The organism is Empedobacter stercoris (genome assembly GCF_025244765.1).
GTDB classification, from domain to species: Bacteria; Bacteroidota; Bacteroidia; order Flavobacteriales; family Weeksellaceae; genus Empedobacter; species Empedobacter stercoris.
This window is the reverse complement of sequence record NZ_CP104209.1, coordinates 1,499,459-1,557,129: the sequence shown is the minus strand read 5'-3', so window position 1 is coordinate 1,557,129 and position 57,671 is coordinate 1,499,459. Positions and strand designations below refer to the sequence as shown.

The following is a 57,671-nucleotide window of genomic DNA, read 5'->3' as shown; positions in this document are numbered from 1 at the left end:
TACTCTATCTTCCTTTTTAGGTCGAACAAACCATGGTATAGAAGGGGTATAAAAGCGATATAAAGGTAGTATAAAGGCGTTATAGAAAGAATATTCAAATCGAATAAATTTTGAAGAATTGTAAAATAATAGTATATTTAAACTATTGACATTCAGTAATGTAAATATAATACTATTATGGCAAAGTTAGACAGTTTATTTAGTATCCGAGGAAAAGTAGGAGATTTGATCTTTTTTGAACGTAATGGACAATCATTTGTCAAAAAAAATACAGGAGGGTTTGTAAATGGAAAATCTCATGAACACCCAAATACCAAAGCCGCACAACAACGTTTCAAAGAAGTCGCCACATTCGTAGGGCGTTTTAAAAAAGCAATTAATCCTTTGATATGGCGTCAAAAAGATGGAACCTTTCACAATCAATTGGTATCATTCTTTTCTAAGGTTAGAAAACAATCGGATCAAGAAAATTTATATTTAGCATTGAAACAAGCTTATGAGGAACGGAGGCTTCAACAACTAAAATTAAATAAAAACTCGAAATTATATCCGTTGGATTGTTCTTATTCGTTGGAGAAGAACAGCTTGGTGATAAGCATGAATCTACTTCGATCTTGTGCTCAAAAACACCCTAATTCGTGCTTAGAGATTTCATTTGCATGGATGCAGTGTGACGAAAGTTTAGAATTAGACCTCGTCAATCTACAGTATTTCTATTTTCCTCTTTCCGAAAAAGAAAAACCTTTGCATCAAATTGAATTACAGTTGAGGGAAGAAGCTTTATCCTCTGTTGGTTTTGCTTTTCCTATTGTTAGTGTAACAGTTGTTTATCAACCACATGCATCTTCTGGGGCGGCGCATCCTTATCATTTTACCCTCACAACAATTTTATAAAATACATGTCATGCCAAATCAAATTCTGTATATTTGCGTGACTTAAAACACTATGTAGACTACATTCAAGCGGAAATCATTGCGTTTGAACAATAAATTATACAACATCACTTGACCCAATAGGTCAAGTAATCTGTTGCCGTCAAGTTTGTGTCCTAATAGGTGATTTAAGAAGGATAAAGTTCTCGTTAATTTACAGAACTATCCTATTAAGAAAAACAATTTGACAAATGACCGAACAACCTTTAGTATCTATCATTATTCCAACATATAATCGTGCTGATTTAATTGGTGAAACCCTTGATTCTATAATCGATCAGACTTACCAAAACTGGGAGTGTATAGTAGTAGATGACGGGAGTACCGATCATACTTCAGACGTTTTAGATCACTATACAAAAAAAGACATTAGAATTTCCTATTACCATCGACCAAATTATTTAGTAAAAAGTGGAAATAGTTGTCGAAATTATGGATTTGAACTTTCAAAAGGAGAATTAATTGTTTTTTTTGATAGTGATGATGTGATGTTAAAGGATTTTTTGTCATCTAGAATATATTTATTTACACAAAAGAATAAAATAGTATTTGCTACATATACTACGGTTGATGAAAACCTTAATATAATTAAGCAAAATAGATTTAAGATAGAAGATATTTTGATAAAAGAATATATGTTTTGGAATTTCCCAATATTAACACACAGTGCATTAATAAAAAGAGATTTTTTAGAGAATAAAATTTTGTTTGATCCCTTTATTAAGAGAGGGCAAGAAACAGACTTTTATTTAAATATATTACCAGATATTAAAAATGATGAATTTACCTTTGTTGAGAATCCAACATTTTTATATCGATTACATGATAATACAATAACAAATAAAACGAAGATATATAATCCTGAGTATATACCATCTCTAGTACATATAAGAAAAAAAGCTATAGATGTAGGTATGAAATTACAGCAGAAGGAATTAGTTGATAATTCTTATTTACATTTAATATTATTATTATTCAAAATTATAAAGAATAAGGATACTCAAAATTTATATTTCTTCAATAAACATTTGAATAAAATTGACTTAATCACAACAAGTCAAAAGAATGAAATAATAGTTATCTCAAGAATTTTAATTTTGATAGGTTTAACACCAAAAAAACTGGAATATAGATGGATTAAATTTTGTGAGAAATGATAACTATTTTCACCCCTACCTTTAACCGTGCATACATTTTACCAATATTATTTCAATCGTTGTTGGAACAGTCTTGCAAAAATTTTGAATGGATAATTGTTGATGATGGAAGTTCTGATGATACAGCGCAATTGGTGCAGCAATTTCAAGAAAAGGCAGATTTTACAATTCGTTATTATCATCAAGTAAACAATGGTAAACATATTGCCATTAATTATGGATTGAAAAAAGCCAAAGGAGAGTTATTCTTCATTGTAGATAGTGACGATTTCTTATCAAATGATGCTATTGAAAGACTTACTGCTAAATATGATCATATAAAAGATACTAAAAACGTCGCAGGAATAGCTATTGGTTGTCATTCTATAAAAGACAAAAGCAAAATTATCTACTCAAAAAACCTTCCGAAACACGAGATTCTTTTAACCCATAACGAACTCGTTTACCAGTTAGGAATAAAAGGAGATTTTGCAACAGCTTTCAAAACCGAGATTCAGAAACAATATCCTTATCCACATTTTGAAGGGGAAAAATTCTTCCGAGAATCCTATGTTTATCGTCAAATAGGTAAAAAATATAAAACACTATATATTGACGATCCTATCTATTTTGCAGAATATTTGGAAGATGGCTTAACAGCAAATTCGTGGCAGTTATTAAAAAAATCACCGAAAGGAGCATCTTTATTTTTCAAAGAATTAAGCAAGGAGAAAATTCCTTTCAAAGCAAAATTAAGTGCTCTTAATGCCTATTGGGATTTTCAAATAAATGATATAAAGTCACCTTGGATAGAAAAATTTAGAGGTGTTAATTTATTATTGTCAGTTTTAATATTAACGAACAGAAAAATGAAATTTATCAAATTATGATAATAGGTAAGGGGCTAATTGCATCTCAATTTTTGGAACATGATCGAGAAGATGTGGTATTTTTTGCGTCGGGTGTTTCAAATTCATCAGAGCAAGATGAACAACAATTTAAACGGGAATTGGACTTGGTTTTAGAAACAATCGCCCAATATCCTACTCAATTATTGGTTTATTTTAGTACGTGTTCCATTTATGATTCTTCTAAATATAACAGTCCATATGTGCTGCATAAGTTGCATATCGAAGAAGTAATCAAACAAAATACAGCCAATTATCTTATTCTTAGAATTAGTAATGCGGTTGGAATAGGAGGAAACCCTAATTTGTTGATGAATTATCTTTATCGCCAAATTATAACGAATCAACAATTGAATGTGCACCAACACGCGACACGTAATCTAATTGATGTAGAAGATGTAAAGGATATTACGCTTCAATACATTCAGTCTAACCGTTGGAATAGAATTGTGAATGTGGCTTATGCCGAAAATTACTTTATACCAGAAATAGTAGAAGCCTTCGAGGAAATACTACAAAAACCTGCGATGAAGTTAATGGAAAATAAAGGGGAGCATTATTCAATAGATATTCATGAATTGCAGTATCAATTTTCTATTCAAGATAAAGAAGCGTATTTGAATAATTTAATTAGGAAATATTATAAATAGAAAAAAATGATACCTAAAATAATCCATTATTGCTGGTTTGGCGGTAATCCACTCCCTGAAAATGTAAAGAAAAATATTGAAACATGGAAGCTTTTTAATCCTGAATATGAAATTAAAGAATGGAATGAAAGTAATTGTGATTTAACTGTCAATGCTTTTGTAAGGGAGGCATATACTAATAAAAAGTGGGCATTTGTTTCTGATTATATACGCGTTCAGAAAGTTTATGAATATGGTGGTTTTTATTTAGACACCGATATGGAAGTAACATCTTCTTTTGATGATTTATTAATTTATGATTGTGTGTGTGGTTTTGAGATGCTCAATAAGCCTTTTTCTGCTTTTTTTGGAGCAAGAAGTAAGCATGTTTTTGTTGAGGATATGCTAAATTATTATGAGAGGCAAACAGAATTTAAACAATTATCGAATACAAGTATTTTTTCTAAATTATTAGTAGAAAAATATGGAGCAAATCCACTAAGAGATAAGTTTCAATTACTACAAAATAATACAGCATTATTTCCTTCTTCTGCCTTTTCATTGGACATTCCAAAAAATTATGTCATCCATCATTTTGAAGGAAGTTGGATAGAAACGGAGCAATCTTTTTTTAAACGTTATGTGAATATGTATGGTGTGCTTCATCAACTAATATCTGCAGAAAAATCAAAAGAAAGTATAAAGCATTTGATTTATCATAACAAGGTTTTTACAAGTGAGCAGATTTTAGATCAAATTCCCTTAAAACTTATAGTAGAATATGTTTTTAATCAACTAAAAAATAAAATATTAGGAAAAAAATAATAGTTTATTTTACCCTTCATAACGTTTCTTAAAGATTTTAAATCCAATATTCGCAGGAAGATTTAGTAATAGATTTTCCTTTTTTTGTTCTTTTGTAAAATCAGCACTACAATAGTCAGAAAAAGTAAGCGATGGAGCTTTTTTCATACGATTATAATTTATTTTGAAATATTCTTCATCTTTTAAGACTTTCCATTGCATTTGAATAATCAATTTTTTAAAGTTAATAATCCAGCCTCTTATCAATTTTTTTCGTTCGGTATCGTCTGTATTTTTATATGATTTTACAATCCATTCTAAAATGGTTTGATGATTTTCTGAGTTTCTTTTTGTTCGGTTAAAAATAACAGAATTTGCGTGTAAATAGTAATTATACGTAATGTCATCAATGATCGATAAAGTATCTATTTTTTCCATGCAATGAAACATCCATAATTCATCTTGTGCATATAAACCTGGAACAAAATAAATGTTATTTCTTTTAATAAATTCTAAATCAATTAATTTGTTCCATGAAGTTATTGGGAACATTTTACCGCAATATGCTTTAAAAATACTGGTATTTGAATCGTAAATTTTTAATTGAGATCTTGTAGGAAACCCAAAATCTTTTACAGACTGATCAAACGTATTTATCCATCGATTTTGAGCAATAACCATTTGTGTATTATTAATTAGTACATTTTCTACTAATTTTTCGATACAATTAGAAGTGATATCATCATCACTGTCTAAAAAATAAATATACTTTCCTGTCGATTTATCAATTCCTGTATTACGAACAACAGACAAGCCTTGATTGGTTGGTAGATGATGTAATTGAATGTTTAATTCCTTATTCGAAACCATATATTCTTCAATGATTGCAATACTGTTATCAGGCGTACAATCATTAACCAAAATAATTTCCAGATTTTTATACGTTTGATTTTTGACAGATTCTAAACATCTGAAAATATATTGTTCACATTTATAGACAGGTATGTTGATGCTAACAAGAGGGAGGTTATTCATTGGTTAAGTATTTTATATTGTAGTTCAAAATTACATTAATATGTTACATTGTTAAATAACATCGTTAGAAATTATTAACTTTAGATATATTTGTATATCTAAACCTAAATGATATGTTGCATATTATTGCAAAAATAAATAATAAAATTCAGCTTAAACTTAATAAAATTGGTTTTGTGAGTCATCCTAGTCTTTCTATTGGAAAAAACTTTAGATTAGGTAATTATACAACTTTTATTATTCATCCTACTTCTAAGGCTTTATTTGGAAATGATATTGAGATTAGAAATAATTTTAATTTAGTTTTAGGGAAGAATGTAAATTTGACAATCGGCGATAATGTTTTCCTTAATAATGGTTGTTCGATTAATTGTTTAGAAAGTATAGTTATTGGAAAAAATACATTATTCGGTGAAAATGTAAAACTGTATGATCATAATCACAGTTATAATGAAAAAGAAGTTTTTCCTAAAGATTTTACAACCAAAGTAATTAAAATAGGTGAAAATTGTTGGTTGGGATCGAATTCGATAATTTTAAAAGGAGTAAACATAGGCAATAATGTCATTATTGGAGCAGGCTGTGTAATTCACAAAGATGTACCCGCCAATTCGATTATCGTGAATAAGCAAGAACACAAAATTATTTCGAATGAGTGATATTAGAATTACTCCTCTAATTTCTGTTGTAATGTCAGTTTACAATGCAGAAAAATATCTTGTTCAAGCAATCAATTCTATATTAAATCAAACATTTACAGATTTTGAATTTATTATAATAAATGATGCATCAACTGATACTTCTTTAGAAATCATTCATTCGTATCATGATGTTAGGATAAATTTAATTAACAAACCTTACAATAAAGGATTTAAAGGATTTGTCGAAAATTTAAATACAGGCTTAGATTTAGCTAAGGGTAAATATATCGCACGAATGGATGCTGATGATATTGCAAGGGAGGATCGATTTCAAATTCAATATGATTTTTTAGAAAAAAATCATGAAATATTTATGATAGGAAGTGATTTGAATTTAATTAACGAGAACAATCAAAATATTGGTTATTTAAAGTCTTTTGCCAATCATGAAGAGATTACAAGAAAGTTTAATGCTGAAAATGCCTTATATCATCCCGTAATATTTTTCCGAAATGAAACAGATATAAGATATCGAGATAAGTTTAAAGCTTGCGAAGATTTTGATTTTTATTTACAACTTTTATCAAGCGGTAAAAAATTTGGAAATATTACTCAACCTCTTTTAGATTATAGAATTTTAGAAGCGTCAATTTCAAGATCAGAAAGTGGATTTTCTAAGCGATTACTAATGGAAATTTCAAAGGATTTTTTTATTTCCAGAATGACTACCAAAAAGGATAATTATGATGAATTAGATGATCAAATTGTACAGAAAATTTTGAACAAAGATTTTAATGTTACTGTTGAAGAATTAACCAAAGGACTTGAAGTATCGCTTTTGTACAACTATGATTATTATGATTTGATTTATAAACAATTAGCTAAACAGGGTAAAACAACATTTTTTGATTCTATCTTTTTAAATAAAAGTTTGAGAGCTATTCATTCTAAAATAAATTTAAAATTATATTCAAAATTTGGTAAAATAACAACAAACTTATGACTACAATTATTATCAAATCGTTTAACCGACCACATTATTTGGATCGTTGTTTACATTCTATCTATTTACATGTAAAAGGGAGTTTTGAAATTAAAATTGTTGATGACGGGACACCAAATAAATATTTAATTAAGTTACAACAGAAGTATCCTGAAATTAAAATCCAAAAATCTAAAAATTACGATCGTAAAGTGATTGCAATAGAAGAAAACCTTCGATCAGGTAAATTAATCAATGGGTTTGAAATTCCTATTGATGATTGGAAACAAAGTGTTGAAGAAGCTCAAGATTATGTTTTAATGACAGAAGATGATGTTTGGTTTACTTCCACAGTCGATATAGATAGTTTAGTTAGTAGTATGAAAAATCATAACACATCTTTATTGAAGCTTGGTTGGATTTCCAATAAACCAATTAAAAGTCCTATAATAAAAGACGAAAACGAGATACAATTTATCAAACCTCATTTATTAACCGGTTCAAGGTTTGTAATGAATTGTATTTTGAAGAATAAATTCAAAGTTTACTCTTTATTATATCGTTTAGGTATTATGGATAAAGAATCCAAAAATGAATATTGGATTTTAAATGCTCTTTTAATGGGACTTTATGACAGAAATTATTGGTTATTTGTTTGGTCAACTTTACATAATAAAGTTGATGAAATGGAACAAGTTATAAATGCATCTATTTGGTACAATAAATATAAATCGAATAATTATTTGTATGGGAAACTTAAAAAATTAGTCATGAATACTACTTTTCAAAGCTCGGCTACGACTTCGTATCATGAGCATTATGATATACAATTGGATATAAATAAATTTAATTATCTACTGAATGAAGAGTGGTATCATGACAAATTGGATGTAATATCAGATTTACCAAAAGACATAAAATCGGATCGTATTATCGAGATATTAGATCATGCACATATTGAAAACTGTTCATCTGATTTATGGATTCGTTGGAGAAATAAATTTAAAGAACAATATATAAAACAAGGAGTAAATGTTAATTAAGAACGGTATTCTATCTCAAACTGTGTAAGCTATATACCTGAGTTCGATTGTAAATTTAGACTATAAAAACTTGTTACAAAAGGTAAAAATTAGCGTATTTAAATTGCTGATATTCAAGTATTTGACCAGATTTGTCTTATAATTTGTTTTGATAACAATTACGGAAATTTATTCAATTGTTGATGAGTTTTGTAAAGTTTTGAATAATTTTTAGAACCTTTCCTTCTTGGCAACAAATCAAAAAAGAAACCTAGAATGAGCACTTCGGAAGTAATCACTTTAACAATACTTTTTCACCTAAGTGGTTTTCGTACTTTTAAGCATTTTTAAATTTATTATGTACAAAACATATGATACAAGATTTCCCTCAAACCGTTTGCTATAACCGATTTGTAGCATTAATGCAGTCTGCATTAATGCCGATGACTACATTTGCAAAAGCTTGTTGTTTAGGATGTTGCAAATGTATTTCTTTTATTGACAGCACTCCAATCAGAGTTTGTAAAAACAAAAGACTTAAGCGAAACAAAGTATTCAAAGACATTGCTACGACAAGAAAATCTACGATGGGTTGGTTTCATGGTTTTAAATTTCATATAATCATCAATGACAAAGATGAACTTTTAAGTTTTTGTGTGACACAGGCAAATCTGGATGATCGCGAACCTTTGAAAACGAACCTTTTTTACAGTCTATTTTTGGAAAACTATTCGGTGACAAAGGATATATCAGCGAAAAATTGACTCAATTATTATTTGTCGATGGGATCCAATTAATCACTAATATTCGCAATAATATGAAGAATAGTTTGATGAAAATGAGTGATAAAATTTTGCTTAGGAAACGCTCTATCATTGAGACCATAAATGATAAATTGAAAAACATTTGTCAAGTAGAGCATTCTAGACATCGTTCCGTTGTAAACTTTATGATGAATCTTTTTGCGGGAATAATTGCCTATAGTTTTCTACAAAAAAAACCTTCATTAAAATATTAAACATTGAAAATTAATTAGTTATAAATATTTTATTAATCGGACTCAGGTTATAAATAACTTGAGTTAGGATATTTTAGACCTTGTCTACACCTTTGTGTAAATAGAAATAAGATGGGTTTGACTGTTTCTTACAGTTGAATCTTTTTCAAATATAGTTAAAAATTGATTCACAATAATTCCCCAATTTTTAATTGGATGTGACCATTTTTTTGAAATTTGCATAAAAGAAAGATAAACTGATATTTTTAGGGCATTGATCGTTGGAAAAACTATTTGTTTTTGGTGTGATATTAAATTTTACCTTTAAATTCTAAATAATATTAGTTTTGTAATTTTTTTAATCTCTAAAGTAATTCGAAAAAGATACTCAAATTCTACGTTATCGAAGATTCATAATATCAAAAATAAATGTTGTAATTTTTTTTTACAGTTGCTACAACGTATAAATATTGTGACTCCCATTTCATTGTAAGTTTGTCCATAGCTGCTTGTATGCTGGAAGCTGTGTAATTATATTTATCCGTTGTAAATTATTTTTTATCTTTCCTAACGACAAATTTACATGGATTCTTGTTTTAATATGGTATACATAAAACTTCAAAGTTGATGAACAACATAAATTTGAGTTTTTAATAGAGGAAAAATCTTTTGAATAATATTCTTAAAATAATTTCAATTGTCCGTAGCAATTATTAAAATATTCATCAAATCACGCGTTTACATATTATTAAAAAACTTATCTAAAAGTAAAATGATTCGTTTTCCAAGCTGTAAGCCCCAAACTTCTTTCTATCCATTCTTTCTTAGTTCAATTTTTTTACTTACACAGTATGTGAAAAAATTTAAGTCCTGTTTTTTTTGAAATATGCTCTTATATTGGATTCATCTTCGGGTTTTTCAAGTTTCACTGGATGAATAATTTTTTTGTTTTTTGCACAAATTTCTTCTAAAGGAAATGGTAATCCTCGCCAATTAATAGCCATAAAGTTATTATCTTCTTTGGGATCTGATAATTCAAAACCAATGCTTGAGACTAATAACGAGAACAATGAATCTTCACCTACTAAAGAAAACCTTAAATCATCATTCAATAATTTATTCATATTTAATTTATGTAAAGCATTGTAGCTGATAAAATATCCTCCTCCTGTAACTGTATCACCTGGTTTATAATTAGAGAATTTTTGAGCATTGGACATAATCTTAGATAGTTTTAACTTTAACTTAAAGTTTCTTATGTAATATGGAAATGAAATTTCTTTTTTTAGCATGTTTCCTTTTAATCTCATTCCATTAATCTTACATGTACCATCTCCCTTTTTTAAGTAAGATCCTAAAATACCTACATTTTTATTATCTTTAAAAAAATCAATAGCATCTAAATGAGGATGGTAGCCTGTAATTAGAGTGTCAGTATCCATTTTTAAAAACACCTCAAATTCGATACTGTCTATAACAGAGTTTATAGCCGTAATAATTTTCCCGAATAATGGGCCATTAACAGGTTTACTACGGTTTTTTTCAGCAGAATAATCTTTTGCTTTAATATGCGTAATATTCTCTTTCGAAAAATAAGCCGACGTAGTTAGTGAATGATCTCTTGTGTCGTCTAATAAAATAATATAGCAATCTGTAGTCTTATTCCCTATATAATAATTTACACTATCTAATGTGTCATCTAAGTAGGAAATGTTCGTATTAGGACCTACAGGAATTAATATTAAGCATTTCGTTTTTATTTTTTTCATCTTTAGTAAATTTTTACATTGTCAAATTCTTTTAACCACATCGTATAAAATCTACTTAATTTTTTGTGTTTATTATCAATAATAGTAACATTTTTATCCAAAAGAATTGCTAAAATTAACCCATGTAATCTAGTTGTGTAAATTGTATCATATCCGCTAAGGAATTGTATCCCTTGTTTTATATAGTTATCTTTTTGATTACGTGATTTTAATCCAAACCTTGAATCTACTAATCGATTCAATAAAGGGATATTTAAAAATTTTTTAGATAAAATACGGTTATATCGTTCTTTTCTATATTGTATTCTATGGATGTTTCTCGATATATTAAAAGTTGGCCAATCTAAAACATCTACATTGGAATTGTCAGTCACAATTTTATCTAATAGTGAATCTGTATTTAATTCTTTATCCTTTCTTTTCATTAATAAATTTTTATCTGTAGAAATAGAGGGAATGTTGAATTTTGAAAAATTAATACAAAATGCCATATCAGGAAGAAGGTATATGTTTTTTAATCCATTATCTATTAGCAACTCATATGATTCTTGATCTCTCACACAAATGTGCAAATTTGGATGTAATTGAAAAATCTTTAAATCTTTATTGAAATTATCAATATGATTATAATGTATACTCTGTGGAAAAATAACAATCTTCCTGTCAATATATTTTTGAATCAAATGAATTTTTAGATTTTGCGATTCAGGATATAAATCACCAAAATTTCCACCTCCTTGTAATAAAATCATCCCTTTTTTAGGAAGATCTTTATCTCTAAAACTCCAACAATTTGATTCATAGATTTTCTTTAAAGGCAAACGTGATAAATAATCTAATTCACCTTCCCAAATTAAATTATCTCCAATATTATTGTAATCAGGAATATCTAATAAAGAGTAGTCATCATCGATAATAGGATCTAGTGTATTAAAGATAATCTGTTGTAATTTTTCGATATGTTCTTGGTTGTGATTTTTCATCAATAAAGGTAAGTTAGTGTACAAACATAAATAAAAAACTCCATTAGTGAAAATCTAATAGAGTTTTTATATTTTTAGTGATGATGGATTATTCTTGTACCAATAATCTGAATCCTTCGCCGTGAATATTCACGATTTCTACTGCAGGATCTTTCTTTAAATACTTACGTAGTTTTGCGATGTAAACATCCATTGAACGTGATGTAAAATAGTTGTCATCGTGCCAAATGCGTGTTAAGGCAATTTCACGTGGCATTAAATCGTTTTTATATACAGCCAATAAACGTAACAATTCGTTTTCTTTTGGAGATAATTTCTGAGACTTACCATCGTAAATTAATTGTCTCAATTTTGCATTGAACGTGAATTTACCAATTTTGAAATCTTCTTGTTCAAATTTTTCTTCTTCACCCGAATTACGTTGTAAAACAGCTTTTATTTTGTACAATAAAACTTCCGAATCAAATGGTTTTAAGACGTAATCGTCTGCTCCAATTTTGTAGCCATTCAACACGTCTTCACGCATATTTTTGGCTGTTAAAAATATAATTGGTTGTTCGCTTTTTAGTTCTTTGATCTCTTTTCCTAATGTAAAACCATCTTTTTTTGGCATCATCACATCAAGGATGCATAGATCGTAATCACTTTCTTTAAATTTGGCAAGACCATCTTCACCATCGATTGCGTGCGTAACGTCAAAATCGTTTATAACCAAATAATCCTTTAAGACGCTTCCAAAGCTTGGATCATCTTCTACTAAAAGTAATCGTTGTTTATCACTCATTGATCTATGATTTTAGAGGGATTTTAATGAAAAAAGTACTTCCTTTTCCTGCAGCACTTTCTGCCCAAACTTGTCCGCCATGCAGCTGAACAATTTTTTTGACATAAGCCAACCCAAGTCCATGACCTTTTACATTGTGTATATTTCCCGTTTCTTCTCTATAAAATTGTTCAAATATTTTTTTCAGAACGCTTTGCGGCATTCCCATTCCTTTGTCCGAAATCTCAATTATAAAACTGTTGTCTTTATTGTATGTTTTTACGCGAATCTCTGGTGTGTTTGGAGAGTATTTTCGAGCATTATCCAATACATTAATCACGATATTCTCTAAATGGAACGGGTCTCCGTTGACAAAAGACTGTTCTGCATTGTATTCTTCAAATATTGTACCATTTCTTTCTTCTACAATAAATCTTATCGGCTCAATACTTTTTTGTACAACACCGTTCAAGTTGACTTCCTGAAAATTCATATCCATTTGATTGCGATCTAACTTCGACATGCGCAGTACCATCTCAACATGAGCGTTCATCCGTTTGTTTTCTTGTTTGATCAAATCAGCATAATATTTCACCTTTTCGGGGTCTGTATATATTTTTTCGTTTCTCAACGCGTCAGATGCAATATTAATGGTTGCAATAGGCGTCTTGAATTCGTGTGTCATGTTGTTGATGAAATCAGTTTTGATTTCCGAACTCTTGCGTTGCAACTGCATATAATAGATCGACAAGGAGAAAACCGTTATGATGATCATGGTTAAGATAAAAGTCAACGAAATAACCGGTACTGTTGGCGCAACAATGGCTAATTTTCGATTGACAAAATTGGCAGCCAAATAATATTCGATATGGTCTTTTCGATCCAAAAATAAAGGAACCATAAATTCGATCTTGTTGCGATCAAAATCAGCTGATTTGACATTGGTTTCAGTTGAATCTTTCTTTAAAACGGCTAAGATCGGAATGGCTTGATTGATTCCTCTGTTGCGTAATTCATTTTTTAGAATAGAATCCAACATTTTATAGTTAACGCGTTTGTCGATAGGCGTTGTTCCTGCATCCCAACGTGCCGCGCTTTCTAAGGTAAACGTTCCGTCTTGTAAAGCGTTTTCGAAATTCAAGTTTAGATTCGAAATTCCTGAAGAAGCTGAATCTTTGTCAATTTTAATGACACGTTCTTGTGAATAGATATTTGCTTTCGTTAAACTATCATTGTATTGACCAGAAGGCAACATCGATTTTTCGACCACATAACGTGTGACATAGGCATAAGTGACACCCAAAGAATCTTTGATGACTCTATTTGTCACGACTTGTGGTTTATCTTTACTTGATTTTAAATCAGATTCTATCGTACTAAATTTCTTGTAGTACTTATCTAATTCAACCTTATTTATTTTTTCAGTCGTGTAATTCATCGCTTGGTACACGTTGTTGTTAAAGCTTTCTGTACCGTTCTGAATGGTTAAATTCAACCAATAGAATTGAATAATAATCAATCCTATAAGCGCAACACTCATGATAACGATTAAGATTTTATAAAATCCTTTTTTCATCTATATGTTTATTGAATGATTAAAAATAGTTTAATCTTTTCTAATTTTTTCTAATTTATGCGAGATTGTTAGTGTGAAGCCATCTTTTTTTTTGATGTTCATCAAGGCTTGTTCAACTTCATTTTTGAGGTGAGCAAGATCGCCATTGTTATCAATGATTACATCTGATTTGGCTATTCGCTCTTCATCCGAAATTTGATGATTGATTCTCGCCAAAATATCTTCTCGTGTTAATCCATCTCTTTCCATCGTTCGTGCAATTCGCTTTTCTATGTCCACCATAACACTTATTACCATATCGCAATCTTTGTAGCTCCCACTTTCGATTAAGATCGCTGCTTCTTTCATTACGATAGGTGTTTGTTGAGCAATTTTCCACGCTTCAAAATCTTTGAAAACCGCTGGATGAACAATTGAATTTAAAACTTTCAATTTTTCATTGTCTTGAAAAACTTGTTTGGATAGATAGGCTTTGTTCAACCCATTTTCATCATAAGCTTCTTCACCAAAAGCAGCAATGATTTTTGCTTTTACTTCAGAATTTTCGTTCTGAATAAGTTTTGCTCTTGTGTCAGAATTATACACTGGAATGCCCAATTCCTCAAAGAATTTTGCTGCGGTACTCTTTCCAGAGCCTATTCCGCCTGTGATTCCTACTACAAAAGGGTGGTTGTTTTTCATAGTTTGAAGTTAAAAAAATGCCGAAGAATAATTCCTTCGGCAATCAGTTAAATATATGTTAACCTTGAACTTAGTTTTTTTCTTCTACTGCTTTTTCTACTTTCTCAACTTTTTCAGTCGATTTTGAATAACGAGCAGCAGTTAATTCACGAGAAATAGCAGCTTTTTCAAATTTAATTTTTCCAGCTCCAGTTTCAATGACAACAGCATCGTCGTGAATCTCGTTAATTTTTCCGTGAATACCAGAAGTTGTTACGACTAAATCTCCACGCTTGATGTCAGTTTGGAATTGTTTTTCTTGCTTTGCTTTCTTTTGTTGAGGACGAATCATGAAAAAATACATAATCACGAACATTCCTCCGAACATTAAAAGCATCGACATTCCTCCGCCTTGAGCACCTGCTTGTAAAAAGATTGTTTGAATCATTTTTAATTTTTAATGGTTTATTATTTATTGTCCAAATGCTTGTTGAGCATTTTGATCATTTGCAGTTGCTCCAATAACGTTTGCAGAAATGTCAAAATTTTCTTGTCCATTTACTGTGTTTGTTACTAAAGTAACTGTTTTTTGTTGTCTTCCGTTCATGTTACCCGCCGTATACACAACTTTGATAGAATCTGTAGCTCCTACTGCAATAGGCGTAGATGGGAACTCAGGAACTGTACATCCACAAGTTGCAGACGCATCACGAATAACTAATGGTGATTTACCGTCATTTTTGAACTTGATATATGTTTCTACTTTATTATTGGCCTGTACTTCTCCAAAATCATGGTTTGCTTCGGCTAATGTTAAAACTGGAGCAGTAGCAGGATCTACAACATTTTCAGCTTGTTGAGCTGTTTCTTCTGCTGTAAAGTTATCGCTTGCTTTTTTTTCTCCACAAGAGCTGATTGCGAATGATAGGGCGAATGCACCTAAAATAAATAATTTACTTTTCATATTTATAATTATTTGTCTCAGTCAAATTTAAGAAAAAATAAAGATTATAATAAACCTCTACCGTATTTTGGTAAATTATTATTGTCTTTTAACTCTTTTAGGGTTTTATCTAAGATTCCGTTAACAAAAACGCGTGATTTTTCTGTCGAATAATTTTTCGCTAATTCGACATATTCATTGATGGTTACTTTGGCAGGAATGTTAGGGAAGTACATAAATTCTGTCAACGCCATTTCCAAAATAATCAAATCGATTGTTGCTATACGTTCTAATTCCCAGTTATCTGCTTTTTCGTCAATTATATTCTTCGTTTCCGATTGATGACGAATTGTTTTACGAAATAATTCTTCTGTAAACTTTTTGTCATCTACATCTTTGTACACTTTGAACAACGAAATCAATGGAGAACTATTTTGACGGAACGATTTAATCGTCGTATGAACCATTGCATTAGCAATGTGTACATCATCTGCCCAAGTAATTTGAATTCCTTCTAAGTAATCGTGCAGATCTTCGTATTCAGCAATCAATTCTACGAAAAAGTTCAAAATAAACTCTTTGTCTTCTTCGAAAGAACGGTTACCGCTATTCATGTACGTTTTGTACAATTCGCTTTCTGTTAAGTTTTTGTAGATGTTGTTTGGATAAGAATCATAAATATCCCAAAGTAAAAACTTGTTATCGTTCGAATGACGAGATAATTCAAGATTTTCTTCTAAAATTTTGAAAACTTTATTCTGAACAAATTTTAAATTTGGATTTAAATCTTCTTCGGTTGGAAAGTTTTTTGATTTTGCAAGATCTATTTTATGCTCTGCAATGTCCTTTTGAACTTTGATTAAATTTAGGATATAAATGTACAAATCATAGATTTGATCGATACTTCTCATCATATTTTTCTCGACCATTCTTTCTTCGCCTTCCGTACCTAAACAATTGTAAGCATAGATATTCTGCATTACTTTTTCGCGTAGTTGTCTTCTTCCCAACATAATTTCAATGATATAACGTCTAATAAATTGATGCAAAGGTAAAAAAAAGAATGTAATTTTGTTTTGTGAAATCATTACAAAAGTTAAATAAATTTTTATGGAAGTATAAATGGAGGATTTTTTTAGGCTTCATTTTTACGATTTGTGCCAATTGGGTGCAAGTTTTTTCCGTGACATATATCAAAGAAGCAATCAATACGGTTGAAGAATTATTGCAAAATTTTAAACAAAACGGTACAGATAACCTCGAATTATTAAAAGAGGGGTTGATGTATGCCAGTTTGGCTTTTTTCTTTTTTAAAGTTTTGGGTGGAGTTTTAACGGTAGGAACGCGACAAATGATTATTGTGGCTTCTCGTTATATTGAGTTTGATTTGAAAAACGTGATTTATGATAAGTATCAAAAGTTATCCTTGTCATTTTACAAAAAGCACAAAACGGGAGATTTGATGAATCGCATTACCGAAGATGTCGCATTGGTGCGTATGTATCTTGGGCCAGGGATTATGTACCCCGTTGATTTGGTTTCTCGTGTCATCATAATCGCGTATTTTATGTTGCAGATAGATAAAGAGTTAACGTTATATACCTTAGCGCCTTTGCCTATTTTATCGGTTTTGATATACAATGTTGCACGAAATATCAACAAAAAAAGTAAACGTGTGCAGGAACAACAATCTACGATATCTTCTTCTGTGCAAGATACTTTTGCTGGAATTCGTGTCATTAAATCATTTAATTCCGAAACATTTGTAAAATCTAAATACCAAGTAGAAGCAGATGAGTACCAAAAACGCGCACTAAATTTGGCTCAAATTCAAGCAGCTTTCGGGCCATTGATGGTAGTTGTAGTTGGCGTAAGTAATTTGGTGATTTTATATTTAGGCGGGATAAAATATATCGAAGGAACGATGGATATTGGTTCTATCGCTCAGTTTTTTCTTTACCTAAATATGTTAATTTGGCCTTTTACTTCTCTTGGATGGATTACGATGGTGGTACAACGTGCAGAAGCATCAATGACACGTATTAATGAATTTTTGAATGCTGAAACAGATGTCAAGGAAAAGCAATTGGTGAATCATCATGTACAAGGAACAATCGAGTTTAAACATGTTTCTTATGTGTACGAAAATACAGGAATCAAAGCCTTGGATAATGTTTCGTTCAAAATTAATAAAGGAGAAACGTTGGCAATTCTTGGAAAAACAGGATCGGGTAAATCGACCATCGCTTTATTAATTGCACGTTCTTTAGAACCGACTTCTGGTGAGATTTTAATTGATGGTAAAAATATTCATGATATCAATGTGGAGTCTATTCGAGAAGAAATTGGATATGTACCGCAAGAAGCATTTTTATTTTCGGACTCGTTGACCAATAATATTTTATTTGGTTCGGATGATGAAGATGAAAAAACAGCAGAAATTTTTGCCAAGAAAGCTGTTGTACATGATAACATTGATCGTTTCAAGGAACGTTATGATACTGTTGTTGGAGAACGTGGTGTTACACTTTCGGGAGGTCAGAAACAACGAGTTTCTATCGCTCGCGCATTGGTAAATGATCCAAAAATTTTAATTTTTGATGATAGTTTGTCAGCTGTAGATACCGAAACAGAAGAACAAATCTTGAATAATTTAGCTTCAGAAATTGAAGGTAAAACAACAATCATCATCACACATCGTGTTTCTTCGGCAAAACGAGCAGATCAGATTTTAGTATTAGAAGATGGTCGTGTTTTAGAGAATGGATCAAACAGCGAATTGTTAAATAAACAAGGTTATTATTACGATTTATACAATAAACAACTCTTGGATTAGGTTTTTAAGAGTAGAATCAATAAAAAAATAGAAAATATTTGCCTAAAATCTTGTTGTTTTCTTAATTTTTTTTAGATTTGTTATGAAACATTTAACAAAAACGCTATTAGACTTATGAATGATTTTGAAAACCAAGAAAAGGTGGATGCAGAAGGAGTCTTTTCCAAGGTATTAAGGGCAGGAAGAAGAACCTACTTTTTCGATGTCCGCGAAACAAGAGCAGGTGATTATTACTTGACGATTACAGAAAGTAAAAAAAATACACAAGAAGATGGGAATGTGTACTATAAAAAACATAAAATCTATTTGTATAAAGAAGACTTCGAGAGCTTTAAGGAGATGTTAGACGAAACAACAGATTTTGTTTTTGCTCAGAAAGGACAAGAAGTGATTTCGGAAAGACATCAAAAAGATTTTGATCCAAAAAATAAAATGGCAAGTAAAGATGATACACAAGTGGAGTCTTTTACGAATATCAATTTTGACGATATATAAGCCTATTTAAATGCGTAAAAAGGAAAACCTCCTCTCAATTGTTGAGAGGAGGTTTTTTATATCTTTTTTTTTACATTGATTAATTTGTTGTTTTTCACTGTTTATCTAAAAAATGATAAAGATTTCTCGCTTCTTCAAAATGACATATTATATGGGATTCTGAAACGCGTTCAGAATGACAACAAATTTGAATATTGAAAAAGGTAGAAGAAAATGTCATATGATTTGGAGACGAGTGTCAAAAAGTTGAAATTAAAAGGAGAAGTTCTGTTTGAGCTTAGGTATATATGTTCATTTTTATTCATGATTTTTTTTATTGTTTTCAAATGAATTCATATGCCCTTCCGGGAAGTCTTGACACAAAAACGAACCAAAAAGGTCAAGACTTCAATTTTCGCCGATCAATTATCATTTTACTCACAAAAAGATTAAATGATTCGCATATGCTCACTAATCTTTTTCACCTTCGTTTCAATGGATTGAAGCTCGTCTACAAATCGTATGTCTGGTCTAAAATTCGTTGTTAAAAGTGATTGAATGAGCTTGGGATTCTTTGGCAAGTTCAGAATGAGAACGAATTTAAGTATTGAAAAAGGAAATAAAATCCGACGATTTAGAATCGAATTGTAATTCAACTCTAAATTATTGAAATTAAAAAGTTGGAGTGTTTGAGAGAAGTGAGTTGCCAACTTTAAGAAAATAATTTAGTTAGTTGAATCATTGAGAGACTACTGTCGGCATCTTTTTTTGTTTCGTTTTTTGGATGAGCAAAAAATGAAAAAATGTTAATGATTTAAAACATTGAATGACTGAAACTAATTTTGTCCGTTGAAAATCAAAGACAAGAGTTTTTTGGTTACTTTTTTGCTCTTTTCCCCGAACGGCATATGAATACCAATAATTAAAATAGATAAGTCATGAATAAAAAAGTGTCAGTAAGAAAGAAAAGAAATTTAAAACGTAAAAAACTCCCAAAGTTACCTTTGAGAGTTTTAGATATTGTGATTAAACTAAAGCTTAGTTTAATAATTCTTTTACTTTATCCGCTGCATCTTGTAAAGTGATTGCAGAGTGAACCTGTAATCCAGATTCGTCAATCATTTGTTTTGCAACTTCAGCATTTGTTCCTTGTAAACGAACAATGATCGGAACATTGATCGCGTCTCCCATGTTTTTGTAAGCATCTAAGATACCTTGAGCAACACGGTCACAACGTACAATACCACCAAAGATATTCACTAAGATTGCTTTTACGTTTTCGTCTTTTAAGATGATACGGAAAGCTTTCTCTACACGCTCAGCATCAGCAGTACCACCAACATCTAAGAAGTTAGCTGGGTTACCACCAGATAATTTGATGATATCCATAGTTGCCATTGCTAATCCAGCTCCGTTCACCATACACCCAACGTTTCCATCTAATTTTACGAAGTTTAATCCCGCTTCACCAGCTTCAACTTCTGTTGCATCTTCTTCTCTTGTATCACGTAATGCAGCAATATCTGGATGACGGAATAATGAGTTGTCGTCGATAGTAACTTTCGCATCTACTGCGATAATTTGATCGTCAGATGTTTTAAGAACTGGGTTAATTTCGAACATAGAAGCATCAATTGCTACATATGCGTTATATAAAGCGGTGATAAATTTCACTCCTTCTTTGAATGCGTTTCCTGATAAACCTAAGTTAAAAGCAACTTTACGCGCTTGGAAACCTTGGATTCCTACAGTAGGATCAATTTCTTCTGTAAAAATTTTATCTGGAGTAGACTCTGCAACTTCCTCGATATCCATTCCACCTTCTGTAGAATACATAATCATATTTTTACCTGTTGCACGGTCTAATAATACAGATACATAGTACTCTTCTGTTTGAGATTCACCAGGATAATACACATCCTCTGCGATTAACACTTGATGTACTTTTTTCCCTTCGGCAGAAGTTTGAGGTGTAATTAATTGCATTCCGATAATATCGTTTGCTCTTTCTTTCACCTCGTCCAAGTTTTTAGCAAGTTTTACTCCGCCTCCTTTTCCACGACCACCTGCGTGAATTTGAGCTTTTACAACATGCCAACCTGTACCTGTTTGTTCAGTTAATGCTTTAGCAGCTTCGACAGCTTCCTCTGGTGTAGTAGCAACGATACCACGTTGTACTTTTACACCATATTTACTAAGGATTTCTTTACCTTGATATTCGTGAAGATTCATTTTTTTTGATTTTTCAATTACAAAAATAAAAATATTGTTGATGTATTCTAAATTTTGCCATATTAATTTTATCAGCTTCTACGAAAAAAGCAATTAAAATTAGTTATATGCATGGTACAAGATACAACTATTCATGATATAACAAGTCAAAACAAATGGGATATGATTTTTTAATCGTATTTTGTACACTATAAAATCTTTTATAAAAGTAGAATGAAAATTTAAGCTAAAAAAACTTAGAACTTCTGATTTAAGACTTAACACATAATTTATATCTTTACCTCATGATAAAAGCAGAAAATATTGTCAAAAAGTTTGGTGAATTAGAAGTGCTAAAAAATGTTTCTTTATCCATTGCAGAAAAAGAAATCGTTTCGATCGTAGGAGCTTCTGGAGCTGGTAAAACGACTTTACTTCAGATTTTGGGAACGCTTGAAAAAAGTTCTGAACCAAAGAAATATAATACGTCTATTCAAATTGCGGGACAAGATGTCACCAAGTTAAATGATCGTGATTTATCAAAATTTCGAAACGAAAATATTGGATTCATCTTTCAGTTTCATCAATTGCTGCCCGAATTTAATGCCATAGAAAATATTTGTATTCCAGCTTTTATCAAAAAAACTAAAAAAGCGGATGCCGAACAACGTGCCAAAGAATTGATGTCGTATTTAGGATTGTCGCATCGTTTGACGCATAAACCGAATCAATTGTCGGGTGGAGAGCAACAACGTGTGGCTGTTGCGCGTGCATTAATCAATCAACCAAAGATTGTTTTTGCAGATGAACCTTCAGGAAATTTAGATTCTAAAAATGCAGAAGAGTTGCACGATTTATTTTTCAAATTGAGAGATGAGTTTGGACAAACCTTCGTGATTGTGACGCATAATGAAGAGTTAGCGAATATGTGCGATCGAAAATTGGTGATGGCAGACGGAATGTTTCAAACAGAATTATAATGAATAAAAAAGAACTGAAAGATTTTTTAGACGAAAAAGTTCTTCAGTACAATACGTTAGATTTTATCGATTCTGATCCTGTTCAGATTCCACATCGGTTTTCTGTAAAAGAAGATATCGAGATTGCAGGGTTTTTGGCTGCTACAATTGCGTGGGGTAATCGTAAAATGATTATCAATAATGCCAATAAAATGATGCAGTTAATGGGAAATTCGCCTTATGACTTTGTGATGAATTTCTCTGAAAATGATTTAGAAAATTTAGATGGGTTTGTACATAGAACATTCAATAGCGATGATTTGAAATTTTTTATACAATCGCTTCGCAATATTTATCAGCATCACGGAGGGTTGGAGCAGGTTTTTGCGAAACATCAAACTTCAGACTCGATGCAAGTCGCGATATCGCATTTCAAACAAACTTTTTTTGAAATTGAACATTTACCTCGTACAACTAAACATATTTCAGATCCATTGAATAATTCTGCTGCAAAACGCATTAATATGTATTTACGATGGATGGTGAGAGCAGATAAACAAGGGGTAGATTTGGGAATATGGAAATCGATTCCAACCGCTGTACTTTCTTGTCCATTGGATGTGCATTCAGGAAATGTAGCGCGAAAACTGGGGGTGTTGACTCGAAAGCAAAATGATGCAAAAACCTTGAAAGAATTAGATGGCAAACTTCGTGAAATGGATGCAAATGATCCTGTGAAATACGATTTTGCTCTATTTGGATTGGGTGTTTTTGAAGGCTTTTAATCGTTAAAATATCATAAAGTAAATTAGCATATTTCAAGATTTTGATTGGTGTTTGTAAATAAAACATTGATTTTAAATTTTAGACCCGTTGTGCATTTTGTTTATTTTAATTTAAAATACACAACTGATATTTTAAGATTAATTTTTATCTCGTTTAACATTCATTTTCGTTCAGATGGTTTATTTTAGAGGAACCTAATTTAATTGATAAATAAGAGTAAATGGTAAAGGTACTTGTAGGAGAGGAATTTAAAGAAGTTAATTTAAAAGGAAACTTGCGAAATAGATATGTTATTTCAAATTTTGGACGCTTGGTAAGTTTTCAAGAGGGGATAGAAATAGATGGTCGATTATTGAAAGGAAGTTATACCAACGGTTATCGAATTTTGCGATACAGTTACAAAGATGAGTTAGGGAAGAAAAAGTATACTCAAAATTTAATCTATCATCTCGTTGCAGAAAATTTTTTACCACGACCAACAGAAGATCAAAAATATTTATTACACCTCGATTTTGTAAAAGACAATGACAATGTAACTAATTTGAAATGGGCAACATTAGAAGAATTTAGAGAACATTTTATGAGTAGTCCTTACTATGAAGAGGGAAAAGAAAAGTCTAAAAAGACACGACAAATGATGGATGGTAATAAATTGACTACAACTGATGTTATTCGAATCAAGAAAATGTTAGCCAATCCTAATCGTAAAACAAGGTTACGAATTATAGCCAAACAATTTGGAATTAGTGAAATGCAGTTGTACCGAATAAAATCGGGTGAAAATTGGGGGCATATAAAAGTTGATTAATCAGATTAAATACAAGTGATTAGTTTAGAAAACGATAGTTGAATTATTTCGAGTATCGTTTTTTGTTTGATATAAATTGTATTTTTATCCAAAATAAAGTTGAAATGAAAGAATTAAATGGTATAAAATATATCGAGCGTTTACCTGCTGTTAAGTCGGATGCAACACCTTTGTTTGTCCTGATTCATGGTTATGGGAGTAATGAAGAAGATTTGTTTTCGTTTGCGCAAGATTTACCACCGCATGCACATATTGTAAGTGTTCGTGCAAGATATGATCTTGTTTATGGAGGTTATGCGTGGTATGATATTAATTTTGTGAACAACGAAAAATGGATGGATGAAGAGCAGGCAATAGAATCTCGAAATAAATTAGTTGAATTTATAGATACGATTGTTCAACAAGAAAAATTAGACGACAAAAATGTAACCTTAATGGGGTTTAGTCAAGGCGCTATTTTGAGTTATGCCATTTCGTTGAATCATCCAGAAAAGATCAAGAATGTCGCGATTTTAAGTGGTTATCCAGAACATAAAATAATAGGTGAAATAGATGCATCTAACGATTTTTCGAACTTAAATTTCTTTGTTTCTCACGGAACAGATGACGTGGTTTTACCTATCGATTTGGGAAGAATGGGAGATGGATTTTTAAATGATTTGAACATCAAACACGAATACCATGAATACAGAAGTGGACATGGGATTATTCCTCAAAATTATTTTGATTTGATGGATTGGATCAAAAGATTTTAAATAAATTTAACTTCTATGGCGTCGCCATGATATTCTTTAAATGAGGCGTCATAGAATTCGATATTGGTATAACGATACAATAATTCGGTGATTTCTTTTTTTAGAATTCCTTTTCCGTATCCATGAATCAAAATCAACCGAACTTGACTTTCGAACATTGCACGTTCTACTTCATTTCGTGCCACATCCAATTGTGTTTGTATGATTTCTGCATTGTTTAAATCTCGCCAATTGTCTACCAAATTTTCGATATGTAAATCAACTTCTCGTGTTAAATAGGGATGACGGTGCGATTTGCGAAATGTTTTGAATTTGGGTTTCGAAAATTCTTTGATTTCCTCATCACGGTATTCATCATAATCAATTTCAATCGCTTTGATAATTTCTTCTTGATGATATTCATACTCAAAACCAAACGCATCATTAAAGTATACAAAATCACCTTTTAACTTGGTAATTGTCCCTGAAATATTATCATCTATCACTTTAACTTTCGTTCCAATCTTGAACATTTCCTACATTTTTAGCAAAATTAAGAATTATTTTATGAGTTTTTAGATTGTTGTATTATTCAATTCAAAATCAATGTTGTATTTTTGACCATTAAACTAACCAAATGTCAAATCAACCTAAGAAAATAAAAGTACTTTTTAGGCTTCGTTCGTTAGAAATGGGTGGAGTTCCGAGAGTAGTTTTAGATTTATTGCGCAACTTGCCGAAAGATAAATTCGAATTCACATTGATGCTTAATTTATATCAAGGTGAATTGGTCAAAGAAATTCCAGCAGATTTAAAAGTAATTGTTGTAGAAAAAGGAAAAGAACAGATGAGTTCTAATTCTTTTGTTCAAAAAATGCAACTGATTTGGCGCCGATTGAAATTAGAAGTTTATGATCGATTTCCTTCAATATTATATGCCTTAAAAGTTCCTGAAAAATATGACATCGAGGTTTCTCCAGGTTATGCAGAATTTGATATGGTATTGAATTCTCCCAATAAAAACTCGCGTAAAATAGGATGGTTTCATACAGATGTTGGTTACGATAAAGACCAAAAGCGTGTGTTGAGTAGAATTGAAAAAATGAAACATTTTGATTTTATGATTTTTGGTTCAAAACAAACACGACAAGTGATTGATGATTTGTATCAAGTAAAGTATCCAAAATCTACCGTAATTTATAATGTGATAAAAGTAGATGAGGTTCTTAAAAAAGCTGAACTATTCGAGCATTCTTATGAAACAACGTTACCTGTATTTTCTTCAATGGGGCGCTTGCATCACCGCAAAGGCTATCATACATTGATGAAAGTTCATAAACGATTATTAGAGGATGGGTTTCATCATAAAATTGCAGTTATTGGAGGTGGTAATGAAATGGAAAATTTGAAGAATCAACAAAAGGAATTAGCTGTTGAAAACTCGTTTTTATTATTGGATTCTCAGACCAACCCATATCCCTATATCAAAGCATCCGATTATTTTATATTACCTACACAATCAGAGTCTTATCCGTTGGTGATAGGAGAGGTGATGTGCATGCGTAAACCAATTATATCTACAAATGTTGGTGGAATAGCGGAGATGATTGAGGATGGAGTTGATGGAGTTTTGATTCAATATGATGAAGATGAAATGTATCAAGCAATGAAATCATTTTTGACTAACCCAGAGTTGGTGAATAAAATTATACAAGGCACATCTACTGCATCTACTAAATTTGATGAAAATGAAATTTATCGTCAAGTAACTGAGGTTTTTGAACAACAATATCAATTAAAATTAGCAAATGAACGAGGTTAAAATAACGATTATTACACCTTCGTATAATCGTGCGCATACATTGCCTCGTGTGTATGATTCGTTGAAAAATCAAACGTTCAAAGATTTCAAATGGATCATTATGGATGATGGGTCTACGGATAACACCAAAGAAATTGTTGAGCACTTCAAAACTGAAGGTTTAATAGATATAGAATATTTTTGGAACGAAAATCAACATAAGTTTATTACGGTTTTTGAAGGAATCAAGAAAGTAACTTCACCTTATTTCATGATTGTTGATTCGGACGACTCTTATCCCATAGATTCGTTACAACTATTATTTGATGAAGTTGAACAAATTCAGAATCAAGAGGAGTTTATATCCGTGATGGGATTATCTCAGTTTGAAGACGGAAGAATAGTTGGTCACGAGTATCCAAATAATGGGTTTGATGGTTCTATATTTGATATGCGTTACAAGTACAAAGTACGTGGTGATAAATTTGGGATTTTTATCACAAAGACTTATCAACAATTGTTGATAAACTTCGATTATTCAATTTATCAAGGGAAAGGTTACATTCCGCAAGCGGTATTCTTCAATACCTATGATGCAAATGGAGTGAAAACAAGGTTTGTGAATAAAGTTGTTCGTAACTATCATTTAGACGAAGCAGATGAACATTCTGTTTCCAATACACGTTGGACAGGTAAAAATACATTTGGATTGATGGAAGGTTATAAATCATTCTTAAATTCTTATGGAACAAAACTATTTCATTATCCCAAAACTTTAATTCGTAATTTAGTTGGATACCAAATCTATGCGATGATTAATCATAGAAATCTTTCAGAAATAAACAAAGAATTGAAGCATTTCAACATGTTGTCTATCTTGATTTATCCGTTGTCATTCGTTTATTATAAATTAAAGTAAAATATGCTATTTAATTCTATTTCTTTTGCTATTTTTTTACCTATCGTATTTGCACTGTATTGGTTACTAAGAAAGAGTTTTAAACTCCAGAATATATTACTTTTAATTGCAAGTTATTATTTCTACGGATGCTGGGATTGGCGTTTCATGTTTTTGTTAGGCTTTTCGACATTATTAGATTACTATTCGGGAATAAAAATAGAAGAAGCTACCTCGCAAAATTTAAAAAAGATTTGGCTTACCATTAGTATTGGAATCAATTTAGGTTTTCTTGGATTCTTTAAATATTATAATTTCTTTGCAGATTCTTTTGCAGAAATGTTAAATGGTTTTGGACTGAATGTGCACCCATGGACTTTGCAAATCATATTACCTGTGGGAATTTCTTTTTATACATTTCATGGGTTATCATATATTATTGATATTTATTATAACCGAATAAAAGCTGAACGTAATATTGTTGATTATTCGGTGTTTGTTAGCTTTTTTCCGTTGTTAGTAGCAGGACCTATAGAAAGAGCAACGCATCTTTTGCCTCAAATCAAAAAAACAAGGGTATTTAATTATTCGCAAGCAGTAGACGGAATGCGTCAAATACTTTGGGGATTATTTAAAAAAATGGTCATTGCAGATAACTGTGCAATTTATGCGAATGAAATATTCTCTAATCCAGAATCGCAATCGGGATCTAATTTAGTTTTAGGCGCAATATTTTTTGCCTTTCAGATTTATGGCGATTTTTCTGGCTATTCAGATATTGCATTAGGAGTTGCTCGTTTGTTTGGAATAGAACTTTTAAAGAATTTTAATTACCCCTATTTTTCAAGGGATATTGCAGAGTTTTGGAGAAGATGGCATATTTCATTATCAACATGGTTTCGTGATTATTTGTATATTCCATTAGGAGGAAGCCGAGGAGGAAACTGGATGCGTGTAAGAAATACATTTATCATTTTTATCGTAAGTGGATTTTGGCACGGTGCCAATTGGACATTTATATTCTGGGGATTTCTAAATGCACTGTTTATAATGCCTTCAATTTTATTAAAAACAAATCGTACTAATTTAGAAATCGTAGCACAAGACAGATTTTTCCCTACGTTTAGAGAACTATTCAACATGATGTTGACATTTGCTTTAACCGTTTTAGCTTGGATATTTTTCCGAGCGAATTCTATTACCCACGCTTTTGAATATATTGGAGGAATTTTTAATCAATCTTTGTTTACCTTTCCAACATTGCGTAAAAGTGCTTTAGCAACGCTATTTTTAGTTGTTTTCTTATTGTTAACGGAGTGGATGGGGAGAAGAAATAATTATGGAATAGAAAAATTACTGCTTGAAAAACCAAGATGGGTTAGGTGGAGTTTTTATGCTTTTGTCCTTATGTTAATAGGTTTGTTTCTACAAACAGAAGAAAGTCCTTTTATTTATTTTCAATTTTAAGCAATGAAGAAGTTTTTAATTAATATCGGCTTGTTTTCACTTTTTGCTATGATTTTTTATTTGGTCATCATGCCAATTTGGAGCTCCGTTTTACCATTTTATATGTCGAAAAATGTTAGAAGCTGTATGGGATGTTACGGACACACCTTTACACGGATGCAAGATGCTCAAAAAACAACAAATGTAGATGTCTTAATTATAGGTTCTTCACATGCTTATCGAGGAATTGACCCTCGTATTTTAGCTAAAGAAGGAATCTCTGCTTTTAATTTAGGATCAAGTGCTCAAACTCCTATCAACACAAAGGTTTTATTACATCAATATTTAGAACAAATTAATCCAAAACTTGTTGTTTATGAGGCTTATGCAGGAACTTTAGCTATTGATGGAGTGGAATCTTCATTGGATATTCTGAGCAATAATAAAATTGATATTAATTCAATTAAAATGGCGAATGAGGTACATAATCTTTTAGCATACAATACGTTGATTTTTTCTGGTTTTCGTCAAACTTTTGGATTGAATAAAACGTTTTCTGAAAAAATACACCAAGAAGATGACACATATATTTCGCCGACGGGATATGTAGAAACGAAGTATAGGAAAAATATATTTAATAAAGGAAATAATACCTCTTGGAATCTGAAAGAAAGTCAAAAGGAAGAGTTGATTGATAATGTTAATTTCATAAAAAGTAAAGGAATTGATGTCTATATCATTCAAGCACCAATTACCAAGATATTGTATAACAGTATAGATAATCACCAAGAAGTTGATCAATTTCTAAGCACTTTAGGAAAATATAAAAATTATCAGGGCTTAGTTGAATTGAATGATTCAACGGATTTTTTTGATAACAACCATTTAAATCAAATAGGCGTTGAGAAATTTAATCAACCCTTAGTAAGTGATATAAAAAACATCTTAGAAAAAAATAAGAAATAAAATGTCAGACCAACCTAAAGAAATACTATTTGTATATTATAAATTATTTAAAGCCGGAGGAGTAGCAAGAGTTCTTGTGTCATTGGCAAATGAATTGGTGAAGCAAGGACATGGTGTTACTATTCTTGTTCTAATTAACAATACAGAAAGTTTTTTTGAATTAGATAAACGGATAAAGATAGTTGAGTTGATACGTTTTCACATTGGGGATTCAAAAAAATAAATGTGAATTTAAACAAATATTTTCCAAAATTGCCCTATAAAAATAACATCAAAAATTATGTTTATGATTTCGGTCAATGGGAAATGTTGAATAAATGGATCAATAAAAATCATCAAAATTATGATGTGATTATTTCTTCTTGGTACAAGCTGTCAGCTCAATTGGCATTGAATAAAAACGTGAATCGCAAAACAATTGCTTGGGAACACGCAAACTTCGAAGTAGGAGGCAAGTTGTGGAAAGATACGTTTAGAAAATATTATAAAAATTTAAAAGCTGTTGTTTGTATCAATTCAAATTCATTAAATTATTATAAAAACATTCATTTAAAATCTTATTTAATTCCTAATTTAATTGGTGAACCATTTGAGTCTTTTGATCAACAATTAATAGATAAGAAAGAAAATACGTTAATCTATGTCGGCCGATTAGATGCAGATAAGAATGTTGGTGAATTGATTGATATTGTTAGTGAGGTAGATTTAAAAGATTTTCAATTCAAAATTATTGGTGATGGCCCAACGAAGCAAGCTCTTGAAAATAAAGTTAACTCATTAATGGAGTTGAAAAATAAAATAAACTTTTTAGGAAGCAAGAATGTAAACGAGGTTTATCATGAGTTATCTAAAAGTAAAGTATTTCTTTTTACGAGTAAAACCGAATGTTTACCTACTGTTTTGATCGAAGCTATGATGATAGGTAACGCTTTGGTTTCTTATGATTGTAATTATGGACCATCAGATATTGTGAATGAAAAGAATGGTTTTTTAATACCAATGCATGATAAACAATTATTCAAAGAGAAATTACAATATTTAATTGATAATCCTCAAGAATTAGAAAATTTATGCAAATCCAGTTATGAACAATCCAAAAAATGGAAGAAAGAAAAAATATTGAATCAATGGATTACTATTTTAAAATAAAACAGATATTCTAAATGACACACTATCTAAAACTTATGCGAGTCAATCAATGGGTGAAAAATTTGTTTGTTTTTTTACCATTATTTTTCTCGGGAAATCTATTCAATATTGATTTGTTAATCGAATCATTTTACGGATTTCTGATATTCTCTTTTGTGGCAAGTAGTATTTACATCATCAATGATTATGTTGACATCGAAAAGGATAAAAAACACCCAGAGAAAAAAAACAGGCCATTGGCGAGTGGAAAAATCTCTAAACAAAATGCGTTTATCTTATTTTTGGTATTGCTTGTTTTAACGTGCTTTCTACTTTGGACTTTTGGTACGTTACAAGTTGCGATTCTTGTCGGGATTTATTTTTTAATGAATATTGCTTATTCGTTCAAACTTAAACAAGTTGCCATATTGGATGTGATGATTATTGCATTTGGCTTTTTGTTACGAGTTTTTGTTGGTGGTTATATGACGGGGATTTTAGTAAGTGACTGGACCATTTTGTTGGTGTTTGATCTTGCGTTGATTTTAGCTTTAGGAAAACGAAGAGGAGAATTGGTGAATGCCGAATTAGAAGGCGTTACTCGGAAATCATTGAACGGCTATAATCTCAATTTTCTTAATTCTGCATTAGCAATAACTTGTACCGTAGCAGTTATTTGTTACATGATGTTTATCCTTTCTCCCGAAACACAATCCAAATTTCATCATTATATAATTTATACCTTTGTCTTTGTTTTTGCGGCAGTTTTACGTTATTTGCAACAGACATTTGTGTATGCTAAAACCGAATCCCCAACGAAATTAATTTTTAAAGATCATTTTATCCAATTGTTGATTGTGTTGTGGGGAATTAGTTATGTTTTATTGATTTATTTTAACAATGGAAAATAAAAAATTAACTCCAGTAGCTAACTGGGGACTTTATCCATCTATAAAAGCACATGTTGTCACTCCAACAACAATTTTAGAATTTCAGGAAGCAATTCTTTCGAATGAAGAATTAATTGCTCGTGGAAATGGACGTTGTTATGGGGATGCTTCATTGCAAAATACCATTATCTCAACTTCGAAATGGAACAAGTTTATTGCTTTTGATCGTGAACATGGAATTATAGAAGTTGAATCGGGTGTTTTATTATCCGATATTTTAGAAGTTTCTGTTCCATCAGGTTATTTTATTTCAGTTACACCAGGAACCAAGTTTATCACCGTAGGTGGAGCTATTGCATCAGATGTTCATGGGAAAAATCATCACATCGACGGATGTTTCTCTGATCATTTAATTCAGTTCGATTTGATGATAGAAAATGGTGATGTTTTACGTTGTTCGAGAAATGAAAATCAATCCTTATTTTGGGCAACTGTAGGAGGAATGGGGTTAACAGGTGTTATTCTTTCTGCTAAATTTATGATGAAGAAAATCGAAACCGCTTATATCCGAAATGAAGCTATTCAGGCTAAAAATTTAGATGAAATTTTTGAGTTATTCGAATCTTCCGAATCTTGGACATATAATGTCGCGTGGTTAGATTGTTTACAGAAAGGAGAGACTTTGGGAAAATCGATTATGTTGCGTGGAGAACATGCTACCTTAGATGAATTACCAAATAAATTCACGAAGAATCCTCTTCAAATCAAAAAGAAATTTAATTTAACTATCCCTTTCTTTTTTCCAAGATTTGCATTAAATCCATTGTCAATTAAGATTTTCAATTGGTTGTATTTTAATAAGCAAGGTAAAAAACACCTGAAGAATTATGTAGATTACGAAACTTTTTTTTACCCATTGGATGCTGTTCATAATTGGAACCGTATTTATGGTAAAAATGGATTCATTCAATACCAATTTGTTATTCCAAAAGAAAGAGGGAAAGAAGGAATGCGAAAAATATTAGAAACCATTGCAGCAAGTGGAAATGGTTCTTTTTTGGTTGTATTGAAATTATTTGGAGAAAATAATCCACAAGCTTATAATTCTTTTCCAATGAAAGGTTATACGTTGGCTTTAGACTTTAAAGTGAATGATAAATTAGAAAAACTAATTGGAAGTTTAGATAAAATTATAATGGATTACGGAGGACATATTTACCGAACGAAGGACGCAATGTCAAATCCTGCATTAACAGATTATTTAAACAACATCGATTCTCCAAAATTTGAGTCGATGCAAAATGAACGTATCAATAGATTTAAGCAAAAATGATAGTATTAGGATCAAATTCAGACGTTGCAGTAGCTTTTGTAGAAAAGGTTTTAAAAGAAGGAAAACGTTTTCCAATGGTTTATTTATTTACTTCCAATGTTGATAAAACGGTTAAGTTAGCCAACCATTTTTTTGCGAAATATGAGCAAACATGTGAAGTGGTACATTTTGATTTAACCAAAGAAAATGATTTATCTCAACTCCATCACATTGAGTCTGAATTGTTATTTTGTGCGGCAGGATATTTAGGGAAAAATTCGGAAGAAGGTTTGTATGACGATTGGAATACTAAACAAATTGTCGAAATCAATTATTCGAAGCTAATTGTTTTAATGAATCATTTTGCAAAGAAATTTGAAGAGAAAGGTGCTGGAACAATTATAGGTCTATCATCTGTTGCAGGAGAGCGAGGGCGACAAAGTAATTTTATATATGGTTCGGCCAAAGCAGGATTTACAGCTTATTTAGCAGGTTTGAGAAACTATTTATTTCACAAAAAAGTCCACGTTATGACAGTGATTCCTGGATTTATGGACACACAAATGACGGCTGATATCGAAACACCAAAACCATTAACCGCACAACCAGAACAAGCTGCAACGATCATTTACAACGCTTATAAAAAGAAAAAGAATGTGGTGTATGTGACATTTGTATGGTGGGGAATTATGATGATTATTCGAAATATACCCGAGTTTATTTTCAAAAAACTTAAAATGTAATGAATCGCAAATTATATCTTTTTGATTTTGATGGAACTTTAACAAAGAAAGATACCTTATTCGATTTTTTAAAATTCTCTTTTCCTAAAGTCTATTTTATTAATTATCTGTTGTTTATACCATTATTTGTCGGTTCTAAATTAAAACTTTTAGAAGCTGGATTTGTAAAAGAAAAATTTATTTCAACATTCTTAAAAGGAAAACCTTATGTTGAAATCAATCAGTTAGCACAGAGCTATTTTGAACAGAATCACAACGAATTAATCCATCCAAAAGCAGATGAATACATCAAGTCATTAAGTAATTATCACGATAAATTTATAGTATCGGCATCGGTTGATTTTTGGGTTCAACCTTTTGCTGATTATTATGGAATGGGGTTAATTTGTACTAAAGCAAAGTTCGACGAACAAGGTTTTTATTCAGGTTATTTTGCTTCACCAAATTGTAATTATCAAGAGAAAAGAATTCGCATCGAAAAAGAAATCGACTTGTCTTTATATGATGAAATCATCGCTTTTGGTGATACAAAGGGAGATACTGCTATGTTTGAAATTGCTTCTGAGCGTTATTATCAATTTTTTAATTAATATATTTGTTGCACTAAACTAAACTTATGGAAAACTTTATAGATAAGAAGAAAGTATTCTTTGCTTCTATTCTCATAATTGCATTAAAATCAATTTTCTTTTTTACACGTCATATTCAAGAAGATGCTTTAATCTCTTGGCGTGTTGCGCGTAACATTATAGAATATGGTGTATATGGTTATAATGGAGTTGAAAAAATTTCTGCTTCTACCACTCATCTTTATGTTTTTATAGGCGTTATTTTTCAATCGGTTTTCGGAGAAGGAAACTTTATTTATCCTTTACTTATTTTTAATACCATTTTATTTACGATTGGGATTTATTGGTTAGGAAAACTACTTTTTAACACCACAACAAAACTTATCTTATTTATCCTTTTTGTCAGTTTTTTACCACCGGCTATAAAAATGTCTATTTTAGGAATGGAGTTCGGAATGCTGTTCTTTTTCTATATGGCACTTATAAAGTATGGGTTTGTTGAAAGAAAAAATTGGGCTTTTATTGTAATGCCTATACTTATTCTTTGGACACGAATAGATACGTGTATTTTCTTAGGGTTATTGTTCATATATGATGTGATACAGCAGCGAAAATGGAATACAGCTCTAATGATTGGAGGTATTTTAGCGGTTGTAACTACAGTTGCATTCAACTGGTTTTATTTTGGGGAGATTGTCAATAATACAATCACTTCTAAGAAAAATAATTATTCTAACCCAACTTTATTAGAACGTTGGGCAGAATTTAAATATTTTGGACCAAATTTTTTTGGAATCATAAAATTTCCAACCTCAATATATAATTTTTCGACATTATTATTTTTTATTATCTCATTAATCAGTCTATTCTTTCTTTCGGGAAAATTAGAAACTAATCGTAAAAAAGTAGTTGGATTTTTATTCCTTTTTGGTTTGGTCAAAACGATTATATTCGGAGCAACAAATTCATGGTTTGACTGGTATTATTGGATACCTCAAATTTGTTTGTTCTTGCCAATTATAATAGTTGTATTAGACTCGGATAAATATAAATCCTTGTCAATTGCTTATATTGTTATTATTTTTATTCCTTTTACCGTTTACCAAGCTGTACATTCTATAGCAACTGGACATGGAGAATGGAATCATGCACGCAAGATTGGGTTGTATTTGGATTCGATTGAGCCAAATAAAAACAAATATATCTTCTTAGAACCTGCTGGTTATATTCCCTATTTTTCTAAATTGAAAGTTATTGATTATGTAGGATTAGTAGACAAGCGCTTAACAGACGAAAACATTGTTGAAAATGGGAAAGAAGTCGGTTTTTCCAACTTGATTAATAAAGCAAAACCCGATTATATTTTAGAAGATTTTAAACCCATGTTCAAAGGAACTTTAGCAGATCAATCTATTTATGAGGATTACGAACTTATAAAAGAATTTAAAATAGAGGATGTTGCTAAATCGGATCATCCAATATTAGATAAGATTTATAAATTCAAACCATCAGGTAGAGATTTTTATTTATATAAACGTAAATCGACAGCAAAATAATGGGTCAAAAAAAGAAAATATTAATACGTATAGGCTCGCTTCGTCATGGAGGTGCTGAAAAAGTATTGGTCACTTTTCTCAAAAATCTTTCACCAGAAAAATACGAAATAGATTTATTGTTGAATCTTTATTCGGGTAAATACCTAAAAGATGTTCCTTCTTGGATTACTATCTATTACTTGAATAAAGGTGAAATGATAACGACCAATCGTCTGCAAGATATTCCTCAAAAAGCTTATCGGGTGATTTATCAAGCGATTTTAAAGAAATTTCCAAAGTTGCTTTACACCTATATTTTACCCAATAAAACGTACGATATAGAGTTTGCTGCGATTCATGGAATGGCTGACGAAATTTTAAATTCGCCGATCAAATCATCTAAAAAAATCGTTTGGATTCACAATGATTTATCCAATATTCCAGCATATACAGACGAACGTTTAAGGTCTTTTTTTAAGTTTGATCAGATTTTAGTGATTTCTGAAAAGATCAAGCGACTTTTTTTAGATTTGGCGACTACGGAAGCTGAAAAAAAGAAAGTAGTTCGCATTTATAATCCAATTGATGTGCACGAAATAAAATCATTAGCAGCTGAAAAATGTGACATCAAGAAAGCTGAGAATCAACCAACTTTTGTATCTATTGGTACGGTTTTTCCTCAAAAAGGTTTTGATCGTTTATTGCGAGCTCACAAACGATTGTTGGATGAGGGTTTTCCACATCAGGTATGGATTGTGGGAGATGGTTATGATTTTCCAACGATCAAGAAGTTAGTGGATGACTTAAAAGTGAATGATACAGCTCACTTAATTGGATTCAAAGAAAATCCATATCCGTATTTTGTATTGGCAGATTATTACATTTTATCGTCTCGTTACGAAGGTTATCCTACGGTTTTATTTGAGGCGATGGTTCTTGAAAAACCGATTATTGCAACCGATGTATCAGGAGTTAGAGAAATGTTGAATGACGGTGAGTTAGGTTATATTATCAAAAATGAAGAGGAAGCAATTTATGGGGGAATGAAGTATTTTATTCAACATCCTGAAATTGCAGATAACTATCAACAAATTATTGCATCAAAATCATTGCCATTTCAATTAGAAAATGCCGTACATTCAATCGAAAAATATTTAAATTAAATGAAAACAATTATTCAGAAAGATTTTTATAGAAATTTTGGGTATTGGACCAATTCGCCTTTTCTGAAAGGCTTTATGAGCCCTGGTTTTCGATTTATTTATTGTTTAAGAAAAGCCCAACAATATTCATCCAAACATCCTTTTGGCATTTTTTATCGTTTATTGCTTCGTCGCTATTCAATCAAATACGGTTATCAAATTTCAGCAAAAACAGAAATTGGAGCTGGTCTTAATTTAGGGCATTGGGGAACAGTTGTTGTAAACCCAAAAGCAAAGATTGGTAAAAATTGCAATATTGCACATGGTGTTACCTTAGGGCAGACAAATAGAGGAAAGTCAAAAGGTTATCCTACGTTAAAAAACGATGTTTGGGTCGGAACAAATGCAGTTATTGTTGGAGGTATTACGATTGGAAATAATGTATTGATTGCACCTAATAGTTATGTAACGCAGGATGTACCTGATAATTCGGTCGTGATGGGAAATCCTATGCAAATTGTGCCGAATGAAAAAGCGACTGATGGATATATTAACAATAGAATAGAGGATTAATAGTTGAAAACGATACTTTTTATATTACCAGACCTTAATCAAGGTGGAGCAGAACGTGTCATTACAACGTTGTGTAACGAACTGGATCGAACAAAGTTTTCGCCAAAATTAGTGCTTTTCAAAAAGGAAGGTTATTATTTGAATCATTTAAAAAAGGATATTGAAATCATTGAATTAAATATCTCTCGTATTCGATATTCTATTTTTAAGATTGTTCCATTAATCAAGAAAATAAAACCCGAAATTGTTTTTACAGGTTGGGGTGAAATTTCTGCTTTTTTATCACCCTTAATTCCATTGTTTCCAAAAACGAAATTTATAACGCGTGAAACAAATGTCGTTTCAAAACATGTTACGCGAAAAGAAATTCTATTTTTCTATCGTTTTTATCCTAATTTTCATCAAATCATTGCGCAAAGTGATGATATGAAAAACGATTTGATTCAGAATTTTAATATTTCGGAACATAAGATTGTTAAAATTAATAATCCAGTTGATTTTGATTTAATTAACCGATTAAAAGAAGAAAAGGTGAGTGTTGGGTTTGACACGAGCTATAAAAATATTGTGGCGATAGGTAATTTGTCTCCGCGAAAAGGATTTGATTTGTTACTCGATGTGATGAATGAATTGAAACATGAAAAAATACAGTTAACTATTCTTGGTGATGGTGCCTTTAAAGATGGGTTGATTAAACAAAAGGACGAGTTGAAATTAGCGAATGTGAGGTTTCAAGGAAATGTTCCGAATCCGTTTGTGTATTTAAAGCATGCTGATTTGTTTGTTCTTTCATCCCGTTACGAAGGTTTTCCGAATGTATTATTGGAAGCAGGTGCGTGCGGAACCTATAGTTTGGCAAATAATGCGCCTGGAGGAATCAATGAAATTATTCAAGAAGGAATCAATGGGGAAATTTTTCCAATAGATAATACCAAAGGTTTTGCGCAAAAAATAAAAGAAGTTTTAACACATCACCATCCAAAAGAACAGCTTGTAGAAAGTATCTTTTCTCGATTTAGTAAACAAATAATTATAAAACAATACGAAGCTATTTTTAATCAACTATAATGAATAATCCACCTAAACTATCAGTTATTGTTCCTGTTTATAATACCGAAAAATATCTTTCGAAGTGTTTAGATTCTATTTTGAATCAAACCTATAAAGAACTTGAGGTGATTGTAGTAAATGATGGTTCGAAAGATCATTCGCAATCAATTATCGATCAGTACAAACAGATTGATGCAAGAATTGTTTCTATTCTGAAAGAGAATGGAGGGTTAAGCGATGCGAGAAATGCAGGTATCGACCATGCGACAGGTGATTATTTGGCGTTTATAGATTCGGATGATTACATTGATAGAACGATGTTCGAAAAAATGGTTGATTTGAGTGTGCAACATCGGTCAGAAATTGTTTTTTGTGATTTGGTAAAAGTAGATGAATTTGGAACTGAGTTTCGTGATTTACCACAGTCTCCACAATTACCAGAAAAGATTATTTTGGAGAATGATCTGACTTTTTTTGGTGAAATGAGTTGTTTTGCTTGTAATAAAATTTTCAGAAGATCATTGTTTAACAAGCATCGTTTTAGAAAAGGAATTCACTTTGAAGACATCGAATTGATACCGAAATTAGTTTTAGATGCTACAGTTATTTCTAAAATTAATCAACCTTTTTATAAGTATTTTGAACGCCAAGATTCTATTACAAAGACCCATACGGCGAAAGGTTTGGATATGTTTGTTGCTGTAAATGAGGTGACAAATTATTTTTATAAAAGTAAATACAATACATTTGCAACCGAGCTAAAACGTTTTCAAATCATTCAGGGGTATTATTCGTATTTAGCCTATCTGGCCTATGTAAAAGATAAAACCTTGAAAAGTAGAATGATTGAAGCTTTAAGTGATTTTCTGAAAGAGAATCACTTAACAAAGAAAGAGCTTAAAAATTATAATCGTTTTGAAAAGAATTACTTAAATTCATTACCATTGAAAAAAAGAATGTATTATTATTTGTCACTTATGAACCTTCAACTGTTAATTAAATTATAATTTGAAGTGAGTTTAATTTATTTATTCATATTTTCTTTTCTGCTTATCGCATCAATATTAGAGTTTTCTGATAAAAAAGTCAGTAAACAATTGTATGTGTTAATTGTTGTGATAATGTCACTAACAGCTGGTTTTGGTTATGGTTTAAGCCCTGACTGGATTGCTTATTTTAATACGTTTAATATGTTATTAGATGTATCTTGGCCAGAATTTGATCGATTTGCTTACATGGCAGGTATGGAAAAAGGCTTCCTTGGTCTAAATAAGCTATTGGTAGATTTTGGCTTTGATTTTGGAATGCTCACTTTGCTTGTGGCATCAACTTCCTTAATTTTAAAATCATCAACTTTTTACAAATATGGTGGTTTTCCTTTCCTTGTTCTATTTATCTATGCCATGCCAAACTTTATGTTTGAGGAGCATGTGCATATTCGTCAGGGTTTAGCCAATGCAATTGCAATATATTCAATACGCTATGTGATTGATCGAAATTTAGTCAAATTTTTAATTTGCATTGCGGTAGGTTATCAATTTCATGAATCTATTATTGTTTTTGTACTTGCCTATTGGATTGCTCCAATGAAATTTGACGAAAAATTTATAGGTTGGATCGTTTTATTTTCAATTATAGGGTTTTATACTGGATTAAATTCAATCATAGAGGTTATCATGAACTTTATGCCTATTGGGCAAGAAAAATTCGAAGGTTACGAAAGTGAGTTATACGCACAAGGCGATGGGGTGGCTATAGGAGATTTTGTAAAAATTATTTCTATTCTATCCATTATCATTTATAATAAATATGCTGTTCACGATAAATTGTATTGTTATTTCCGAAACTTATTTGTTTTTGGTGTACTACTTTATTTCTTCTTAGGGAAAGGAATTTTTGGTATTCGATTACCAGGTTTTTATTTAGTTTTTTTAGGTTTAACGGTAGGGAGATTGGTGTATGTTTTTGACGGAGATAAATTTAAACGAAACTTTATATATTTAAGTTTTGTATCATACACTGTCTTGTTGATTTTTTGGTTCCAAGTAAAGCAAGGACATAAATCAAATTTTGGAAATTATCGAACTATTTTTAATAAAGAGGCCGTGTACGGATTATGGAAATGGAATTAGTATCTATTGTAACGCCTTGCTATAATTCGGAAAAGTATATAGCGGAAACTTATCAATCAATAAAGGCACAGACTTATTCTAATTGGGAATGGCTTATTGTTGATGATTGTTCAACTGACCGTTCGGTTGAAATTATAAAATCGTTTCAAGATCATCGAATTCATTTAAGTAGTCAAACAGTTAATCAAGGTGCTGCAAAAGCAAGAAATATAGCACTTTCCAAAGCAAATGGAAGGTACATCACGTTCATCGATAGCGATGATTTGTGGTTACCAGATTTTTTAGAAAAAACGATCGATTATTTACAATCAAATGATGAGCAATTAGTTTACACAAGTTATAAACGAGTAGATGAAAATTTGCAACCCTTGTTAGAGGATTTTATTGCGATTGATAAAATTGATAGTAATCGAATTTTATACAACTGTCCAATTCCGATGTTAACATCTGTTTATGACTCCAAAACGATAGGGAAAATTACTGTTCCTGATGTAGAATTAAGAGAAGATCATGCGATGTGGATTGATTTGTTAGCTAAAATAAATTACGCAAGAGCAATTGAAGAACCCTTAGCTATTTATCGAATTAGAGATAATTCTGTTTCGAGGGATAAATTTAAAATAGCAAAAAAACAATACGATGTCTATAGAAAATATTTAAAAATGAATTTTTTTAAATCTTCTTATTACACTTTTTTTTGGGCATTGAATGGATTAAAAAAATATGGAAAACTTTAAATTATTAGACTATTTATATACACTGGATATTTCTCCAATTTACATCAATATTTTGGGTGCATTTTTTTTTGCATTGACTATCACTTTGATTTCTATCCCTAAAATAATTAGAATCTCTTATAGAAAACAATTAATGGATGTGCCAGGAGAGCGTAGTTCGCATACGAATAAAGTTCCTACCTTGGGAGGTGTCGCATTGTACTTTGGTATTGTGGTTTCGACTTCTATTTTCGCAACAGATTTAGGTGTTAATTATTCCTTTTTTCTATCGGCTATTACCATCTTGTTTTTTATAGGATTAATGGACGATCTATTAGTTGTAGCACCAGATAAAAAACTATACGGACAACTAATAAGTACAATTTTAATTATTTTTGGTTCAGGAATTATGATTAATTCATTTTCAGGACTTTTTGGAATTTATAGAATACCATACGCTGTAGGGGTCTTGTTAACGATTTTTATATTCATTGTTTTGATTAATGCTTTCAATCTTATTGATGGAATTGATGGACTTGCAGCAGGAGTTGGAGGCGTAATTAGTCTATGTTTTGTGTATATTTTTTATCGAATTTTTGATTATGGCATAGGTATACTTGCCATTAGTACACTCGCTGTTTTAATAGGTTTTGCACGATACAATCTTTCCAAAAAATTTAGAATATTTATGGGGGATACAGGATCGATGGTCATAGGTTTTATTTTAACCTTTATGGCGATTCGATTTCTTTACATTAGCGAAACCTCCAATCTTGGCTTAAAGACTGGACCAGTACTTCTACTGTTTATCTTTGTGATTCCTATTGTAGATACTTCTTATGTTTTTACTGTTCGATTACTCAGAAAAAGAAGTCCATTTGCACCAGATAAAAACCATTTGCATCATCAATTTCTAAAATTAGGTTACAATCATTTGCAAACGTCGATCATTTTAGTATTAATTAACATTTTTTTTATAATCGTTGGGTATTATTTTAGAAATATTGAAATTAATAAACTATTTTTGGTTTTTATTGTTTTATCAATAAGTTTTGTTATCTCTCTAAGATATATTGTAGTATTAAAAAATAATAAAAACATATCATTATAAAAAATGCTTTACTTAAAATCAACTTTAACCAAAACCGCTATTTTATTGATCATCATGAATTTATTTTCATGTATATCACTTAAAGATGTTCAATTAATTCAACCAGATCAAAATTTAAAACTTGATGCTAAAGGGAAAATCGCTTTCGATAAACCTGAATACTATATTCAAAAAGGGGATCGCATTTTAATCAATGTTTCAAGTGCTTCTAAAGAATCTATGGGGATTCTAAGTGATTTTATTTCTTCAGGAAATCAAACTTTTGTTCAAGGAGAGAATTCAGGTGTATTAGTCAGAAAAGATGGAAACATAGAATTACCTCGAATTGGGAATATACATGTAGAAGGGTTTACTATAGAACAGGTTCGTAAGATAATTCAAGATGAATTTTATAAAATTTATGATGAGAAAGGAACTTTTATAGATGTAAATTTAGCAGGTATAGAATATACTATAGTGGGTGAAGTTAGTCAAGGGACATTTCGGGCAAATAAAAGAGATTTAACCATTTTAGAAGCTTTCGCTAAAACAGGATCTAATAATATATATGCAGACCTGAAAAATGTTCGTATAATCAGAACAGATTTGGATGGAACTAAGCAGGTTTATGTGGACTTGACAAAAGAATCTATTATGAATTCAGAGTATTATTGGATTCAGAATAATGATATTATTGTTGTTAATCCACGTAAAGAAAAAGTTTGGGGAGTTGGTCTAAACCCACTGAGCGTCGTTACAACAGTGATGGGAGCTATTGCAACTATTTTAGGAGTTTATTTATTTTTTGATAAAATTTAAGAATGGCGAACACAACGAATAATCAAAAAAGTAAGAAAAAACAATCTGACTTTATTGATGTAGAAAGGCTTATACCCAGGTTACTTAATGAGTGGCCATTATATATAATATCAATGCTGATTGCTTTAGCAGTTGCTTATTATTTAAATAACTGGAAACTGAATAAAATTTATTCGGCCAATACAACGTTTAAAATCAAGGATAATAGTTCGGCGAATAATTCTTTGGCATCTAATTCGATTAACTTCATTTGGGGAGGTAATGCCAACAAAATTGACGGATTATCTTATACTTTAACATCTCGTATTCATAATGAAAAAGTTGTTAAGAAGGCAGAATCCTATATTTTTTACACAGAAGAAGGCAGATTAAAAAAATCTAATATTTATAAATTAGATGCACCATTCCATGTGCATATTGATACATTTCATCAACAAGTTGCAAACGTAGATGTAAGAGTGAAGCCAAAGGATCAAAATTCATTTTATCTTGAAGTTGAAAATGCTAATGGATCGTTGTATCAATTTACAAAAGATAGTATTATTAAACCAGATGTTTTGAATCTTCCTAAAATTGGTTATTACAATCAATGGATGGTTGGAAAAAACTATAAAATAAAACTAACTCGCTCAAACGTACCGTTCTCAGAAAGTACAATTTCATTTAAGTTAGTGACTATTAAAGATGCAACATCTAGAGCGGTTAAGAATTTTAGTGTGTCAAATCCATCTAAAATTTCAAGTATTATTTCGGTTTCTAAAAATGCTGAAAGCTTAAATGAAGCAGTCGATTTATTAAATAATTCAATTCAGGTTTTAATAGAAAATGAACTTGCAGAGAGAAATTTATCGGCATATCAGACCAAAAAATACTTACAAGAAAGAATTACAGCAGTAAAGCTAAAGTTAGATAGTTCAACGAATAATTTGCAAGAACTGCAAAAACAAACAGGAGTTTATAATTTTAATACAAAGAAAAGTGAACTTTTAGGAAAATTAACAGCTTTAGATAAAGAACGTATAGAAGTAGAAGAGAAAATTAATGCTTTGCACCGTTTAATGCCTAAAAAATCGAGTAGTGTTGATAATTTAATAGCGCTTAATATTGCAGGACTTGATGTTTCGTACTACATGACAAATGTAGATCAATTGGATAATCTTGAAAACCAAAGAGAGCAAATGCTTAAGGTTTACAAATCAAATACGGATGAGATTAGAGAAATAGATCGTCAATTAGCGAAAACAAGAAACAATATTTCGAATGTTGTCAATGCGCATTTACAAAAGTTGAACACCGATTTGTCCATGATTAATGCTAAATTAGCGGAGTCTGAATTCAAAGCAAAAGATTTACCATACGAAGAAATAGAATTTGTGGAAGCAAATCGTGGGTTTGAGTTGAATAGTACAATGTATTCTACGTTGATCAATCAGTTAAACACAACCGATTTGTCTTTAGCCTCTATTGTCTCTGATATTACAATCATTGATCCTGCGAAGAATCAAGGTCAAGGATTTATTTACCCAAATCCAAATCGTAATTACTTGATTGCTTTAGGAATTGGTTTATTGATTCCTCTTATTTATGTGGTGATTAAAGAATTGTTAGATTTTAAAGTTCGTGTATTAAAGGATATCACAGGACGTACAAATATTCCAATTATTGGTTTGGTTGGTCCGTTAGGGGACAATTCACCATTAGTTGTTATCAATAATCCTAAATCTGGAATTTCAGAATCATTTAGATCTATTCGTTCTAATTTAAAGTATTTATATAAACATCCAGGACTCGACGAGCATAATAAAACCATTTTAGTCACTTCATTTATTGGAGGTGAAGGTAAAACGTTCAACGCGATGAATATCGCCAGTTCAATCGGTTCGATGGATAAGAAAACGATTCTGATTGGATTAGATTTACGTAAGCCAAAAATATTTGATGATTTTAATATCAACAATAAAGTTGGGGTAACAGATTATGTAGCAGGTTATTTAGATTTAAATAAAATTATACAACATACAATTTTACCTAATTTAGATGTTATTACAGCTGGTCCAATTCCTCCAAATCCTTCTGAATTGATTTTGAGTAAACGAATGGATCAATTGTTTGCTGAATTGAAAGAAAAATATGAATTTGTGATTATAGATTCGCCACCAATTGGATTGGTAACAGATTCTTATGATTTGATGTGTTATGCTGATTGTACATTGTATGTGACGCGTTACAATTATTCAGAGAAAAACTTTATTACGGCGATTTCGAATAAATACGATGAAGGAGAAGTGTCGAATGTTGGAATTATATTCAACGACTTCCAAATCAAAACGGGTTACAGTTATGGCTATGGTTACGGTTATGGCTACGGCTACGGTTATGATTACGGTTATGGCTATTTTGCTGGTGACGAAGATTTTGATAATTCATTCTTTGGTAAACTTAAACGATTAGCTACTCGTATTAAAAGTAAATTTTTTTAATTAAAATGTTATTAAAGAACATATTTGATTATATACTTGCATTAATCCTACTATTTTTTTTAGTGGGATTAATTGTTTTGTTAGTTATCATAAGTTCTTTTGATACGAATCAATTTGGTGTTTTTACTCAAAAAAGAGTAGGGAAGAACGGCAAGTTTTTTACTATTTACAAAATCAGAACAATTAAAGGATTTTCTGAAAATACAATTACCACCGATCAACATCATATTACAAAATTTGGAAAAATTCTAAGAGATTATAAATTAGATGAACTGCCACAGTTAATTAATATTCTAAAAGGTGAAATGAGCTTCGTTGGTCCTCGTCCTGATGTAAAAGGTTATGCTGATGTATTGGTTGGAGAAGATCGGATAATGCTTCAGGTAAAACCTGGTTTAACTGGGCCTGCTCAATTAAAATATCGACACGAAGAAGAACTCTTATCCGATGTTACAAATCCAAAAGCTTACAATGATGAAGTTCTTTGGCCAGATAAAGTGAAGATTAATGTCGACTATGTGAAGAATTGGAGTTTTAAACAAGATTTAATTTATATGGTTCAAACACTTATAAAAAAATAAAAGAGAATCCTAAATTGGATTCTCTTTTATTTTTGAAAATAGAGTAATATTATACTTGAATGACTCCTAAGTTAAATTGTTTTTCAATTGGTGCATGATTCGCTGCTTCAATTCCCATCGAAATCCATTTTCGTGTATCTAACGGATCAATAATTCCATCTGTCCATAAACGTGCTGCAGCATAGTATGGGCTCGTCTCATCGTTGTATTTTGCCGTAATTTCGTCTAATAATTCTTGTTTTTTCACTTCATCTACTTCAACACCTTGTGCTTTCAAAGAAGCTTCTTTGATTTGGAACAATACTTTCGCTGCTTGTTCACCTCCCATAACTGCTAATTGAGCCGATGGCCAGGCAGCAATCAATCGTGGATCATAAGCTTTTCCACACATGGCATAGTTTCCAGCACCGTAAGAATTACCAACTACAATTGTAAATTTTGGAACAACAGAATTTGATACTGCATTAACCATTTTTGCGCCATCTTTGATGATTCCACCATGTTCTGATTTCGAACCAACCATAAATCCAGTGACATCTTGTAAGAAAATCAATGGGATTTTCTTTTGATTACAATTTGCAATAAATCGAGTGGCTTTATCAGCAGAATCTGAATAAATAACACCGCCAAATTGCATTCCGTCTTTTTTAGACTTTACAATTTTACGTTGATTGGCTACAATTCCTACCGCCCAACCATCAATTCGCGCATAAGTACAAATGATTGACTTTCCATAATCGGGTTTGTATTCATCCAATTCAGAGTTATCAACAAGTCGGTTAATAATATCATACATATCGTATTGTTCGGCACGAGATTCAGGTAGAATGCCATAGATTTCTTTTTCGTCTAATGCTGGTTTTGCAGCTTCAATTCGATTAAATCCAGCTTTATCGTAATCTCCAATTTTTCCTACAATCGATTTTATTCGATCCAACGCATCCTTATCATCTTTGGCCTTATAATCTGTTACACCAGAAATTTCGCAATGTGTTGTTGCTCCTCCTAAAGTTTCGTTGTCAATGTCTTCTCCAATTGCCGCTTTTACCAAGTAGCTCCCTGCCAAGAAAATAGAACCCGTTTTATCTACTATCATTGCTTCATCGCTCATGATTGGTAAATAGGCTCCTCCAGCAACACAACTTCCCATGACCGCAGCAATCTGTGTAATTCCCATTGAAGACATGATGGCATTGTTTCGGAAAATACGTCCAAAGTTTTCTTTATCCGGAAATATTTCATCTTGCATAGGTAGATAAACTCCTGCACTATCGACTAAATAAATAATTGGTAATCGATTTTCCATGGCAATTTCTTGCGCTCGCAAATTCTTTTTTCCAGTAATTGGAAACCAAGCGCCAGCTTTTACTGTTGCATCATTTGCTACAACAATACATTGTTTTCCCGAAATGTATCCAATTTTTATTACAACACCTCCTGAAGGGCAACCGCCATGTTCTTTGTACATTCCATCGCCTGTTAAAGCACCAATTTCAATGCTTGGTTTTTTATCGTCGAATAGATAGTCAACACGTTCACGAGCTGTCATTTTTCCTTTGCTATGCAACGCATCAATTCTTTTTTGACCTCCGCCAAGGTAAACTTCATTTAGTTTGTTACGCAGTTTAGAAAGTAATAATTTGTTATGATCCTCTCTTTTATTAAAAGTTAAATCCATTGTGGTTTTCTGTTTGTTTACAGCTCTAAACTAATGAATTTTCTCCAATTCTTAAAATCAAATTTAAACTTACAAACCTGTACATACAAAGTTTTTGCAATGCGATTGCAATTGAGGAAAAAAGTGCTGAAAATCGTTTTCTAATTTTGAATAATTTAGTTCAAATTCAGGAATGATATGATGTAAATTATTTTTGAATTTAGTTCGACTTCCAACTCCTTTCAAAGTTTTTTGAACACCTTCTATTGTTGAATAGTTTTCGAACCAATCATATTTTAAAAGGTAAAAAATGATTTCTTGTAATTTTTTTGGGAATGAAGGATATTTATCTTCAAAAAGTTGATAACAATTTGTTTTAAAATTTTCGAACGGAAATTCTGAGAAATCATTCCAATGTTTAATCAAAAAATAATCGTAAATCACATCAATAATAATCGGTGAAAATTTATGTTGTGTGTTGTGAAAATAACTCGAGCTTCGTTTCACAATTTCGTGCGAATCGGTAAATGAATCAATCGATCGATGAAGTAAAATTCCTTTCTGAATCTCAGTTTCATAATTCATGAATTGATTTCCTTTAACGATTTCTCCAAGTAAATTTCCGATTTGGAGCGATTGATTTCCGAACGATAAAAATTGGTGTGCGACAAAGTTCATATGGCTTATTTAGTTGCATAAAGTTAATTCTTTTTTAAATGATACCATGTTATTTTATAATCATGAAAAAAGCCATCTGAAAAGATGGCTTTTGAATTATTTTAGTTGAGATTTATTTACTGAAATCGACTTTCAATAAATCAATTTTTGCTAATAATTGTTGTTGAACAGTTGTATATTCTTCTTGCGATGCTAAAGGAGCATTGACAGAGAAATAATATTTAATTTTAGGTTCTGTTCCCGAAGGACGACACGCTACTTTACTGCCATCTTCTGTGTAGAAAATTAAGACATTTGATTGAGGGATATTAATCGTTTTTTCTTCTCCAGAAACTAAATCTTTGTCGATTGAAGATAGGAAATCTTTTACACGAATAACTTTAGAACCGGCCAATTCTTTTGGAGGATTTGATCTGAATTCTACCATCATTTGTGCAATCAATTCAGCACCTTCTTTTCCTGGTTTAACAATGCTAATTAAATCTTCTTGATATGCTTTTCCTAATTCAAGGTAGATTTCAGTTAACTTATTATATAAAGAACTTCCTTTTGCTTTTTGTACAGCTGCAATTTCAGAAACCAGTAAAGCTGTTGTAACAGAATCTTTGTCTCGAATAAAATCACCCACCATAAATCCGAATGATTCTTCACCTCCTCCAACAAATTTTTCTTGGCCTTCGAATTTACGAATCATATCTGCAATCCATTTGAAACCTGTTAAACCAACTTTACAATCAACATTGAATTTTGCTGCGATATCATAGAAGATGTCAGACGTTACAATAGTTGAACCAATAAATTCTTTTCCAATTAATTTACCAGCTTCTTGCCATTTTTCTAATAAATAATAAGCCAAAACAGTATTCATTTGGTTACCATTTAATAAAACGATTTTACCTTCGTTGTTACGCGTTGCAACACCAACACGATCGGCATCAGGATCTGTACCAATGACAACATCAGCACCGATTTCGTTTGCCAAAGCAACCGCCATAGTTAATGCTTCTGGTTCTTCCGGATTTGGCGATTTTACTGTAGGGAAATCACCACTTGGAATTGCTTGTTCAGCTACTTGATGAACTTGTGTGAAACCAGCTTTTTCAAATGCTTTTGGTGTAATGGCAACAGAAGTTCCGTGAATAGATGTAAATACAATTTTGATATCTTGTTTTCCTTCTTGCGTAAAACTACCGTTTGCTACACATGCATCAATAAAGGCTTCGTCAATCTCTTTTCCAATGTAAGTTAATAAGGTATCATTTCCTTGAAATTTAATTTCTTCAACTTTTACATTGTTTACTTCGTTGATAATTTCACCATCTTGTGGTGGAACAATTTGCGCACCATCATTCCAATATACTTTGTATCCATTGTAAATAGGAGGGTTGTGAGAAGCTGTTAAAACAATTCCTGCATCGCAACCTAAATGACGAACTGTAAACGATAATTCTGGTGTTGGACGGAAAGATTCGAATAAGTAAACATTGATTCCGTTTGCTGTTAAAACATCAGCAACCATTTTTGCAAACGTATCCGAATTGTGACGCACATCGTATGCAATGGCTACTTTTTTCTCTTTATTTGGAAATTGTTGATTGATATAATTTGCTAAACCTTGAGTGGCAGCACCAAGTGTATATTTGTTCAAACGATTTGTTCCAACGCCCATTATTCCACGCATTCCTCCTGTACCAAACTCTAAGTTTTTGTAAAAAGAATCGTCTAATTCGGTTGGATTGTTATCGATTAAATCTTGAACAGCTTTTCTTGTTTCCGCATCGTACGCGTCAGAAAGCCATAATTGAGCATTTTCTAAACTTGAAATCATTCTTGTTTTTATTTTTTAAGTACCTGGGCGCGGTCAGTTACTTTTGTATCCTTGTTTGGATCGCCCATGAAATTTACGATTGAGTTTCCTTTTGCAGCACCATATAATGTTTGACGAGCATTGATATCTAACAAAGCATTATCGTCTGTTGTGAAATTAGCTTCATTCACTTCATATTTAAACAAATCTAACTTTGCTTCTCCATAGGCTTTTACTTTCATTGTTCCTGCAGTTCCTTCTAACATGATATTAGTTTGGTCATCCGCTTTCAAATTAAAGTCATTGGTAATCAAAAAAGTTTGACTTATTCGTGCTTGATCTGTGACATTCATCTCTAATTCATCAACATTTAATGTTCCTGAAGTGGTCAAAGAAGTTTGTTTATTCACATCAATTTTTTCTAAATCACGTGTTACATAAACATACAAATCATAAGCGCTGTATTGGTCTACATTTGATTTTTCTTTGATTGAAAGCGTTTGATTATTTGCTGTAACTTCTAAATTATCGATAATATTTTGGTGCGATTCTACTTTAACTCCAGTTGTATTTCCTGGAACTAAAATAACATTACAATTACATGAAACGCTCAAATCTTTGATGTTGTCAGCTGTATATTCTTTTTGAGCTGTTGCTACGCCTTCTCCATCAATAGACGATGAACAAGAAGTGGCAATTAAACCTAAAAATCCTAATAAAATAATCTTTTTCATAGTTGTGGGTTTTAATTAGTTTAAATTCAATTCTTTTTGAACTAAATACAATTGTTTTTCTCTGTTGTTACGAACAATTAACTCGCCCAAAAATCCCGCCAAAAATAGCTGTGTTCCTAAAATCATAAAAACCAATGAAATGTAGAAATAGGGACTGTCTGTAATTAATCTTGCAGGGGAATGTGAAATATAAACTTTGTATAATTTTTCGATTCCTAAATAAAAAGAGGCAAAAAATCCTAAGATAAACATCAAAGTTCCTAATAAACCGAAAATATGCATGGGTTTATTCCCAAATTTTGAAGCAAAGAAAAGTGTAATCAAATCCAAGAAACCATTTACAAAACGATTTGCTCCAAATTTTGAAACACCATATTTACGTGCTTGATGTTTTACTTTTTTCTCAATAATTCGAGAATAGCCTGCGTTTTTAGCTAAAACAGGAATATAGCGATGCATGTCTCCATACAACTCGATATTTTGCGTTACTTCCCAACGATAAGCTTTCAAACCACAGTTAAAATCATGCAATTTTACACCCGAAGTTTTGCGTGCTACACCGTTAAATAATTTTGAAGGAAGATTCTTTGTCAGTTTGTTGTCTTGACGATTCTCTTTCCAACCCGATACAATATCTGCTTTGTTATTTTTAAGCATTTTGTATAACGACGGAATTTCTTCAGGAAAATCTTGTAAATCGGCATCCATCGTAATCACAACATCGCCTTTTACTTCTTTGAAAGCGGCGCTTAGTGCAGGAGATTTTCCATAATTTTTACGGAATTTAATTCCTTTTACTTCAGGATTGAAGTTGGCAATATATTCGATAATTTGCCACGAATCATCTGTACTTCCGTCATCAACGAAAATAACTTCGAATGTAAAATCATTCTGCTCACAGACTTTTTTGATTCTGTAGAATAATTCCTCTAAGGAATCTTGTTCGTTCAACAAAGGAACAACAACTGAAATATTCATATGTTAAAAAACACGTTTTTTTAAGAATTGTGAAAACATTGCTGAAATTGCAATGTAGAAAGATAAGAAAATTGAGAATAATCCAAAAAAGTTTTTAACAGTAAATAAATTTAATGTTTTATAATCATCCGAATTTCTAAATGTTTCGATATCTTTTGCGATTTTAGGATCAGACATATTTGATGTAAAAGTGTCTAATAATCCTTGTTTCAAACTATCTTGAGCCCATTCACCATACGTATTAAAAAATACAAAGATGACAATCAAACTAATGATTCCACCAAAGAAGATGGTGTAAAAACCAATCTTGAATCCTTCTTTAAAGGTCATTAAATCTTCTGAAGTTTGATGATTTTTAGCTTTCGCTCTTGATAAATTGAAAATAGTGAAGAAACAGTATACTGCATACAATGGTAATACTACGAAACAGCAAATCATGAAGCTGTAGGTGTAATAATCTTGTACAGAAACGGTTCCGTTAAGAGAGAAATAAAAGTATAGTGCAAAAAACAATACTAAGGTAATTCCCGCCAGCACTAATGAATTTTTGAAAATTTTATTAAAACTAATCATTTTGCAAAGATAAATATATCCTTTATTCTATGATAGTTTATTTTGTATGATTTAAAAGGTAATTTATATTAAGAAATAAATTATTTTTGTTTGTAAATGATTTCATTATTTAAATATTTTTTTAGCTGTATCTCTCATCACTTCGTCTCTATTAATAGTAGAAGTGAATGATAAAACGATGCCTTTAGACGAATATTTACATGATTATAATTCTGTTTTATACAACAATCCTTCAGAAGTTATTTCGAATGCAGAGTTTTTGATTCGAAATTTGGATAATAAAAAAAATATTGCCGAAACTTATCTGCTTTTAGCTTATGGTCATTTTTATGCTGGGAAAAATGATAAAGCTTTAGAAAATGCTGCTCTTGCTAATCTGGAAGCATTAAAAACATCGAATATAAAGCTAATTGATGATTCAGAATTGAATCTATCAACAGTATCATTTATATGATTTTTCTGAAAAATATATTGCTGAAAATCATTCAGAGAATGGAATTTCAATAAAGGCTTCACAATTTTTTAATCAAGGAAATTTTGGGAAATGTATTGAAACGTTTTTAGGTAAAAAAAAATTGACGATTGAGGAAAAACTTATTTTGTCAAAGGCTTATCTTAAAAATCATCAATATGATAAAGCCTTTCAATTACTTCAAAATCTGAATCAAAATGATGCACTTGGTTTGTATTTTAAAACAAGAATAGAATTGTATTTGGGAGAATTGTACTTTGATAAAAGGGAGACAGATAAAGCGCTAAATCATTATAAAATTGCGTTGAGTTTGGCCAAGAAATTAAATCATCCTTATTTAATTAACGATGTTTATTACAATTTGGGAAGCTTGTATTTAGCAACTCATTCTATTCACGAAATTAATTATTATAGCGAAAAGTATGACTCCATTTCTACGTTGAATTTATTGATGAATCAGAAAATTAATAATGAAATTTTTTATCATCAATCAAAAATAATCCAATTAAAGCAGCAAAAAACAGAAGATTTATTACAAAGACTTATCATTTTTTCCTTTGTTGTGTTATTCTTAACTATCCTTATTTATGGTTATATTCTGAACAAAAAAAAGGAAAAATTAGGTGTTGTTACTACAATTTTACAAACCATAAAAGAATCTAAAAATGAAGTTGTACAAGCTGATTTGGAAACTAAATATTCGCAAAAAACAGATTTGTTGTCTAAAGATAAAGAATACGCGCTTTTGCAAAAGTTAGATTCTTTTGAGAAAACGAATAAATTTTTATCCAAAAATGTTTCGTTAAGGCTTGTTGCATCTAAACTTGATACCAATACAAAATATCTGAGTGAGGTGATTAATCGTCATAAGAAAAAGAATTTCAACACTTATATAAACGAACTTAGAATAAAATATATACTGAATAAGTTGACAACTGATTCTAATTATTTGAATTATAAAATCAGTTATTTAGCGGAAGAAGCGGGGTTTTCTTCGCACAGTAGCTTTGTGTCTGCATTTAAAACTTTTACAGGAACTACACCAACACTTTTCATTAACACTTTAAGTCGAACAGCAGAATTATGAGAAAAATACTATTGATGTGGCTGATGTTGTATGGTAGTTTTATTGGTTTTGCGCAAAGTGATTCGATTAAAATTAAAAATCTTTACGAAGAAGCCAAGACAAATGTTTACAAAGACCCAAAACAAGCAATAAAACAAATCGATGTATTGATAAATCATTCAAACATAAATGCTAAACAGCTGGTTGATATTTACTTTTTAAAATCTACTGCATATTCTAATTTAAGAGACAATGAGAAAGCATTGGAATATTTGAATAAAACCTATGAATTGGTTAATGTTTTAGAAAATAAAGGACAAAAAGTAGCTGCGTTTCATCGGATTTCATCTATTTATCATAGTTTAAAACTATATGATAAATCGCTTGTTTATCTGAATGAAGCTGAGAAAACAATTCAGAATTTAGAAAATAGACAGGAAAAATTAGAATCGGTTGCCTATAATTACACCGTAAGAGGGTTGATTTTTAAAGATCTGAATAATACCAATAGCGCAATAAATTATTTTAACAAAGCCATTAGGAGTTATAATCAAATAGAGAATAGTTTTGTTGCAAATTCTAATAAAAGTGTTATTTAAAAACAGATTTGAATACCGCTGAAAAATCATTTATCACATCTTACGAATTATCAAAATTAACAGCTACAAAAATCTTGATTGCTTATTCTTTAAAGGGGTTAGGAGAATATTATTTTAAATTAAATAATTATGAAACATCAAATAAAAAGCTGAATGAAGCATTAATTGTATTGGGTGATATTGATGATTCTGTTTTGCAACGAAATATCTATAGTTTAATAGGGTTGAATAGTATTGCACAACAAGAATGGAAGCAATTCGAGAAAGCAGATAGCTTGAGTACTTTGTATGCTAAAAAAGTGTTGAATTCCGAGAACAAAACCATTAGTATAGCAGTTCAATCTTTAAATCACGAAGCCAAAGTTAGTACCAAGAAAACATTGTTCAATGCCCAGTTAGTTGGTGTTTTTTCTCTTTTTATTTTGATTCTTATGACTTATGTTTTTTATAATAAACAAAAAAAATTAAATAAATGTATTCTTCAAAATCAAGAAGAATTGGTTGATTTTCTTCGTTAAAAGTAATTTTTTTTTCTAATATAATTTATTCATAATGAAAACGAAATGTTCTTTCGATTGTTAAACGAAGAAAAAAAATCTTCAAAATACTTTTATTTTATCAAAACATTCTTACCTTTGCATCAGGCAAGTCCTACACAACCAGCTCCTGTTGAATCCTCCAGGACGGGAACGTAGCAAAGGTATACGGTCGTAGCGGTGTGATGTAGATCGCTTGCCTATTTTTATTTCTCTAAATTTCACTCCCACTTTTTTTTACCCCATTATTTATTCATAAATTTGCAACCATTGATTTAAAGAATTCAATGGAAACAAACAAGACACCAAAGTACATTTTCGTTACCGGAGGAGTAACATCGTCGTTAGGAAAAGGAATCGTAGCTTCTTCATTAGGAATGCTATTAGAAGCTAGAGGATATAGAGTGACAATTCAAAAATTAGATCCTTATATCAATATAGACCCAGGAACACTTAATCCTTACGAGCATGGAGAATGTTACGTGACGGAAGATGGTGCAGAGACCGATTTAGATTTAGGACATTATGAGCGTTTCTTGAACCGCGCTACATCTCGTGCTAATTCAGTTACTACAGGTCGTATTTATCAAACAGTTATAGAAAAAGAACGTCGTGGAGATTATTTAGGAAAAACAGTTCAAGTTGTTCCTCATATCACAAACGAAATCAAACGTCGTATCAAATTATTAGGTAATACAGGTGATTACGATATCATCATTACTGAAATTGGAGGTACAGTGGGTGATATAGAATCTTTACCATATATCGAAACAATTCGACAATTAATTTGGGAATTAGGTGAACATAATTCTTCAGTAATTCACTTAACATTAGTACCATATTTAGCTGCTGCAGGTGAATTGAAAACAAAACCAACACAACATTCTGTTCGAACTTTAATGGAAAATGGTATTCATGCCAATATTTTAGTGACAAGAACTGAACATCATTTACCAAAAGATGTCAAAGCTAAACTGGCATTATTTTGTAATGTTCGCAAAGAAAACGTAATCGAAAGTATGGATGCAGACACAATTTATGAGGTTCCATTCTTATTACATGAACAAAATTTTGACGAAGTTGTTTTAAAAGGCTTAGATTTGCCAACTGATCAAGAACCAGATTTTACAGTTTGGAACAAATTCTTATCAAACCATAAAAATCCGAAAAACGAAATTGAAATTGCTTTAGTAGGTAAATATGTTTCGTTACATGATTCTTATAAATCAATTACAGAAGCGTTTGTACATGCTGCAGCAACTTGTGAAACAAGTGTAAAAGTTCGTTGGGTGTATTCTGGAGAAATTACAGAAGACAACGTTGGCGAGCAACTGAAAGGTGTTGCAGGAATTTTGATTGCACCAGGTTTTGGGGATCGTGGAATTTTAGGTAAAATAATTGCTGCAAATTATGCACGAAGAAATAATATTCCAACATTAGGAATTTGTTTGGGAATGCAAATTATGGCAATCGAATTTGCACGTAATGTATTAGGTTACGAAAAAGCAGATTCAGCAGAAATGGATTTAACAACGCCTTATCCAGTCATTAGTTTGATGGAAGATCAAAAAGATGTATCGGACAAAGGAGGAACAATGCGTTTAGGAAATTGGAAATGTGAATTAGCTGAGCATTCAAAAATCAAAGCAATTTATAATTCTGAAGAAATCTTAGAGCGTCATCGTCATCGTTATGAATTTAACAACGAATTTTATGATGAATTTGTTGAACATAATTTTATCCCAGTTGGTAAAAACCCAGAAACAGAATTAGTAGAAATTTTAGAACATAATCAACACCCATTTTATATTGGTGTACAATTCCATCCGGAATATAAAAGTACAGTTGCTTCGCCACATCCTTTATTTATAAGTTTTATCGAAGCTTCTTTATTGAATAAACAAAATGATTTATTAAATGCAACAAGAGAAAAAATTTGATTTTAACCAAACGATTGGTTTTATTTTAATTGCTATTCTTTTTGGCGTATTCTATTATCTTAACAGACCTTCGGAAGAACAAGTCGAAGCTCAAAAGAAAGAATTAGTCCAAAAGCAAGAGCAAGCAAAAAAACAGGAACAATTAAACAAAACAGCTACAACACAAGCTTT

Annotated in this window: 58 protein-coding genes, 1 other RNA gene and 1 pseudogene (1 of these 60 cut by a window edge); 43 read left to right on the top strand and 17 right to left on the bottom strand. The window is 31.0% G+C overall.

Annotation, left to right across the window (positions count from 1 at the left end):
* Window positions 1–177: 177 nt before the first annotated feature.
* The 5 genes from NZD85_RS07405 to NZD85_RS07385 all read left to right on the top strand — a co-directional run bounded on the left by NZD85_RS07405 (window position 178) and on the right by NZD85_RS07385 (window position 4,431).
* The gene (locus tag NZD85_RS07405) at window positions 178–894 is read left to right on the top strand and encodes a hypothetical protein (RefSeq protein ID WP_225539889.1); all 717 of its coding nucleotides are present in this window, start codon (window positions 178–180) and stop codon (window positions 892–894) included.
* 230 nt (window positions 895–1,124) lie between these two features.
* Window positions 1,125–2,090, top strand: coding sequence for a glycosyltransferase family 2 protein (locus tag NZD85_RS07400; protein ID WP_260541129.1), 966 nt, complete (start codon window positions 1,125–1,127; stop codon window positions 2,088–2,090).
* Entirely contained in the window at window positions 2,087–2,959 is an 873-nt protein-coding gene (locus NZD85_RS07395) for a glycosyltransferase family A protein (protein WP_260541127.1), read from the top strand. The genes NZD85_RS07400 and NZD85_RS07395 overlap by 4 nt, the downstream gene beginning before the upstream one ends.
* Complete coding sequence (locus tag NZD85_RS07390) at window positions 2,956–3,627, top strand: NAD-dependent epimerase/dehydratase family protein (protein WP_260541125.1); 672 nt, start codon at window positions 2,956–2,958, stop codon at window positions 3,625–3,627. Before NZD85_RS07395 ends, NZD85_RS07390 begins: the two co-directional genes overlap by 4 nt.
* Window positions 3,628–3,633: 6 nt before the next feature.
* Entirely contained in the window at window positions 3,634–4,431 is a 798-nt protein-coding gene (locus NZD85_RS07385; protein ID WP_260541122.1) for a glycosyltransferase family 32 protein, read from the top strand.
* Between the two features lie 9 nt (window positions 4,432–4,440).
* Here the strand turns inward: NZD85_RS07385 and NZD85_RS07380 are convergent, their stop codons facing one another.
* Window positions 4,441–5,445, bottom strand: a complete 1,005-nt coding sequence (locus NZD85_RS07380) for a glycosyltransferase (protein ID WP_260541120.1) — start codon at window positions 5,443–5,445, stop codon at window positions 4,441–4,443.
* Between the two features lie 113 nt (window positions 5,446–5,558).
* Between NZD85_RS07380 and NZD85_RS07375 the strand changes: the two genes are divergently transcribed.
* The 4 genes and pseudogenes from NZD85_RS07375 to NZD85_RS14850 all read left to right on the top strand — a co-directional run bounded on the left by NZD85_RS07375 (window position 5,559) and on the right by NZD85_RS14850 (window position 9,108).
* Window positions 5,559–6,104: an acyltransferase gene (locus NZD85_RS07375; RefSeq protein WP_260541118.1), complete on the top strand. Its 546-nt coding sequence runs from the start codon at window positions 5,559–5,561 to the stop codon at window positions 6,102–6,104.
* Complete coding sequence (locus tag NZD85_RS07370; RefSeq protein WP_260541116.1) at window positions 6,097–7,089, top strand: glycosyltransferase family 2 protein; 993 nt, start codon at window positions 6,097–6,099, stop codon at window positions 7,087–7,089. The genes NZD85_RS07375 and NZD85_RS07370 overlap by 8 nt, the downstream gene beginning before the upstream one ends.
* Window positions 7,086–8,111 (top strand): glycosyltransferase family 2 protein, encoded by a 1,026-nt coding sequence (locus NZD85_RS07365; protein ID WP_260541113.1) that lies wholly within the window; start codon window positions 7,086–7,088, stop codon window positions 8,109–8,111. The genes NZD85_RS07370 and NZD85_RS07365 overlap by 4 nt, the downstream gene beginning before the upstream one ends.
* 138 nt (window positions 8,112–8,249) lie before the next feature.
* Window positions 8,250–9,108: pseudogene (locus tag NZD85_RS14850) on the top strand (IS982 family transposase).
* 842 nt (window positions 9,109–9,950) lie between these two features.
* On the opposite strand, the gene NZD85_RS07350 reads toward NZD85_RS14850, so the two are convergent.
* The 8 genes from NZD85_RS07350 to nusB all read right to left on the bottom strand — a co-directional run bounded on the left by NZD85_RS07350 (window position 9,951) and on the right by nusB (window position 16,869).
* Window positions 9,951–10,856, bottom strand: coding sequence for a hypothetical protein (locus tag NZD85_RS07350; RefSeq protein ID WP_260541106.1), 906 nt, complete (start codon window positions 10,854–10,856; stop codon window positions 9,951–9,953).
* A gap of 2 nt (window positions 10,857–10,858) precedes the next feature.
* A complete protein-coding gene (locus NZD85_RS07345) occupies window positions 10,859–11,839 on the bottom strand; it encodes a polysaccharide pyruvyl transferase family protein (protein WP_260541104.1) in 981 nt (326 codons plus the stop codon).
* Between the two features lie 88 nt (window positions 11,840–11,927).
* Window positions 11,928–12,623, bottom strand: coding sequence for a response regulator transcription factor (locus NZD85_RS07340; protein ID WP_171623967.1), 696 nt, complete (start codon window positions 12,621–12,623; stop codon window positions 11,928–11,930).
* A 4-nt stretch (window positions 12,624–12,627) separates the two neighbouring features.
* Window positions 12,628–14,178, bottom strand: coding sequence for a sensor histidine kinase (locus NZD85_RS07335; protein ID WP_171623968.1), 1,551 nt, complete (start codon window positions 14,176–14,178; stop codon window positions 12,628–12,630).
* A 30-nt stretch (window positions 14,179–14,208) separates the two neighbouring features.
* Window positions 14,209–14,859, bottom strand: coding sequence for a dephospho-CoA kinase (gene coaE, locus NZD85_RS07330; protein ID WP_260541100.1), 651 nt, complete (start codon window positions 14,857–14,859; stop codon window positions 14,209–14,211).
* A 70-nt stretch (window positions 14,860–14,929) separates the two neighbouring features.
* Window positions 14,930–15,286 carry a preprotein translocase subunit YajC gene (gene yajC, locus NZD85_RS07325; RefSeq protein ID WP_171623970.1) on the bottom strand — a complete coding sequence of 119 codons (357 nt, stop codon included), beginning with the start codon at window positions 15,284–15,286 and terminating at the stop codon, window positions 14,930–14,932.
* Window positions 15,287–15,310: 24 nt separating this feature from the next.
* Window positions 15,311–15,802 (bottom strand): DUF1573 domain-containing protein, encoded by a 492-nt coding sequence (locus tag NZD85_RS07320; protein ID WP_171623971.1) that lies wholly within the window; start codon window positions 15,800–15,802, stop codon window positions 15,311–15,313.
* 44 nt (window positions 15,803–15,846) lie between these two features.
* Window positions 15,847–16,869: a transcription antitermination factor NusB gene (gene nusB, locus NZD85_RS07315; RefSeq protein ID WP_260541095.1), complete on the bottom strand. Its 1,023-nt coding sequence runs from the start codon at window positions 16,867–16,869 to the stop codon at window positions 15,847–15,849.
* Here nusB and NZD85_RS07310 point away from each other — a divergent pair.
* Window positions 16,860–18,617 carry an ABC transporter ATP-binding protein gene (locus tag NZD85_RS07310; protein ID WP_260541093.1) on the top strand — a complete coding sequence of 586 codons (1,758 nt, stop codon included), beginning with the start codon at window positions 16,860–16,862 and terminating at the stop codon, window positions 18,615–18,617. The two genes, nusB and NZD85_RS07310, sit on opposite strands and share 10 nt — an antisense overlap.
* A 114-nt stretch (window positions 18,618–18,731) precedes the next feature.
* Window positions 18,732–19,112, top strand: coding sequence for a PUR family DNA/RNA-binding protein (locus NZD85_RS07305; RefSeq protein WP_225541281.1), 381 nt, complete (start codon window positions 18,732–18,734; stop codon window positions 19,110–19,112).
* A 1,017-nt stretch (window positions 19,113–20,129) separates the two neighbouring features.
* On the opposite strand, the gene sucC is transcribed toward NZD85_RS07305, so the two are convergent.
* Window positions 20,130–21,323, bottom strand: a complete 1,194-nt coding sequence (sucC, locus tag NZD85_RS07300) for an ADP-forming succinate--CoA ligase subunit beta (RefSeq protein ID WP_225541283.1) — start codon at window positions 21,321–21,323, stop codon at window positions 20,130–20,132.
* Between the two features lie 284 nt (window positions 21,324–21,607).
* On the opposite strand from sucC, the gene NZD85_RS07295 reads away from it, so the two are divergent.
* The 4 genes from NZD85_RS07295 to NZD85_RS07280 all read left to right on the top strand — a co-directional run bounded on the left by NZD85_RS07295 (window position 21,608) and on the right by NZD85_RS07280 (window position 24,610).
* Window positions 21,608–22,282, top strand: coding sequence for an ABC transporter ATP-binding protein (locus NZD85_RS07295; RefSeq protein ID WP_171623116.1), 675 nt, complete (start codon window positions 21,608–21,610; stop codon window positions 22,280–22,282).
* A complete protein-coding gene (locus NZD85_RS07290) occupies window positions 22,282–23,046 on the top strand; it encodes a TIGR02757 family protein (RefSeq protein WP_260541087.1) in 765 nt (254 codons plus the stop codon). The genes NZD85_RS07295 and NZD85_RS07290 overlap by 1 nt, the downstream gene beginning before the upstream one ends.
* Window positions 23,047–23,267: 221 nt before the next feature.
* The gene (locus tag NZD85_RS07285) at window positions 23,268–23,855 is read left to right on the top strand and encodes an NUMOD4 domain-containing protein (protein WP_260541086.1); all 588 of its coding nucleotides are present in this window, start codon (window positions 23,268–23,270) and stop codon (window positions 23,853–23,855) included.
* Window positions 23,856–23,959: 104 nt separating this feature from the next.
* Window positions 23,960–24,610: an alpha/beta hydrolase gene (locus NZD85_RS07280; RefSeq protein ID WP_260541084.1), complete on the top strand. Its 651-nt coding sequence runs from the start codon at window positions 23,960–23,962 to the stop codon at window positions 24,608–24,610.
* On the opposite strand, the gene NZD85_RS07275 is transcribed toward NZD85_RS07280, so the two are convergent.
* Window positions 24,607–25,122, bottom strand: a complete 516-nt coding sequence (locus NZD85_RS07275; RefSeq protein WP_171623120.1) for a Smr/MutS family protein — start codon at window positions 25,120–25,122, stop codon at window positions 24,607–24,609. The genes NZD85_RS07280 and NZD85_RS07275 overlap by 4 nt on opposite strands.
* A 104-nt stretch (window positions 25,123–25,226) precedes the next feature.
* Between NZD85_RS07275 and NZD85_RS07270 the strand changes: the two genes are divergently transcribed.
* From NZD85_RS07270 to NZD85_RS07170, 21 genes are all read left to right on the top strand, one after another.
* Window positions 25,227–26,411 (top strand): glycosyltransferase, encoded by a 1,185-nt coding sequence (locus tag NZD85_RS07270; RefSeq protein WP_260541082.1) that lies wholly within the window; start codon window positions 25,227–25,229, stop codon window positions 26,409–26,411.
* Window positions 26,398–27,309 carry a glycosyltransferase family A protein gene (locus tag NZD85_RS07265; RefSeq protein WP_260541081.1) on the top strand — a complete coding sequence of 304 codons (912 nt, stop codon included), beginning with the start codon at window positions 26,398–26,400 and terminating at the stop codon, window positions 27,307–27,309. Before NZD85_RS07270 ends, NZD85_RS07265 begins: the two co-directional genes overlap by 14 nt.
* Window positions 27,310–27,312: 3 nt before the next feature.
* Entirely contained in the window at window positions 27,313–28,755 is a 1,443-nt protein-coding gene (locus tag NZD85_RS07260; RefSeq protein WP_260541079.1) for an MBOAT family O-acyltransferase, read from the top strand.
* Between the two features lie 3 nt (window positions 28,756–28,758).
* Window positions 28,759–29,700 carry a hypothetical protein gene (locus NZD85_RS07255; RefSeq protein WP_260541077.1) on the top strand — a complete coding sequence of 314 codons (942 nt, stop codon included), beginning with the start codon at window positions 28,759–28,761 and terminating at the stop codon, window positions 29,698–29,700.
* Window position 29,701: 1 nt separating this feature from the next.
* Window positions 29,702–29,923 carry a hypothetical protein gene (locus NZD85_RS07250; RefSeq protein WP_260541075.1) on the top strand — a complete coding sequence of 74 codons (222 nt, stop codon included), beginning with the start codon at window positions 29,702–29,704 and terminating at the stop codon, window positions 29,921–29,923.
* Window positions 29,924–29,925: 2 nt separating this feature from the next.
* Complete coding sequence (locus NZD85_RS07245) at window positions 29,926–30,849, top strand: glycosyltransferase (RefSeq protein ID WP_260541073.1); 924 nt, start codon at window positions 29,926–29,928, stop codon at window positions 30,847–30,849.
* A gap of 14 nt (window positions 30,850–30,863) precedes the next feature.
* Entirely contained in the window at window positions 30,864–31,739 is an 876-nt protein-coding gene (locus NZD85_RS07240) for a UbiA prenyltransferase family protein (RefSeq protein WP_260541071.1), read from the top strand.
* Window positions 31,729–33,051 (top strand): FAD-binding oxidoreductase, encoded by a 1,323-nt coding sequence (locus tag NZD85_RS07235; RefSeq protein ID WP_260541069.1) that lies wholly within the window; start codon window positions 31,729–31,731, stop codon window positions 33,049–33,051. The genes NZD85_RS07240 and NZD85_RS07235 overlap by 11 nt, the downstream gene beginning before the upstream one ends.
* Window positions 33,048–33,773, top strand: coding sequence for an SDR family NAD(P)-dependent oxidoreductase (locus NZD85_RS07230; protein ID WP_225540346.1), 726 nt, complete (start codon window positions 33,048–33,050; stop codon window positions 33,771–33,773). The genes NZD85_RS07235 and NZD85_RS07230 overlap by 4 nt, the downstream gene beginning before the upstream one ends.
* Window positions 33,773–34,363 carry an HAD-IB family hydrolase gene (locus tag NZD85_RS07225; RefSeq protein ID WP_260541065.1) on the top strand — a complete coding sequence of 197 codons (591 nt, stop codon included), beginning with the start codon at window positions 33,773–33,775 and terminating at the stop codon, window positions 34,361–34,363. The genes NZD85_RS07230 and NZD85_RS07225 overlap by 1 nt, the downstream gene beginning before the upstream one ends.
* Window positions 34,364–34,389: 26 nt before the next feature.
* Entirely contained in the window at window positions 34,390–35,898 is a 1,509-nt protein-coding gene (locus NZD85_RS07220) for a glycosyltransferase family protein (RefSeq protein ID WP_260541063.1), read from the top strand.
* Complete coding sequence (locus tag NZD85_RS07215) at window positions 35,898–37,040, top strand: glycosyltransferase (protein WP_260541061.1); 1,143 nt, start codon at window positions 35,898–35,900, stop codon at window positions 37,038–37,040. The genes NZD85_RS07220 and NZD85_RS07215 overlap by 1 nt, the downstream gene beginning before the upstream one ends.
* Window positions 37,041–37,592 (top strand): serine O-acetyltransferase, encoded by a 552-nt coding sequence (locus NZD85_RS07210; RefSeq protein WP_260541059.1) that lies wholly within the window; start codon window positions 37,041–37,043, stop codon window positions 37,590–37,592.
* Window positions 37,593–37,595: 3 nt separating this feature from the next.
* Window positions 37,596–38,660 carry a glycosyltransferase gene (locus NZD85_RS07205; protein ID WP_260541057.1) on the top strand — a complete coding sequence of 355 codons (1,065 nt, stop codon included), beginning with the start codon at window positions 37,596–37,598 and terminating at the stop codon, window positions 38,658–38,660.
* On the top strand, window positions 38,660–39,649 hold the full coding sequence (locus tag NZD85_RS07200) for a glycosyltransferase family 2 protein (protein ID WP_260541056.1): 990 nt from the start codon (window positions 38,660–38,662) through the stop codon (window positions 39,647–39,649). Before NZD85_RS07205 ends, NZD85_RS07200 begins: the two co-directional genes overlap by 1 nt.
* 114 nt (window positions 39,650–39,763) lie before the next feature.
* Window positions 39,764–40,774: an EpsG family protein gene (locus NZD85_RS07195; RefSeq protein ID WP_260541054.1), complete on the top strand. Its 1,011-nt coding sequence runs from the start codon at window positions 39,764–39,766 to the stop codon at window positions 40,772–40,774.
* Window positions 40,765–41,511 carry a glycosyltransferase family 2 protein gene (locus NZD85_RS07190; protein WP_260541052.1) on the top strand — a complete coding sequence of 249 codons (747 nt, stop codon included), beginning with the start codon at window positions 40,765–40,767 and terminating at the stop codon, window positions 41,509–41,511. Before NZD85_RS07195 ends, NZD85_RS07190 begins: the two co-directional genes overlap by 10 nt.
* The gene (locus NZD85_RS07185) at window positions 41,498–42,601 is read left to right on the top strand and encodes a glycosyltransferase family 4 protein (RefSeq protein WP_260541050.1); all 1,104 of its coding nucleotides are present in this window, start codon (window positions 41,498–41,500) and stop codon (window positions 42,599–42,601) included. Before NZD85_RS07190 ends, NZD85_RS07185 begins: the two co-directional genes overlap by 14 nt.
* A 54-nt stretch (window positions 42,602–42,655) precedes the next feature.
* Window positions 42,656–43,399, top strand: coding sequence for a polysaccharide biosynthesis/export family protein (locus tag NZD85_RS07180; RefSeq protein WP_260541047.1), 744 nt, complete (start codon window positions 42,656–42,658; stop codon window positions 43,397–43,399).
* A gap of 2 nt (window positions 43,400–43,401) precedes the next feature.
* Window positions 43,402–45,879, top strand: coding sequence for a polysaccharide biosynthesis tyrosine autokinase (locus NZD85_RS07175; protein WP_260544513.1), 2,478 nt, complete (start codon window positions 43,402–43,404; stop codon window positions 45,877–45,879).
* Window positions 45,880–45,884: 5 nt separating this feature from the next.
* Window positions 45,885–46,460: a sugar transferase gene (locus NZD85_RS07170; RefSeq protein ID WP_225541298.1), complete on the top strand. Its 576-nt coding sequence runs from the start codon at window positions 45,885–45,887 to the stop codon at window positions 46,458–46,460.
* Window positions 46,461–46,509: 49 nt separating this feature from the next.
* Here the strand turns inward: NZD85_RS07170 and NZD85_RS07165 are convergent, their stop codons facing one another.
* The 6 genes from NZD85_RS07165 to NZD85_RS07140 form a co-directional block, all read right to left on the bottom strand.
* On the bottom strand, window positions 46,510–48,138 hold the full coding sequence (locus tag NZD85_RS07165; protein WP_260544511.1) for an acyl-CoA carboxylase subunit beta: 1,629 nt from the start codon (window positions 48,136–48,138) through the stop codon (window positions 46,510–46,512).
* A 69-nt stretch (window positions 48,139–48,207) separates the two neighbouring features.
* Window positions 48,208–48,795 carry an acyl carrier protein phosphodiesterase gene (locus tag NZD85_RS07160; RefSeq protein WP_260544509.1) on the bottom strand — a complete coding sequence of 196 codons (588 nt, stop codon included), beginning with the start codon at window positions 48,793–48,795 and terminating at the stop codon, window positions 48,208–48,210.
* Window positions 48,796–48,907: 112 nt separating this feature from the next.
* On the bottom strand, window positions 48,908–50,623 hold the full coding sequence (locus NZD85_RS07155) for a phospho-sugar mutase (RefSeq protein ID WP_260544507.1): 1,716 nt from the start codon (window positions 50,621–50,623) through the stop codon (window positions 48,908–48,910).
* 8 nt (window positions 50,624–50,631) lie between these two features.
* Window positions 50,632–51,336, bottom strand: coding sequence for a GIN domain-containing protein (locus tag NZD85_RS07150; RefSeq protein WP_171623123.1), 705 nt, complete (start codon window positions 51,334–51,336; stop codon window positions 50,632–50,634).
* Window positions 51,337–51,351: 15 nt separating this feature from the next.
* Window positions 51,352–52,314 carry a glycosyltransferase family 2 protein gene (locus tag NZD85_RS07145; RefSeq protein ID WP_171623124.1) on the bottom strand — a complete coding sequence of 321 codons (963 nt, stop codon included), beginning with the start codon at window positions 52,312–52,314 and terminating at the stop codon, window positions 51,352–51,354.
* Window positions 52,315–52,317: 3 nt separating this feature from the next.
* Window positions 52,318–52,887, bottom strand: a complete 570-nt coding sequence (locus tag NZD85_RS07140; protein WP_188319614.1) for a DUF4199 domain-containing protein — start codon at window positions 52,885–52,887, stop codon at window positions 52,318–52,320.
* Window positions 52,888–53,065: 178 nt separating this feature from the next.
* Here NZD85_RS07140 and NZD85_RS07135 point away from each other — a divergent pair, with 178 nt between their 5' ends.
* The 7 genes from NZD85_RS07135 to yidC form a co-directional block, all read left to right on the top strand.
* Window positions 53,066–53,341: a hypothetical protein gene (locus NZD85_RS07135; protein WP_225541301.1), complete on the top strand. Its 276-nt coding sequence runs from the start codon at window positions 53,066–53,068 to the stop codon at window positions 53,339–53,341.
* Between the two features lie 145 nt (window positions 53,342–53,486).
* Entirely contained in the window at window positions 53,487–54,446 is a 960-nt protein-coding gene (locus NZD85_RS07130) for an AraC family transcriptional regulator (RefSeq protein ID WP_225541302.1), read from the top strand.
* The gene (locus NZD85_RS07125; RefSeq protein ID WP_260544506.1) at window positions 54,443–55,024 is read left to right on the top strand and encodes a tetratricopeptide repeat protein; all 582 of its coding nucleotides are present in this window, start codon (window positions 54,443–54,445) and stop codon (window positions 55,022–55,024) included. The genes NZD85_RS07130 and NZD85_RS07125 overlap by 4 nt, the downstream gene beginning before the upstream one ends.
* Window positions 55,025–55,032: 8 nt before the next feature.
* Window positions 55,033–55,542 (top strand): hypothetical protein, encoded by a 510-nt coding sequence (locus NZD85_RS07120; RefSeq protein WP_260544505.1) that lies wholly within the window; start codon window positions 55,033–55,035, stop codon window positions 55,540–55,542.
* A gap of 124 nt (window positions 55,543–55,666) precedes the next feature.
* Window positions 55,667–55,765, top strand: an RNA gene (ffs, locus tag NZD85_RS07115) — signal recognition particle sRNA small type.
* Between the two features lie 82 nt (window positions 55,766–55,847).
* The gene (locus tag NZD85_RS07110) at window positions 55,848–57,500 is read left to right on the top strand and encodes a CTP synthase (protein WP_171623129.1); all 1,653 of its coding nucleotides are present in this window, start codon (window positions 55,848–55,850) and stop codon (window positions 57,498–57,500) included.
* A protein-coding gene (yidC, locus tag NZD85_RS07105; protein ID WP_225539830.1) for a membrane protein insertase YidC crosses the window boundary here: on the top strand, window positions 57,478–57,671 show its 5' portion. 1,651 nt of this gene lie beyond the right edge of the window; only the first 194 of its 1,845 coding nucleotides appear in the window; its start codon is at window positions 57,478–57,480; the stop codon falls past the right edge of the window. The genes NZD85_RS07110 and yidC overlap by 23 nt, the downstream gene beginning before the upstream one ends.

What these genes read in the sequence shown, in the direction of transcription:
- NZD85_RS07405 (WP_225539889.1), top strand. Translation starts at nt 178, where the DNA reads ATGGCAAAGTTAGACAGTTTATTTAGTATCCGAGGAAAAGTAGGAGAT.
- NZD85_RS07400 (WP_260541129.1), top strand. Translation starts at nt 1,125, where the DNA reads ATGACCGAACAACCTTTAGTATCTATCATTATTCCAACATATAATCGT.
- NZD85_RS07395 (WP_260541127.1), top strand. Translation starts at nt 2,087, where the DNA reads ATGATAACTATTTTCACCCCTACCTTTAACCGTGCATACATTTTACCA.
- NZD85_RS07390 (WP_260541125.1), top strand. Translation starts at nt 2,956, where the DNA reads ATGATAATAGGTAAGGGGCTAATTGCATCTCAATTTTTGGAACATGAT.
- NZD85_RS07385 (WP_260541122.1), top strand. Translation starts at nt 3,634, where the DNA reads ATGATACCTAAAATAATCCATTATTGCTGGTTTGGCGGTAATCCACTC.
- NZD85_RS07380 (WP_260541120.1), bottom strand. Translation starts at nt 5,445, where the DNA reads ATGAATAACCTCCCTCTTGTTAGCATCAACATACCTGTCTATAAATGT.
- NZD85_RS07375 (WP_260541118.1), top strand. Translation starts at nt 5,559, where the DNA reads ATGTTGCATATTATTGCAAAAATAAATAATAAAATTCAGCTTAAACTT.
- NZD85_RS07370 (WP_260541116.1), top strand. Translation starts at nt 6,097, where the DNA reads ATGAGTGATATTAGAATTACTCCTCTAATTTCTGTTGTAATGTCAGTT.
- NZD85_RS07365 (WP_260541113.1), top strand. Translation starts at nt 7,086, where the DNA reads ATGACTACAATTATTATCAAATCGTTTAACCGACCACATTATTTGGAT.
- NZD85_RS07350 (WP_260541106.1), bottom strand. Translation starts at nt 10,856, where the DNA reads ATGAAAAAAATAAAAACGAAATGCTTAATATTAATTCCTGTAGGTCCT.
- NZD85_RS07345 (WP_260541104.1), bottom strand. Translation starts at nt 11,839, where the DNA reads ATGAAAAATCACAACCAAGAACATATCGAAAAATTACAACAGATTATC.
- NZD85_RS07340 (WP_171623967.1), bottom strand. Translation starts at nt 12,623, where the DNA reads ATGAGTGATAAACAACGATTACTTTTAGTAGAAGATGATCCAAGCTTT.
- NZD85_RS07335 (WP_171623968.1), bottom strand. Translation starts at nt 14,178, where the DNA reads ATGAAAAAAGGATTTTATAAAATCTTAATCGTTATCATGAGTGTTGCG.
- coaE (WP_260541100.1), bottom strand. Translation starts at nt 14,859, where the DNA reads ATGAAAAACAACCACCCTTTTGTAGTAGGAATCACAGGCGGAATAGGC.
- yajC (WP_171623970.1), bottom strand. Translation starts at nt 15,286, where the DNA reads ATGATTCAAACAATCTTTTTACAAGCAGGTGCTCAAGGCGGAGGAATG.
- NZD85_RS07320 (WP_171623971.1), bottom strand. Translation starts at nt 15,802, where the DNA reads ATGAAAAGTAAATTATTTATTTTAGGTGCATTCGCCCTATCATTCGCA.
- nusB (WP_260541095.1), bottom strand. Translation starts at nt 16,869, where the DNA reads ATGATTTCACAAAACAAAATTACATTCTTTTTTTTACCTTTGCATCAA.
- NZD85_RS07305 (WP_225541281.1), top strand. Translation starts at nt 18,732, where the DNA reads ATGAATGATTTTGAAAACCAAGAAAAGGTGGATGCAGAAGGAGTCTTT.
- sucC (WP_225541283.1), bottom strand. Translation starts at nt 21,323, where the DNA reads ATGAATCTTCACGAATATCAAGGTAAAGAAATCCTTAGTAAATATGGT.
- NZD85_RS07295 (WP_171623116.1), top strand. Translation starts at nt 21,608, where the DNA reads ATGATAAAAGCAGAAAATATTGTCAAAAAGTTTGGTGAATTAGAAGTG.
- NZD85_RS07290 (WP_260541087.1), top strand. Translation starts at nt 22,282, where the DNA reads ATGAATAAAAAAGAACTGAAAGATTTTTTAGACGAAAAAGTTCTTCAG.
- NZD85_RS07285 (WP_260541086.1), top strand. Translation starts at nt 23,268, where the DNA reads ATGGTAAAGGTACTTGTAGGAGAGGAATTTAAAGAAGTTAATTTAAAA.
- NZD85_RS07280 (WP_260541084.1), top strand. Translation starts at nt 23,960, where the DNA reads ATGAAAGAATTAAATGGTATAAAATATATCGAGCGTTTACCTGCTGTT.
- NZD85_RS07275 (WP_171623120.1), bottom strand. Translation starts at nt 25,122, where the DNA reads ATGTTCAAGATTGGAACGAAAGTTAAAGTGATAGATGATAATATTTCA.
- NZD85_RS07270 (WP_260541082.1), top strand. Translation starts at nt 25,227, where the DNA reads ATGTCAAATCAACCTAAGAAAATAAAAGTACTTTTTAGGCTTCGTTCG.
- NZD85_RS07265 (WP_260541081.1), top strand. Translation starts at nt 26,398, where the DNA reads ATGAACGAGGTTAAAATAACGATTATTACACCTTCGTATAATCGTGCG.
- NZD85_RS07260 (WP_260541079.1), top strand. Translation starts at nt 27,313, where the DNA reads ATGCTATTTAATTCTATTTCTTTTGCTATTTTTTTACCTATCGTATTT.
- NZD85_RS07255 (WP_260541077.1), top strand. Translation starts at nt 28,759, where the DNA reads ATGAAGAAGTTTTTAATTAATATCGGCTTGTTTTCACTTTTTGCTATG.
- NZD85_RS07250 (WP_260541075.1), top strand. Translation starts at nt 29,702, where the DNA reads ATGTCAGACCAACCTAAAGAAATACTATTTGTATATTATAAATTATTT.
- NZD85_RS07240 (WP_260541071.1), top strand. Translation starts at nt 30,864, where the DNA reads ATGACACACTATCTAAAACTTATGCGAGTCAATCAATGGGTGAAAAAT.
- NZD85_RS07235 (WP_260541069.1), top strand. Translation starts at nt 31,729, where the DNA reads ATGGAAAATAAAAAATTAACTCCAGTAGCTAACTGGGGACTTTATCCA.
- NZD85_RS07230 (WP_225540346.1), top strand. Translation starts at nt 33,048, where the DNA reads ATGATAGTATTAGGATCAAATTCAGACGTTGCAGTAGCTTTTGTAGAA.
- NZD85_RS07225 (WP_260541065.1), top strand. Translation starts at nt 33,773, where the DNA reads ATGAATCGCAAATTATATCTTTTTGATTTTGATGGAACTTTAACAAAG.
- NZD85_RS07220 (WP_260541063.1), top strand. Translation starts at nt 34,390, where the DNA reads ATGGAAAACTTTATAGATAAGAAGAAAGTATTCTTTGCTTCTATTCTC.
- NZD85_RS07215 (WP_260541061.1), top strand. Translation starts at nt 35,898, where the DNA reads ATGGGTCAAAAAAAGAAAATATTAATACGTATAGGCTCGCTTCGTCAT.
- NZD85_RS07210 (WP_260541059.1), top strand. Translation starts at nt 37,041, where the DNA reads ATGAAAACAATTATTCAGAAAGATTTTTATAGAAATTTTGGGTATTGG.
- NZD85_RS07200 (WP_260541056.1), top strand. Translation starts at nt 38,660, where the DNA reads ATGAATAATCCACCTAAACTATCAGTTATTGTTCCTGTTTATAATACC.
- NZD85_RS07195 (WP_260541054.1), top strand. Translation starts at nt 39,764, where the DNA reads ATGTCACTAACAGCTGGTTTTGGTTATGGTTTAAGCCCTGACTGGATT.
- NZD85_RS07190 (WP_260541052.1), top strand. Translation starts at nt 40,765, where the DNA reads ATGGAATTAGTATCTATTGTAACGCCTTGCTATAATTCGGAAAAGTAT.
- NZD85_RS07185 (WP_260541050.1), top strand. Translation starts at nt 41,498, where the DNA reads ATGGAAAACTTTAAATTATTAGACTATTTATATACACTGGATATTTCT.
- NZD85_RS07180 (WP_260541047.1), top strand. Translation starts at nt 42,656, where the DNA reads ATGAATTTATTTTCATGTATATCACTTAAAGATGTTCAATTAATTCAA.
- NZD85_RS07175 (WP_260544513.1), top strand. Translation starts at nt 43,402, where the DNA reads ATGGCGAACACAACGAATAATCAAAAAAGTAAGAAAAAACAATCTGAC.
- NZD85_RS07170 (WP_225541298.1), top strand. Translation starts at nt 45,885, where the DNA reads ATGTTATTAAAGAACATATTTGATTATATACTTGCATTAATCCTACTA.
- NZD85_RS07165 (WP_260544511.1), bottom strand. Translation starts at nt 48,138, where the DNA reads ATGGATTTAACTTTTAATAAAAGAGAGGATCATAACAAATTATTACTT.
- NZD85_RS07160 (WP_260544509.1), bottom strand. Translation starts at nt 48,795, where the DNA reads ATGAACTTTGTCGCACACCAATTTTTATCGTTCGGAAATCAATCGCTC.
- NZD85_RS07155 (WP_260544507.1), bottom strand. Translation starts at nt 50,623, where the DNA reads ATGATTTCAAGTTTAGAAAATGCTCAATTATGGCTTTCTGACGCGTAC.
- NZD85_RS07150 (WP_171623123.1), bottom strand. Translation starts at nt 51,336, where the DNA reads ATGAAAAAGATTATTTTATTAGGATTTTTAGGTTTAATTGCCACTTCT.
- NZD85_RS07145 (WP_171623124.1), bottom strand. Translation starts at nt 52,314, where the DNA reads ATGAATATTTCAGTTGTTGTTCCTTTGTTGAACGAACAAGATTCCTTA.
- NZD85_RS07140 (WP_188319614.1), bottom strand. Translation starts at nt 52,887, where the DNA reads ATGATTAGTTTTAATAAAATTTTCAAAAATTCATTAGTGCTGGCGGGA.
- NZD85_RS07135 (WP_225541301.1), top strand. Translation starts at nt 53,066, where the DNA reads ATGCCTTTAGACGAATATTTACATGATTATAATTCTGTTTTATACAAC.
- NZD85_RS07125 (WP_260544506.1), top strand. Translation starts at nt 54,443, where the DNA reads ATGAGAAAAATACTATTGATGTGGCTGATGTTGTATGGTAGTTTTATT.
- NZD85_RS07110 (WP_171623129.1), top strand. Translation starts at nt 55,848, where the DNA reads ATGGAAACAAACAAGACACCAAAGTACATTTTCGTTACCGGAGGAGTA.